Raw genomic sequence first — 57,671 nt, 5'->3', positions numbered from 1 at the left:
CGCCGCGTTGCCGCCGATATGGTCGGAATGCGAATGGGTGTTCAGCAAGCGGGTCAGCCGCCGACCCGCTAGTGCGTGTTCGAGCAAGGCGACGGTCTGCTGGGCCTGCGTGACGTAGCCGCTGTCGATCAAGGCCGCCTGCTCGCCTTCAAGAAAGACGATATTGTTCGACGACAACCAGCCGCGCTCGAGAACCAGCAGGTTCTCGGGCAGCATCAGGGACCGTCCGGAGAATCGTCGGGAGACATCAGCGACTCCCCGGAGGATCGTCGGGCGACATCAGGACTCACCCGGAGAAGCGCCGGCAGCATCAGTGCTTGCCTGGAGAATCGCCGTCGGGGCCCGCATCGACGACCCGCAGCGGACGCGCTTCCTCGGCGACGATCTCCTGCGAAGCCTCGGATACCGGCTCGGGCGGGCGTCCACAGCCAAGGCAGTAACCCGAATCGGGGTCGAACATACACACACCGACGCAGAGATAGTCGTCTTCAGTCGTGCTCATTCGCGATGACCCTGCTCACGTAACCCACTGCCGCCCGGTCTATTCTTCACGCGCTCGCTCCTCGCCTCTGCTGCTGCCCGTCGGCTCACAGTCGTCACGGAAGTCCTCGCCTGCCGCACAGGCACTGTGCTCGATGCGGCGACGCTCGACAGCGACCAGTATGTGCAGACGCTGCTCGTCCCGCGTTCGGCTCCAGACGGCGATCTCCGCAATGGTCCGGAAGCAGCCGATGCAGAAACCGCCGTCGTCGTCCATTTTGCAGACGTTGATGCACGGCGAAGCGACGCTTGGCGTCGGCGGTTGACTCACGACAATCTCCTCCCCATCAAAGACCTTGCTCCTGCTTTTCGCCAGCCCGCTGGCGGGCGAGCAGCGCGCGCGCCGCTTTCGACGCAGATTCGCGGCCCAGGTGACTCGAGATGAACTGGCCGGCAGCGAGCAACTTGTCGATATCGACACCGCTCTCGATGGCCAAGCCCTGCAGCAGATAAACGACGTCTTCGGTAGCCACGTTACCACTCGCGCCGGCCGCATACGGACACCCACCGAGCCCGGCGATCGAGCTGTCGAAGACCGCCATGCCCATTTCCAGCGAAGCGTAGATATTGGCGATCGCCATCCCGTAGGTGTCGTGGTAATGGCCCGCCAGGCGCTTCATCGGCACCACTGCCGCACACGCCGCCAGCATTCTCTGCACCGACGCCGGCGTCCCGGCACCGATGGTATCGCCGAGCGAAACCTCGTAGCAACCCATGTCGAGCAGCTGCCGCGCGACCGCGGCAACACGCTGCGGGTCAACGGCGCCTTCGTAGGGGCAGGCGACCACGCATGACACGTAAGCACGCACGCGTATCTCGAGCGCGCTGGCGGTGTCGACGACGGCAGCGAAACGCTTCAGACTTTCGGCAATGCTGCAGTTGATGTTCTTCTGCGAGAATGACTCCGAAGCGGCACCGAAAATTGCAACTTCCTGCGCCCCCGCTTCTACCGCCGCGTCGAAACCCTTGAGGTTGGGCGTCAGAACCGGGTACGCCACCTGCAGCCGGCGTCGCGGACTCGCCAAGACCGCGCGCAGGACCTCGGCGTTGTCTGCCATTTGCGGCACCCATTTCGGCGACACGAACGAGGTCGCCTCGATGGCCGGCAGGCCGGCGTCGGCGAGACGCTCGATGAGTTCGACCTTGATCGCCGCCGGGACGATCTGCGCCTCGTTCTGCAGACCATCGCGGGGACCGACTTCGACCAGTTTGACCTGTGCCGGCAGCGCCATCTCAATTCTCCGCGGCAAAATCGACCAGTTCGGCGCCATCGGCCACCTGATCGCCGGCGGCGTAGCAGAAGGCCTTGACGATACCGTTCTTCGGCGCCGTAATCGTATGTTCCATCTTCATCGCTTCGAGAATCAGCAGCGCGGCGCCCTTTTCCACCTGCTGCCCGACCGCCGCCAGCAAGGCCACCACCTTGCCCGGCATCGGTGCCGTCAAACCGCCACCCTGTGTTCCGCCGGCTTCAACCAGATGCAGGGGATCGTCGCGCAGAATGACGTGAGTGGTGCCATTGAGGAAAACGTGCCGTTTCTGTTCCTGCTTCTCATTGACGGCGACGACGCTGGCCACCAGGCGACGGTCGTCCAGCTCGACCGCCAGCTGGCCGGCAAAGCGACCGCTTTCGAGAACCCGGCCGCGCGCCAGCACCGACTCGCCAGCCAGCGCCAGGCGCCAGCCGTCGGCCTCGTAAGCAACGGCCACTTCGTACACCGAATCGCCGCTGCGATAGGTTAGCGTGCGTTGCGACTGGATGTTCAAGCGCCAGCCGTCGTGCGAACTCCACGGCGACCAGGGGTCGCCCGAATGGCTGGCCCTGTTGAGCGCCGCCGCCTGCTCGCGGAGCAGACCGGCGACCGCGGCGACAAAGAAGACATTTCGCGGTGGTTCGCTGCGCGCCGGGAACAGGAACTCGCGGCTACGCTCGATCAGGCCGGTATCGAGATCGGCGTCGGCGAAAGCCGGGCAGACCACCAGGCGTGACAGGAAAGTGACGTTGGTACTGACGCCGACGATGCGATAGTCGGCCAGCGCCTGCCACATGCGCGCCAGAGCCGCGTCGCGGTCGACATCCCAGACAACGAGCTTGGCGATCATCGGATCGTAGTAAGACGAGATTTCGTCGCCTTGTTCGATGCCCGTATCGACGCGCACATTGAGGCTCTCGGCCGGTGGCGAGAGATGCACCAGTCGCCCGGTTGACGGCAGAAAGTCCTGCTCCGGATTCTCCGCATAGATACGCGCCTCAAGCGCGTGTCCACGGATTTCCAGTTGCTCCTGGCGCAGCGGCAGCGGCTCGCCGCTGGCGACGCGCAACTGCCACTCGACAAGGTCCTGCCCGGAAATCATTTCGGTCACCGGATGCTCGACCTGCAAGCGGGTGTTCATTTCCATGAAATAGAAACTGCCGTCGCGCACGAAAGTGTCACTGGCGATGAACTCGACGGTACCGGCACCGACGTAGCCGACCGCGCGCGCGGCGTCGACCGCCGCCTTGCCCATTGCTGCACGCCGTGCCGCGCTCATTCCCGGAGCTGGCGCTTCTTCGAGGACTTTCTGGTGCCGGCGCTGCACCGAGCAGTCGCGTTCGAAGAGATGAACGTAATTACCCTGCGTGTCGGCGAAAATCTGGAATTCGATATGCCGCGAACGGCTCAGATACTTCTCGATGAGCACCTTGTCGTCGCCGAAGGATGAGGCTGCCTCACGCTGGCACGAAGCCAGCGCCGCGGCAAAATCCTCGCCGCGCTCGACCAGACGCATCCCCTTGCCACCACCGCCGGCCGCGGCCTTGATCAGCACCGGATAGCCGATCGCCTCGGCCTCGCGCTGCAAACGCCCCGGTGCCTGGTCGTCGCCATGATAGCCCGGCGTCACCGGAACGCCGGCAGCGCTCATGATCGCCTTGGCGGCGGACTTCGAACCCATGGCGCGGATCGCTGCCGCCGGTGGACCAATGAAGACAATCCCCGCCGCAGCACAGGCGTCGGCAAAGACGTCGTTCTCGGACAAAAAGCCGTAGCCCGGATGAACCGCCTGCGCAGCGGTACGACGGGCCGCATCAAGAATGCGCTCGCCGACCAGATAGGACTCGCGGGCGGCAGCCGGACCGATGCACACCGCCTCGTCGGCAAGGCGCACGTGGCGGGCGTTGGCGTCGGCCTCCGAGTAGACGGCGACGCTGCGCACGCCCAGACGACGAGCGGTCTTGATCACTCGGCAGGCGATCTCGCCGCGATTGGCAATCAGAATCTTGGTAAACATCGGAGCACCTTTCACCTTCACGCCGCCAGGGCAGCGCGAGTAGCAGAGTCAGCAGCGGCAAGCCGCAAGACAATAGCTCTTGATCTCGGGGCATCGTTTCCCGGCAAGTCGGCAACTCTGCGCCTCACTCGAGCAGCCAGTTCGGCCGCCGCTTTTCGAGAAAAGCGGCGAGACCTTCCTGGCCTTCCGGGCTGGCGCGCACGCGGGTAATGCGTTGCGCCGTTTCGGCGATGGTCTGCTCGTCGATCGGCTGCCCGGCAACGACACGTATCAGCGCCTTGCACTCGGCCTGCGCGCGCGGGCCATTGGCCAGCAAACCATCAACAATCTCGCCAATGGCTTCGTCGAGTTGTTCGTCACCGGGGACGATCTCGTGCAGCAAGCCTATCCGATAGGCTTCGGCGGCCGAAAAGCGCTCGGCGGTCAGCATGTAGCGCCGGCTGTAGCGCTCGCCTATAGCCGCCAGAACGTAGGGGCTGATCACCGCCGGAATGATTCCCAGCTTCACTTCGCTAAGCGAAAAGACGGCATCGTAGGTGCCGACGGCGATATCACAAGCGGCGATCAAGCCGACGCCGCCGCCATAGGCAGGCCCCTGAACACGCGCGATCGTCGGCTTCGAAAGTTCGTTGAGGGTCGACAAGAGTTCGGCGAGGCGATTCGCGTCGCGCAGGTTTTCCTCCTCCGAGTAGTTGGCAGCCGCGCGCATCCAGTTCAAGTCGGCACCGGCGCAGAAGCTCTTGCCGGTCGATGACAGGACGACGGCGCGAACCGCGGGGTCGGCGTCGAGTTCACGCAGGCCGGCGGTGATCGCGGCGATCAGTTGCTCGTCGAAAGCGTTGTGGCGCTGCGCCTTGTTCAGGGTCAGGATGCCAACACCGCCGTCGACCTCGGTCACTATGGATTCGTAGTCGCTCATCAAAGCCTCGTTCATCACATCCGGAAAATGCCGAACTTCGTCGCTTCGGCAGGAGCGTTCATTGCCGCCGACAGGCCGAGTCCGAGGACGCGGCGGGTGTCGGCCGGGTCGATCACGCCGTCGTCCCAGAGACGGGCGCTGGCGTAGTAGGGGTGACCCTGGAGCTCATACTGGGCGCGGATGGGTGCCTTGAAGGCTTCTTCGTCGGCAGCGCTCCACGACTTGCCGGCGGCTTCGATGCCGTCGCGCCTGACCGTTGCCAGAACTGCCGCTGCCTGCTCGCCGCCCATCACCGAAATACGCGCGTTCGGCCACATCCACATGAAACGCGGTGAGTAGGCTCGACCACACATGCCGTAGTTGCCGGCGCCGAACGAACCGCCGATGACGACGGTGAATTTCGGCACCCTGGCACAGGCGACAGCGGTCACCATCTTCGCACCGTCACGGGCGATACCGCCGTTTTCGTACTTGCGACCGACCATGAAGCCGGTGATGTTCTGCAGAAAAATCAGCGGGATGCCGCGCTGCGCGCACAGTTCGACGAAGTGGGCGGCTTTCAGCGACGATTCGGAAAACAGGATGCCGTTGTTGGCGACAATGCCGACCGGATAGCCCCAGACGCGCGCGAACCCGCAGACCAGGGTTGTTCCGTAACGCGCCTTGAACTCGTCGAAGTCCGAGCCATCGACGATGCGGGCAATGATCTCGCGGACGTCGAAAGGCTTCTTGGTATCGGTCGGGATCACTCCGTACAACTCTTCAGCCGCGTACAGCGGCAGGCGCGGCTCGCTCAGGGCAAGCGCTGGCCGCTTGCGCCAGTTGAGGTTGCCGACGATGCGGCGAGCGATGGCCAGTGCATGCGCATCGTTTTCGGCGAGGTGATCGGCGACCCCCGAGATACGCGTATGCACATCGGCGCCCCCGAGGTCTTCGGCGCTGACCACTTCACCGGTCGCCGCCTTGACCAGCGGCGGCCCGCCGAGAAAGATCGTCCCCTGATCCTTGACGATAATCGATTCGTCGGACATCGCCGGCACGTAGGCGCCGCCCGCGGTACATGAGCCCATCACCGCCGCGATCTGCGGGATACCGGCCGCCGACAGATTGGCCTGGTTGTAGAAGATGCGACCGAAATGTTCCTTGTCGGGAAAAACATCCTCCTGCATGGGCAGGAAGGCACCACCCGAATCGACCAGGTAGATGCACGGCAGGCGGTTCTCGCCGGCAATCTCCTGCGCGCGCAGATGCTTCTTGACGGTCAGCGGGTAATAAGTACCACCTTTCACCGTCGCGTCATTGGCGACGATCATGCACTCGACGCCGTTCACCCGGCCGATGCCGGTGATCAGCGAAGCGGCCGGCACCTCGAAAGGATTCTCGGCACTCCCGCCATACATGCCGTAGGCCGCCAGCTGCGACAGTTCGACGAAGGGCGAGCCGGGATCGACCAGGGCGTTGACGCGCTCGCGAGGCAGCAATTTGCCGCGTGCCAGATGTTTCTGGCGCGCGCTTTCAGGCCCCCCGAGGGCGATGCGCGCGACCGTTGCGCGCAGATCGGCGACGACGCTGCACATGGCCTCGGCGTTGGCCCTGAAATCGGGGCTTCGCGCGTTGAGCTGGGTTTGCAACACGGGCATCAGAAACCTCCAGAGGTCAGCCAGCGGTCCATTTGTGGCAGGCGGTCAACGCCAAAAAATGGCTCGCCGTCGACGATCATATACGGTGATCCACAAACCCCCCTGGCCAGCGCTGCATCGCATTCACTTTTCAGGCGCTGCTTGAGCGCGGCACCGGCGAGCGCTTCCGACAGCGTAACGCGGTCGACACCCTGCTGCGCTGCCAAGTCAAGCACCACATCGAGAGAGGAAACGTCGCGACCATCGACATAAAGGGCACGAAAAACCGCCTGTGCGAAAGCGCGCGCAGCTTCGCAGGCCTGCTCGCAATCCTGATCGTGGAACCAGTAAAAGGCGCGCGCCGCGTGCTGCGTGGCAAGCGGAAAGTTCGCCGGATGCGTGTAGGGCAGCCCGAGGAAGCGCGCCGAGCGCGAGAAATCGCGCACCGAGTACTCGCCCTTGAGCGGCACCAGGGTCAATGGTGCCGCACCGGTGTGCTTGAACACCACGCCGAGCAGAATCGGCCGCCACCTGACCGTGCGCCCGTGGCGCGCGGCCAGTTCGTCGATTTTCTCGGACGCCAGATAGCCGTAGGGGGACGAGAAGTCAAAGTAGAAGTCTATGGGTTCGGACATGGTCTGTTTCTCCCAAGGCATTTAGGTGTTTGTGGGCCTGCGGTCGAGTTGCGCCCGTCCGTAACCCTTTCAGCAGCTTCTACAAGCGATCACGGCGCGAGCCCAGCCCGCCGGGCAAATGCCGCGGCGAGTGTGCGTTGCGCCAGGCCGGTGTCCGCCCGCACCCGGAGCGCGTAGCGACTCATGTCAGGCGTCGGCAACGGCGCGACCGATGACCAGGCGCTGGATGTCGTTGGCGCCTTCGTAAATCTGGCAGACGCGCACGTCGCGGTAGATGCGCTCGACCGGGAAGTCGCTGACGTAGCCGTAACCGCCGAGGATCTGGATGGCGTCCGAACAGACTTTCTCGGCCATTTCGGAAGCAAACATCTTGGCCATCGAGGCTTCCTTCAGGCAGGGCTTGCCGGCATCCTTGAAAGTTGCGGCGCGCCAGACCATCAACCGTGCGGCGTCGATCTGGGTGGCCATGTCGGCGAGACGAAAGCTGACCGCCTGGTGCTCGATGATAGGCTTGCCGAACGTCTCGCGGTCCTTGGCGTATTGCACCGCGCATTCGAAAGCGGCGCGGGCCATGCCGACCGACTGCGCGGCGATGCCGATGCGGCCGGCTTCGAGATTCGACAGGGCAATACGATAGCCGTCGCCTTCCGTCCCAAGCAGGCAGGAGGCGGGAACGCGGCAGTTTTCGAACAGGATCTGGGCGGTATCCGAAGCGCGCTGACCCATTTTTTCCTCGATGCGGGCGACGATGTAGCCAGGCGTATCGGTCGGCACCAGGAAACACGAAATGCCTTTCTTGCCGGCCGCCTTGTCGGTGACGGCGAAGACGATCGCCACCTGCCCGTATTTGCCGGTGGTGATGAACTGCTTGACGCCGTTGAGGACGAAATGGTCGCCGTCGCGGTCGGCCCGAGTGGTGATCGCTGCGGCATCGGAACCGGTGTGCGGTTCAGTCAGGCAGAAGCAGCCGAGCTTCTCGCCGCTGGCCAGCGGTTTCAGCCAGGTCTCCTTCTGCTCGTCAGTGCCGTATTTCATGGTGATGCCGCAGGCCAGCGAGTTCTGGACGCTGACGATGGTCGAGGTGGCGCCGTCACCGGCGGCGATTTCTTCGATCACCAGCACCAGCGACATGTAGTCCATGCCGGCGCCGCCCCATTCTTCAGGAACGACCATCCCGAGCGCACCTAGCTCGCCCAGTTCGCGCAAGGCTTCCGCCGGGAAAGTGTGATTACGGTCCCATTCGCCAGCGAAGGGGGCCAGGCGCTCCTGCGCGAATTCACGCAGCGATTCGCGGATCATCTCCTGTTCCTGAGTCAGAATCATGCAGCTTTCTCCTTGAAATTGGCACCGGCCGCGAGTTTCGCGCCGGCGCGATTGGTAATGTAGACACCGGTAATTACCAGCGCCCCACCGCTCAGCACCGCCATCCCGAGCCGCTCGCCGAGCAAAACGGCGCCAAGGATGACCGCGCTGACCGGCACCAGATTGATGAACGCGGCCGAGCGCGTAGCGCCGATGCGGTGCACGGCTTCGGCGTACCAGGTGAAGGCCAGGGCGGTGCCAAAAAGACCCAGAAAGGCGATCGCACTCCAGCCACGCCAGCTCGTTTCTGCCAGCGAAAACAGCGACCCCTGCAACAACGCCGCAGAGGTCAGCATCAACCAGCCGGTAAGGCTGGCGCCGAAAGTCATCGCCAGCGGCGACAGCGAGCGGGTACCTCGCCGCCCGAGGAAAGTGTAGACCGTCCACATCACGGCACAGCCGATGATCAGCCATTCGCCAAGACCCACCTCACCGGCGATGAGCAGGTAGGGATGGCCATTGGTGACCACCAGCAAGCAGCCGAAAGCAGCCAGGCCGATGCCGAGCGCCTTGCTCGGCGACATCGGCGCACCGAACAGCAGGCAGTCGCTGGCAGCGATCAGCGCCGGCGTCAGGGCCACGACCAGAGCGCCGCGACCGGCCTGGATCATGGTCATGCCGTAGAGAAAGCAGACGTTGTAAAGGAAGATGCCACTGGCGCCCATGGCGCTCAGCGTCAGCCACTCGCCGACTGACCAGCGCGGCCAGCCTTCGCGAACGACCAGCAGCGCGCCAAGGACCAGCGCAGCAAGCAGGAAGCGCCAACTGGCCACGGCCAGCGGCGCGGCCTCGCTGACCGCGACGCGTGCCGCGACCCAGGTTGCCCCCCACAGTGCGGCGGTAGCAATCAGCTTGCAATAGGTTGCCAGCGACGCGACGGCGGCGCGCTCGCGGGCCACTGGCAAGGAAGCCGCCACGCTCAGCCCTGCAAGGCTTCAAGCGCCGTCAGATAAGTGGGCAGCAGATCTTCCGGGCGATGCACGGTAAAGCCGAGGTCGCGCATCAAGCCGTCCTTGAGGCCGTAGATCCAGCCGTGCACGGTCAGCGGCTGGCCGCGCTGCCAGGCGTCCTGGACGACGAAAGTCTGGCAGACGTTGGCCACCTGTTCGAGGACGTTGAGCTCGCACAGGCGATCGTGGCGCTGTTCAGGTGGCAGGCTATCGACGCGCGCCAGGTGCTTGTCATGGACATCGCGGACGTGTCGCAGCCAGATGTCGACCAGCCCGACGCGATCGCGATTGAGCGCCGCCTTGACGCCGCCACAGCCATAGTGGCCGACGACCATCACGTGCCGCACCTTGAGCGCATCAACTGCGAACTGAATCACCGACAGGCAGTTGAGATCGGTGTGCACGACGACGTTGGCAACGTTGCGATGCACGAAGATCTCGCCCGGCAGGAGGCCGACGATCTCGTTGGCCGGCACCCGCGAGTCCGAACACCCGATCCACAGATACTCCGGCGTTTGCAGCTGCGACAGACGCATGAAATAGTCGGCATCGCTTTCCTGCATGCGATTCGACCAGGCGCGGTTGAAGTCGAAAAGGTGAAAGAGGTTTTCGTTGGCCACTTCTTGCTCGGTCCAGTTCTGCAGATCGAGAGCCAGGAACATCGTCCCTTCGATCGGCGTCTGGTAGTAGGCTGGCGCTTCGTGAAACCCCAACTCGCGATACAGGCGCACAGCAACGCGCATGGCCGGCAAGGTGTCGAGCAGCAGTCGCTTGTAGCCGATTTCCTTGGCCGCCTTGATCGCCGCCAGCGCCAGCTCGAGGCCGACACCGGCACTACGCTGACTGGGCTCGACATACAAGCGCTTCATTTCGCACAGTCCTGCGGAGAGCGGCCGGATACCGACACAGCCAGCCGGCTGGCCGTTACGCTCGGCGTAGAAAAGACGACCGGCGGGAGCAGCATAGGCGCCCGGCAGCGAAGCCATTTCCTCCTCGAAACCCTGGAACGACAGATCGACGCCCAGCCAGGCGGCGTAATTGCGAAAGAACTGGCGAACGTCTTCGACCGCGGCGGTATCGTCAGCAGTGAGGTTACGCAGAGTGGTGGTCATGATCTTCTCGAACGTTACGTGCAAGGGTTGAAAGATAGTGGCTGAAAATGCGTGCAGCGCTGGCGCAAGAGAGGCGCCCTGCCCGCTTGCACAAGCTTCACGCGCTGCGATTTGCGCCTCAAAGGGTGTCGGCGAATAGTTCGCGACCGATCAGCATACGGCGGATTTCCGAAGTACCGGCGCCGATCTCGTAGAGCTTTGCGTCGCGCCACAGCCTGCCGGCCGGATACTCGTTGATGTAGCCATTACCGCCGAGCGTCTGGATCGTTTCGCCGGCCATCCAGGTTGCTTTTTCGGCAGCGTAGAGGATGGCACCGGCGGCGTCCTTGCGCGTCGTTTCGCCACGATCGCAGGCCTGGCCCACGGCATAGACGTAGGCCCGACAGACGTTGAAAGTGGTGTACATGTCGGCGACCTTGCCCTGCATCAACTGGAACTCGCCAATCGCCTGACCGAACTGCCGGCGGTCGTGCAGGTAGGGCAACACCAGATCCATGGCCGCGGCCATGATCCCCAGCGGGCCACCGGCGAGCACCGCGCGCTCGTAGTCGAGGCCACTCATCAGCACGCGCACGCCGCCGTTGACCTGGCCAAGCACATTTTCCAGCGGTACTTCGCAGTCGTCGAAGAACAGCGGGTAGGTGTTCGAGCCACGCATGCCGAGTTTGTCGAGCTTCGATCCGCAAGAGAAACCCTTCATCCCCTTTTCGACGATCAGCGCGCTGATCCCTCTTGGCCCGGCGTTGATGTCGGTCTTGGCGTAAACCACCAGCGTGTCGGCATCACCGCCGTTGGTGATCCACATCTTGCCGCCGTTGAGAACGAAGTGATCGCCCCTGGCTTCGGCGCGCAGTTTCATGCTCACCACATCGGAGCCGGCGTTGGCTTCGGACATCGCCAGCGCGCCGACATGCTCGCCGGAAATCAGCTTCGGCAAGTAGCGGGCTTTCTGCGCTGCGTTGCCGTTGCGACCGATCTGATTGACGCAGAGGTTGGAGTGCGCCCCGTAGGACAGGGCGACACTCGCCGACGCCCGCGAAATTTCTTCCATGGCGATGATGTGCGCCAGATAGCCGAGCCCGGTTCCGCCGTACTCCTCATCGGCGGTCATCCCGAGCAGGCCCATGTCGCCGAGCTTGCGCCACAGGTCGGCGGGGAACAGATTGTCACGATCGATGGCCTCGGCACGCGGCGCGATTTCGTCGGCAGCAAAGCTGCGAATGCTTTCCCGCAGCATGTCGATCGTTTCGCCGTGGGCAAAATTGAGGCTCGGATATTCCATGTCTCTCGCTCCTTGGGTGGGCTTGGGGGTGGCTTAGCGCGGGTGCTTGCCGTGCACCGTCATGATCGTTTGCTGCATCAAGGCACACAGGGTCTTGCGACCGTGCAGAACAGCGAACACTTCGGCGCGAGTGACGATCAGCGTCCGCCCGTAGCGGACCACCGATCCCTCGGCAATCAGCAGGTCCCCTTCGGCCGGCGCCAGCAGGTTGAGCTTGTACTCGACGGTCAGCACGCTCGTTTCCGACGTGGTCAGCGTACTGGCGGCGTAACCGGCCGCCGAATCGGCGATCATGCCGACCACACCGCCGTGGATGTAGCCATGCTGCTGCGTGATTTCCGCTTTGTGCGGCAGGTGGATCTCGGTGTAAGCGGCCTCGATCACCGGCATGCTGGCGCCGATCAGCGCCATCGCCTGCTGGCGATTGAAGCTGGCGCGAACACGTTCGGCGAAATCGGGATCCTGAGCTTTGTGCATGGCCGCCATTTAACGTTACGTTGTCCCGATCAGATAGGATATCTCGACCAGACTGAAACCGAGACGCTTGCCGCGCAGGGCAAGCTTCAGACGCGTGCGGTCACGGCGCGTGAAGACACGTGTCCGCCCCGCGCGCTTTGGCGACAGCAGGCCCTGATCTTCGTAGCAACGGATCGTTCGCGGCGTGATGTGAAACTCTCGCGCCAGATCGGAAATGCTGAAGGTCGTCGCTTGCTGGTCCACCGCAGGGCTGTCCAGAGTCTGATCACGTGTAGAATGCTTCGCTGCAGAGGCCATCAGGGGCCAGCCTCCTGAACGGCCAAGTTTATAGATTTCGGACGTTTTTACAATCCACGGCCAAATGCTCCCCGACTACCCTTTTGCCACGCCGCCGGCTGCCGGAGAAACCTTTTCCGTCGCTCCCGGAATCCACTGGTTGCGGATGCCGCTGCCCTTCGCACTGAATCACATCAATCTCTGGCTGCTCGAGGACGACGACGGCTGGACGATTGTCGATACCGGTTTCGCTCTCGATGCGGTAAAAGCGTGCTGGCAGACGATCCTTTCCCGGCTGAACACCAGCGAGCGTGGCGGGCGTATCGTGCGCATCATCGTCACCCACTTTCACCCCGATCACCTCGGCCTTGCGGCCTGGCTGCAGGAGCAGACGGGCGCGCCGGTGTGCATGACCCTGGGCGAGTATCTGACCGCGCACGCCGTCTGGCACGAAATCGGTGGCCACGGCAATCAGCCGATGCTGCGCCAGTTTCGCGCCCACGGACTTGACGCCGACCGCTGTGCGGCGCTGGAACGCCGCAGTGGCAACTACAACCGCGGCGTGCCGAGCCTGCCGACCAGTTACCAGCGCCTGTTTGGCGGCGATGAACTGCGCATCGGCAAGCACCGCTGGCAGGTCCGCCTCGGCTTCGGCCACTCACCGGAACACGCAGCCCTCTATTGTCGTGAGTTGGGAGTGTTGATTTCCGGCGACATGCTGTTGCCCAAGATCTCGACCAATATCAGCGTCTTCGCAGTCACCCCGCGGGCCGATTCGCTAGACGATTTCCTGAGCTCGATCGACCGCTACCGCGAACTGCCTCCCGAAACGCTGGTGCTGCCGTCGCACGGATTACCGTTCCATGGTATCGAGAACCGGGTCAATGCCCTGCATGCGCATCATGAAGAGCGGCTGCAGCTTCTCGAAGATCAGTGCACCAGCCCGCGCAGCGCGGCTGATTTGCTGATGACCCTGTTCTCGCGCGATCTCGACACCCATCAGACGATGTTCGCCATGGGTGAGGCGATCGCCCATCTCAACCGACTCGAGCACGCCGGCCGACTGCTGCGCAGCGAGGACGACGACGGCCTGATCCGCTTCGTCAGAGCGCAGGATGCCGCCAGGCCACCGGGAAAACCCGCAGGACACTGACCATGAAATTGCCGCCAGCGAGTGCCCAAGACCGATCTCTGCCTGCACCCGCCGAGGTCGCCGACAGCTATCTCGAAGTCGCCCAGCGCGCGTCGCTGCTGCTGCGTCGGCACATGAAGAAAACCGCCAGGAAAGGCATCTGGTTCCCCAGCGAGGAATTCGCGCTCGCCAAGGCCTACATGGATCTCTCGGCACGCCTGCTGGCCAGCCCCTACCGCCTGGCGCAAACACAGATGGCGATGATGCGTGACCATATGCATCTGTGGCAGCAAACCACGCTGCGCAGAATGGGCCTGCCTTTCCACAGCGTGGCCAGCCCGGACGCGGACGACCTACGCTTCGACGACCAAGCCTGGGAAGACAATTTCCTCTTCGACTTCATCAAGCAATCGTACCTGATCACGGCTCGCCACCTGCACCAGACGGTGGCCAGCGCCGAGAGGCTCGACGACACGACTCAGCACCGAGTAAACACCCTCACCCGGCAATACGTCGACGCGCTATCACCAAGCAACTTTGCGCTCACCAACCCCGAAGTGCTGCGCGAAACGGTGAACAGCAAGGGCAAGAACCTGCTCAAGGGCTTTAAACACCTACTCAAGGATCTGGCCGCAGGCGACCAGCAAGGGCTGCCACGAGCGGACGACAGTGGTCGCTTGCGCCTCGGCGCAGACCTGGCCAGCACCCCGGGCAAGGTGATCTACCAGAACGAACTGTTACAGTTGATTCAGTACCAGGCGGCCGGCAGCCACCAGCACCGGAAGCCCTTGCTAATCGTGCCGCCGTGGATCAACAAGTACTACGTCTTCGACCTTGGCGAAAGCAACTCCTTCGTCCGCTGGGCAAGCGAACAAGGCTTCACGACCTTCATCATCAGCTGGGTCGACCCCGACCAGCGACTGGCGCAGAAAGACTTTGCCGACTATCTCGTCGATGGCGTGCTGGCAGCGATCGACGCCGTTGAACAGGCGACCGGCGAGAAACAGATCGACCTCGTCGCCTACTGCCTCGGCGGCACGCTGCTGATGGCCACCCTCGCGTGGATGGCCGCCCAGCGCGACACGCGCGCGGCTTCGGCGACTTTCCTGGGGACACTGATCGACTTTTCCGAACCCGGCGAACTTGCGACCCTGGCCGAGACGGAGGCTCCCGCGGAGAAAAAACCCGCGCCCGCGCGCGCGCACCACGGCGCAGCGCTGGCCAGCACTTACCAGATGTTGCACGCCAACGACCTGATCTGGTCCTTCGTAGTCAATACCTACCTGCTCGGCAAGGATCGCTTCCCGCTCGAACAGCTGCACTGGAACAGCGACTCGACGCGCATGCCGACGGCACTGCACCAGTTCTATGTAGAGAACTTCTACCAGGCCAATAAACTGTGCCAGCCGGGCGGCGTTGCTCTGGCCGGTGTCGACATCGACGTCTCCCGGGTGAAACTGCCGTGCTATTTCCTGGCCACCATCGAAGACCACATTGCCCCTTGGAAGAGCGCCTACCGCGGCGCGCAGTTGCCGGGTGGTGCGAAAAGGTTCGTGCTCGGCGGCTCCGGCCACCTGGCCGGAACGATCAGTCCACCCGCCGCCAAGCGACACGGCTACTGGACCAACGACACGACTCCCCTGCCCGCAAAGGCAGACGATTTCCTGCGCAGCGCCACACGGCACCACGGTTCATGGTGGACCGACTGGCAACAGTGGCTGCTCGCGCAAGCCGACGCCAATACCCTGGTCGTCGCCCGCCAGCCGGGTGAGCGGGCCCTGAAAGTAATCGAGGATGCTCCCGGCAGCTACGCCGCCGGTCGCGGCGACCCGCCAGCGGCGGGCTAGGCAGCCTGCCGCTGCTTGATAAAATGACTGCCTGATGAGCTCGACCCTACTCCCCGACTACAGCGGCGGCAGCATCGTCAATCTGATGCAGAGCATCGCCACTGCCTGCGGCAGTACGCGCTGCGACTACCCGCCACTGGCCTTGCTGTCGGCGGCGCAACTGGCCCGCGCACGGCATATCGTGCTGATGGTCGTCGACGGACTCGGCCAGCGGACCTTGAGCCGGTACGTCGCCAAGCTGCATCTGCAAGACCACCAGCTGGGCAGCATGACCTCGGTTTTCCCGTCGACGACCGCCAGCGCCATCACCACCTTCATGACTGGCCTGGCTCCGGCGCAGCACGGGCTGACCGGCTGGCACATGCATCTCGACGAGATCGACCAGACGCTGGCCATCCTGCCGCTGACTCCCCGCACCGGGCCGCTGCTTGCCCCGCCCGAGCAGCTAGCGCCACGACTTTTCGAACATCAGTCGCTGTTTCAGACGCTGAACCGAGAATCCTGGGTGATCGCGCCACAAAGTATTGCCAGCAGCGCCTTCAACACCTGGCACGCGCGCGGTGCGCAGAGCATCGCCTATCGCTCCTTGCCCGAAATCTTCGCCAGCATCAGCGAGCTGACCAAGGAAAAGCTCAAGCCGCGCTACATTTATGCCTATTATCCCGATCTCGATTCCCACTCGCACCGTTACGGAACCGACAGCCGCCAGGCACAACAGACGCTGGCTGCGTTTGATGCCCATTTCGGCGAGCTGCGGCGGCGGCTGCGCGGCAGCAATACCTGGCTGCTGGTCACCGCCGACCATGGTTTCATCGATTCGCCGGGTCGCCGAGTGATCGACCTCGGCGACCATCCGCAACTCGCCACGCTCCTGCAACGGCCGCTTTGCGGCGAGCGCCGCGTCGCCTATTGTTACGTTGCCGAAGCCAAGCGGCCGGCTTTTGAAACCTACGTCCGCCGCCATCTCGGCCGCGCCTGCCACCTCTACACCAGCGAGCAGTTGATCGCCGCCGGCTGGTTCGGGCCGCCACCCTACCATGCCGCTCTGGCGTCGCGAGTTGGCGACTACACCTTGCTGATGAAGGACAACTGGACGATCAAGGACTGGCTGCCTGGCGAAAAGCGCTACACCATGCTCGGCGTGCACGGCGGCACCAGCAGCAGCGAGATGCGCGTCCCATTGATCGCCGTACGCGTCTAGCAGCAGCGAGAAGTGGCGGCCGCCAACTACCATATTCATTCCATCAGGGGGATCCAGAAAATGGCCCACGAGAATAGCAAGAGCGCGCACACCGATCGTCTGATCGCCGACGCGGTGCGCAATCGTCAGAGCCGCGAGGAGGGTTATCGCGAACGGGCGCTTAAAATTTATCCCTGGATCTGCGGGCGCTGCAGTCGTGAGTTCAGCCACCAAAACCTGCGCGAACTGACGGTCCACCACCGCGACCACAACCACGACAACAACCCCGGCGACGGCAGCAACTGGGAGCTGCTATGCCTGTACTGTCACGACAACGAGCACTCACGACAACTCGACGCCGACGCCGCGCGCCAGGCCGGAATCGATCCATCGGGCGCGAAAACCAGGGCCGTGGCGACCGGCCAGCCCTTTGCCAACCTCAAGGACCTGCTGCAACGCAACTAGTCGGCAAAGTCCCTGGTGCGCGACTTTCCCAGCATTAAAGGCGACGGATCTTCTCGAGCAGGGCGGTGGTGGAAGTCTGGTGGATGAACGGCAAAGACAGGACACGCCCCCCGCAAGCGCTCACTTCGCGGTTGCCGACGATTTTTTCGACCGCCCAGTCGCCGCCCTTGACGAGCACCTCGGGTCGGCAATCGAGGATGCGCTGCAGCGGTGTATCCTCGTCAAACCAGGTCACCAGGGTCACCGAGTCCAGCGCCGCGATGACCGCCAGCCGATCCGCCAAAGCATTCACCGGCCGCTCATCACCCTTGCCGAGGCGCTTGACCGAGGCATCCGAATTGACCGCCACCAGCAGCGCCGCGCCGAGGGCACGTGCCTGAGCGAGAAGCGTCACGTGTCCGCGATGCACGATGTCGAAGCAGCCATTGGTGAATACTAACGGCCGCTGCACAACGGCGAGGCGCTCGGCCAGTTCATGTGGGGCAACGATCTTCCTTTCGAAGACAGGGAGTGCTGTGGCTGTGGCTGCTGCGGCAGCCGTCGGCAAGGTCGAGTCGCTCATTCTTTACTCCAGGAAACGGGTCGGGGCTGCCGGCTGGCGCGGTTGCGACCAAGACTGATTACTTGGCGATGCGCGCCAGTTTCTCATCCGCCAAGCCGACCAGCAAGGCCTGACCGCCGGGGAGCACGCGAAATTCGCCGTAGCGGGCAGCGCTCCAGCGCTTATGCCCCGCCCCGTGAGCTTTCACACGGAGAGTCGGTAAGCGACTCGCTATAATCGGCGCTCAATTAACCAGCGCCTGCTCGGCTGGCCGAACGCGCAGCACAAAACACGAAATCTGAAACATTGAATGTTGAATGTTGAATGCGGCAGCAGTCGCGCTACAGGAGAGACTATGAACATCAAAGACGAGGTGGTCGCGGTTCTTGACGAGGTTTTGAGCCTCAAGGGCCGCGCCAGCACCTTCTCGCCGGAAACGCCACTGCTCGGCGCCATCCCGGAACTCGATTCGATGGCTGTGGTGGCACTGATCACAAGTCTGGAAGAACGTTTTGGCTTTGTCGTGGACGACGACGAAATCGACGGCACGGTCTTTGCGTCGCTCGGCGCGCTGCTGGACTTCGTGCACGGCAAGCTGGGCGTCTGAGAACACCGACCGTGCGCCACGAAGCCTTCTTCCTGCCCAGCACCGTCGGCCAGCGCTTGGTGCTGCTCTACTCGCCAGAGCCGGCGGAAAAACTACGTGGCGCGGTAGTCTACGTGCATCCCTTCGGCGAGGAACTCAACAAGTCACGACGCATGGCGGCCCTGCAGGCCAGGGCGATGGCCAGTGCCGGCTACATGGTCCTGCAGATCGACCTGCTTGGTTGCGGCGACAGTTCCGGTGATTTCGGTGACGCCACCTGGGAGGCATGGCTGGCGGACGTTAAACTCGCCAGCGCCTGGATGCAGGAGCGAACGACAGCGGCGCTGTGGTTATGGGGCCTGCGCAGCGGCTGCCTGCTGGTCAACGAAGCGGCACACCGCATGCAAGGGCCGGTCAATCTGCTGTTCTGGCAGCCAGTTGTCTCGGGCAAGCAATTTCTACAGCAGTTCCTGCGCCTGAAAGTGGCCTCCGAAATGCTCGCCAGCGATGGCAAAGGCGTCATGGAGCGCCTGCGTGGCCAGCTCCGGCAGGGAGAAGCCATCGAGATCGCAGGCTATCTGCTCGCCCCTGCGCTGGCGCAGGGTCTCGAACAGGCGGACCTGCTGCTGCCGCACCGCTCGGGCCGCGTCGAGTGGATCGAGATCTCCGGACGAGCCGATGCCAGCCTGTCATTAGCCGCCACGGCACGGCTCACGCAGTGGCAAGCAGCCGGGCAGGAAGCGCGCGGTACGGCAGTGAGTGGTCCCGCCTTCTGGCAGACGACCGAGATCAGTGAATGTCCGGCGCTGCTCGAAGCCAGCCTGCGCGCGCTCTCCGAAGAGGTTCCGGCATGAACATCGTCGAACAAGCCCTGCTCTTCCCTTGTGCCGGCGAAGACCTGTCGGCGATCATTGCCTGGCCACAGGCAGTCCAGTCCGCCGGCGCTCAGGCTGCTGCTGTCAGCTGCGGCGTGCTGATCGTCGTCGGCGGTCCTCAGTACCGGGTCGGAAGTCACCGCCAGTTCCTGCTCCTCTCCAGGCGTCTCGCCAGCGCCGGTTATCCGACGATGCGCTTCGACCACCGCGGCATGGGTGACTCCGGCGGCAGCATGCGTAGCTTCGAAGACCTGTCGACGGACATCGCAGCGGCCATCGAAGCCTTCCAGCGCAACTGCCCAACAGTGCAGCGCATCGTTCTCTGGGGGCTTTGTGACGCAGCCTCGGCCGCCCTGCTCTACGTCGAATCCAGCCATGACCGGCGGATAACCGGCCTGGCCTTGCTCAACCCCTGGGTACGCTCGGAAGTCAGCCTGGCGCAGACGCACATCAAACACTACTACGGCCAGCGCCTGCTGCAAGGCGAGTTCTGGCGAAAACTGCTCAGCGGCCGAATGGAAGTCATGAAGGCGGTAGCTTCCCTGCTCGATAGCGCCCGCCTGGCGCGGCGTTCACGCACGCCCGGCGAGGCTTCGGAAAAGCGCGGCTTCCAGGATCGCATGGCGGCTGGCTGGCGGGAGTTTCCCGGCGAGCTGCTGCTGATCCTCAGCGGGCAGGACTACACCGCCAAGGAGTTTATCGAGTTTTCTGCCGCCGACCCGGCCTGGTCAGGCCTCGCTGACGCGGCCAAGGTACGCCGCGTCGATATTGCCGATGCCGATCACACTTTCTCCTCGCGGGCGCAACGCGCACTGGTCGAGGATGCGACGCTGGCCTGGCTTGACAAGCGCCTGAAGGGCGTTGTTGAAGCAGGCCCGCAAACAGCGAGGGATTTTTCGGATGCGCACGCAGATGAGTAGCTCCTATGGCAGCCGACGCCTCAGTCGTGGCAAAGCGCACGCCGGCTCGGCACGCTGGTTCCGGCGCTATCGATGGCTGGTCATTGGCGGCTGGCTGGCCCTTCTGACGGTCGTCGTGTGGACGCTTTTCATACCCGCGGCACCGGGACCAGTAGCGACTGGTGCGGCTGGCCAGGCAGCGGCAGCGGCAAGCGCGAACGCCAAAGCCGGCAACCTGCCGGCGGTGGTGTTACCGGCCGACGACGCGGTGCACGACAAGCTCACCGAGTGGTGGTATTACAGTGGCCATCTGCAGACCAATTCTGGCGAAAAGTATTCCTTCCATCTGGCCAGCTTCCTGCGCCGCGGCACGCTGACCCATACCGTATTCCACGGCTCACTACTCGACCATCAGACCGAGAAGCGCTACACCGAACAGGCACGGACAGCGGGCAACCCTTCGGATGGGCGCCTGGACGGCTTCAACTTGCGCTTCGGCGACTGGCAGCTGCAAGGAAACAGCGAAAAACACCAGGCGAAAATGGCCGGCAAGGATTTTTCGCTCGATCTGCAATTCGTCGACAAGAACCCGCCAGTCCTGCACCGGGCTCCGGGAACACCGATCGCCGGCCTGCTCGACTTCGCAGCCGCCGGAAAAAGCTATTACACCTCGCGCCCACGCATGAGCGTACAAGGCACGCTGACCCTCGACGGCGTGCAGAAAGCAGTGCTCGGCGAGGTCTGGTTCGACCACCAATGGGGCGACTTCGAAGCGGCTAAGCTGCGCTGGAACTGGTTTGCGCTGCAGTTGACCGACGGCGCCGACATCATGATCTTCGAACTCTTCGACCGCCAGGGAAAACCAGTCCAGCGCATGGGAACCTACGCCAGGAACGGCACGCTCAGCGCGCTCGGCGATGACGACATTGCGCTCAGCTCCAGCGGCAGGTGGAAGAGCCCGGGGTCGGGAGTGAGCTATCCGCTGGACTGGACCCTCTCGATTCCGTCGAAAGGCTTGCAGCTACAGGTGGATCCGGTCATCCGCGCGAGCGAGTTTGATGCCCGCACGACGACCCTGAACGTCTACTGGGAAGGGGCCATCAAGGTGAGCGGCTCGCACAGCGGCGTCGGCTTCATGGAACTGAGCGGCTACGAAGCGACGAAAGAGGCGCAGCAGGAGCAGCCAGCGGCGAAGCGCAAGAAGTAAGGCGATTTCTGTCAAAGAACATACCATCTTGCTTGTCTTTTCGCCCGTCTTCTGTGTTGCGACAACAGTTACATAGTTCGACTATGCGCCTGTTGTCGCGCCTTGAAGCCGACCGAAAATCCGGCGCAATCTGGTACGTTCTTTTCCGGCAATCGCCTAAGACGATCAACAGAAATGATCCGATCGTCAGCCTCAGGCCTTGCCTTCGAGCCGGCGCACCAACTCCGCTTTATTGTTGACCCCCAGTTTGCGAAAGCAGTGTGCAATATGATTGCGCACCGTTGCTGGCGAAAGCAATAGGCTGCCGGCAATTGCCGAATAGGTCTCCCCCGTCGCATAGCGCGTGGCAATCTCGCCTTCCCGCGGCGAAAGTTGCGCCAACACGCCATCCAGGCGCGGGCTGAGGTAGCGCAGCTCACCGCAAGATGTGACATCCACACGCAGCTCCGACGAAAGATACGCCTGCCCCGCGCGCACGCAGGAGAGCAGTGCCTCCGGCAGGGCACTCCCCTGCCAGTGTGGCCAACGCATGCTGACCAGGGCTATGAACGCCGGCGAAGCCTCGTGCACTATGCCGCGCGCGTCAACCACGGCCCACTCCCGGTTGATCCCGTTGGGGGTTTTCAGGAAATGACGCAAGCGTACGGCACGATGCATTTCCACGAGATGGGGCATCAGCAATTCCTTGATCTGCCGCTCGGGCTCGGAAAAAGGGCGCTTGTGGTCGTGACGCCAGACCGTGAGGAACTCGTGTAGCGACGAGGAGGGTTCGATCAGCAGCGTCCCCAGCGACCATTCCACCTTGAAGCGCCGACCCAATCGGCGATACAGGGCGGTGCGCACGTAGCGTGCACGCGTCGTGAGGTCGCTCATGTTGACCGCAACACCGGGCGAAGCGAGCAGGGCCGCACAAAAGAAATCCTGTTCCAGCCAGGGCGCGTATTCGCGCAGGATGCTTTCGTCGCAGTTGTGGAGAAACACGTTGTGCAGCGCTGGCGGGTCCGCCGCGACGTTACCCCACCAAGCCGAATCGAACGTCAGCAGCGACTGGAGCTGTTCCAGGGCCCAAGCCTGATAACTGCCGAGCGGCACTTCGCGACCCTCGCGATACAGGCGCAGGATCAAGCGGTTCAATGCGTAGGCGTCGGCTATCAACATCCTGCGCATTCTGCGCATTCTGCAAAAAAAAAAAGTAGCGCCGCAACAAGGCCTTCCGGCAATAGTGCAAGTGCATCATTGTGGTGTTTTACAGTCTCCCGCGGCGAGACGACGCGAGTCGCCACAAAGCATCTCGTACCGGCTCATGGCTTTTCACACAAGCCATTGATAGAAAACGTAAATGCATCGCAAGGCGAGAAGCGACTGCTGTCGGGCATAAGACTTGCTTTTCTGTACAGCATTGAATCGTTCTATCTTGTTGGCCCCCCCCACGTCGGCGTCCAGCATCCCACCAAAGGAGACCGTCATGCGCACTTGTTACCCCATGCACCGGAAGCTGATTCACGTCGCGGTTCTCGGCGCACTGGCGGCAACGGCCACCCCCGCCTCCGCCCTCGACTTCGTCTGGAATGGCGGCACCGCCAACTGGAGCCCAGGAACGTGGAGTCAGGCGGGCCTGCCCGGCGCCGCGGACAACGTCTTCATCGACAACGGCAATTTGACCAACTCGGTGGTGAGCCTCAACGTCGGCGCCACCATCAATGATCTCAACATAAGCAGTGGCGACAGCCTGGGGGTGAACAACAACCAGTCTTTGACCACCCTCGGCAATGTCAGCAACAACGGCAATCTGGGCCTGAATTCCGTTGGTAACACGACGGACTTGCGCATCGGCAGCACGACGACTTTTTCGGGTACCGGCACCCTGACCCTGAGCAACCACGCCCAGAACCGGATTATCGGCAACTCCGGCTCGACCACCGAAGTGCTCACCAATGCGTCGGGCCACACCATCCAGGGCGCCGGGCAGTTAGGCGTCAACCAGATGGGCCTCAGCAACCAGGGCTTGGTCGTCGCCAACCAGTCGAATGCACTGACCATCGACCTGTCCGATGGTGCGGGTATCACCCGCACCAACACCGGCACGCTGCGTGCCGCGGGCGGCCAGCTCACGATCACCGGCAGCAACCTCAACAACGCAGGCGGAGTGATCGACGCAGTCGGAACCAACGTCGTCATTAACGCCTCGACCATCACCAACGGTACCCTGCAAAGCAGCGGCGGTGGCAAAATCCTCGTGCAGGGCTCAAGCAACCTGAGCAACGTCAGCAATTCCGGGCAGACAGAAATCGCCAACGCCCAGGCCGGCGTATTGACCGGCACCTTCACCAACACCGGCAACCTGCAAATGGCTTCGGCCGGCAACCAGACGGATCTCCGACTCAACGGTGATGTCACGCTGGCCGGCGCCGGCACGCTGACCATGAGCAACAACGCCCAGAACCGGATTATCGGCAACTCCGGGGCGACCACCGAAGTCCTCACCAACGCTTCGGGCCATACCATCCAGGGCGCGGGACAGCTGGGCGCCAACCAACTCGGCCTCAACAACCAGGGCTTGATCCTGGCCAACGGCTTGGCCGGACTGGTCATCGATGTCAGCCCCACCGGGATGACCAACAGCGGCACCCTGCGAGCGGGCACGGGTGTGCTCACCATTCAGAACTCCACCGTCACCAACACCCCGAGTGGCGTCCTCGACGCCGCAGGCAACGACATCATCGTCTCTGGATCGACCATCAACGGCACCGTGCAAGGCTCTGGCGGCAACAAGATCTTTTTCCAGAATTCCAGCAACCTGGTCGACGTCACCAACAGTACGCAACTGGAAATTGCCAATGCCCAGACCGGCCTATTGACCGGCACCTTCACCAACTCCGGCAACCTGCAGCTGGCTTCCGTCGGTAATCAGACGAATCTCCGACTCAACGGTGACGTCACCCTGACGGGTCCCGGCACCCTGACGATGAGCAACAATGCCCAGAATCAGGTTTTCGGCCACTCCGGCTCGACCACCGAAGTCCTCACCAACGCTTTGGGCCACACCATCCAGGGCGCGGGACAGCTGGGCGCCAACCAGATGGGCCTCGACAACCAGGGATTGATCCTGGCCACCGGGTCGGCCGGTCTGGTCATCGATGTCAGCCCCGCCGGGATGACCAACAGCGGCACCCTGCGGGCGGGCACGGGTGTGCTCACCATTCAGAACTCCACCGTCACCAGCACCCCGAGTGGCGTCCTCGACGCCGTAGGCAACGACATCATCGTCACCGGCTCGACCATCAATGGCACCGTGCAAGGCTCTGGCGGGAACAAGATTTTTCTCGAGAATTCCAGCAACCTGCTCGACGTCACCAACAGCACGCTACTGGAAATTGCCAATGCCCAGACCGGCCTATTGACCGGCACCTTCACCAACTCCGGCAACCTGCAGCTGGCTTCCGTCGGTAATCAGACGAATCTCCGACTCAACGGTGATGTCACCCTGACGGGTCCGGGTACGCTGACGATGAGCAACAATATCCAGAACCGGATTGTCGGCCATTCCGGAGCGACCACCGAAGTCCTCACCAACGCTTTGGGCCACACCATCCAGGGCGCGGGACAGCTGGGCGCCAACCAGATGGGCCTCGACAACCAGGGATTGATCCTGGCCACCGGGTCGGCCGGTCTGGTCATCGATGTCAGCCCCGCCGGGATGACCAACAGCGGCACCCTGCGGGCGGGCACGGGTGTGCTCACCATTCAGAACTCCACCGTCACCAGCACCCCGAGTGGCGTCCTCGACGCCGTAGGCAACGACATCATCGTCACCGGCTCGACCATCAATGGCACCGTGCAAGGCTCTGGCGGGAACAAGATTTTTCTCCAGAATTCCAGCAACCTGCTCGACGTCACCAACAGCACGCTACTGGAAATTGCCAATGCCCAGACCGCCGTGTTGACCGGCACTTTCACCAACTCCGGCAACCTGCAAATGGCGTCGGTCGGCAATCAGACGGATCTCAGGCTCAACGGTGATGTCACCCTGACGGGTCCGGGTACGCTGACGATGAGCAACAATATCCAGAACCGGATTGTCGGCCATTCCGGAGCGACCACCGAAGTCCTTACCAACGCTTCGGGCCACACCATCCAGGGATCCGGGCAGGTGGGTGCCAACCAGATGGGCCTCGACAACCAGGGGTTGATCGTCGCCAACCAGGCGGCTGCGCTGACCATCGACCTGTCGGATGGTGCGGGAATCACCCGCACCAATACCGGCATCCTGCGTGCGGCGGGCGGCCAGCTCACCATCCAGGGCTCCAACCTGACCAACACCGGCGGGGTAATTGACGCCGCCGGAAGCAGCGTCCTCATCACTGGCAGCTCGACGATCACCGGCGGCACCCTGCAGAGCAGTGGCGGTGGCAAGGTTTTCGTGCAGGGGTCTGCCAATCTGGCCAATGTTAGGAACACCGGGCAAGCAGAGATCGTCAATGCCCAGGCCTCCCTGTTGACCGGTACCTTTACCAACGACGGCAACCTGCAGCTGTCTTCGGCCGGCAATCAGACTGATGTAAGGCTCAATGGCAATGTCACGCTGGCCGGCGCCGGCACGCTGACCATGAGCAACAACGGCCAGAACCGGATCCTCGGCAACTCCGGCGCAACCACCGAAGTCCTCACCAATGCCGCAAGCCACACCATCCAGGGATCCGGGCAGGTGGGTGCCGGCCAGACAGGCCTCATCAACCAGGGGCTGATCCTGGCCAACCAGTCGACAGCGCTGACCGTCGATACCAGTGTTGCCGGCGGAGGGCTGATCAACAACGGCACGATGCGGGCGCAGAACGGCACACTGACGATCAACGATGCGCTGACCGGCAGCGGTACCTTGCAGGTTGAACCGGCCAGCGTAATGAATCTGGCGAACGTGGCCAACGCTCAAGGGCGACTGGTCATGGGTGCCGCGGGCTCGACGCTCAACATCGGCAACCAGAACCTCACCATCAACAACGACTACACCAACGTCGCCGCCGCCGCCGGCAACGCCTTCAACCGTCGCGCCGGCATCAGCGGCACCGGCCAGATCCTCGCCGGCGGCGATGTCGTACAAGCCATCACCGGCACTACCGTCACCGACGGCACGACGGCCAACGCCACGCTGACCATCAACAACGTGCGTGTCGGTGACACCACCTTCAACTACCAGATCGCGAACACTGGCACCACCGGCCCGACATTGCGCGGTGCCGTCCAGACCAGCGTCAATGGCGCCAATCTGAGCGACGCACGTCTCAGTGGCGCCGGCGTCACGGCCGGCAACTACAACACCGGTGCCCCGGGCAGCAGCACCGCCGACCTCGGCGTGACCTTCAGCGCAGCCAGCGCCGGTGCTCTCGCGCCGCTCAGCGGCCAGGTCCTCAACCTGCGCAGCAATTTCGCGAACATCGCCGACCAGCAGCTGAACATCGTGCTGGCCAGCAGTGCTGCGGCTTACAGCGCCGGCTCACCGGTGCTGGTGGCCAACCAGCGCGTGGGGGGCAGCAACACGGCCACGGTAACGGTCAGCAACACCGCGGCGGCGGGTTCCTTCAGCGAAGACCTCAACGTCAGCATCGGCGGCGCGAGCGGCGCTGCCAGTGGTAGCGGCAGCATCGCCGGGCGTCTGGCGGCAACCAGCAACACCGGTACTGGCGCGATCACCGCCCGCGTCGACACCAGCAGCGCTGGCGCCAAGACCGGCAACCTCACGCTCGACTACCAGACCGCAGGCGCTGTAGCCGGCGTCAGCAACGGGCTGGGCACCGCCAGCGTCGGCAATCAGGTGGTCACCGTCTCCGGCGATGTCTATCGCCTGGCGCAGGGCGCGGCCACCCCGACCCCGATCGTCTTCGCCAACCGCCACGTCGACGATTCTGCGAGTCAACTGCTGACCGTTCAGAACACCGCCACCGCCGATGGCTTCTCCGAAAAGCTCAACGCCAGCATCAGCTCCAATGGAGCGCCGGTCACCGCCAGCGGCAACTTCAACCTGCTTGCCGCCCAGGACAGCAACACCACCGCTCTGCAGGTCGGCATCGACACCAGCAGCGCCGGCGCCAAGAGCGGCAGCGCGACGATCAGTTACGCCTCCGACGGCACCGGCACCAGCGGCCTGGTGGCAATTGCCGCCGGCAGCCAGACGATCAACGTCAGCGGCGACGTCTACCGCCTGGCGTCGGCCAACAACCTCGGCACGATTTCCTTCGGTAACGTGCACGTCGGCACGGTCGTGGAGCAGGCGCTGAGCATCAGCAACACCGCGGCCAGTGACGGTTTCTCCGAGAAGCTCACGGCCAGCTTCGGTGACACCTCCGACGCGCGCATCACCACCAGCGGTGGCGTCAGCCTGCTGGCGGCGGGTTCGACCGACAACAGCAGTATGATCGTCGGCCTCAACACCAGCGCCGCCGGGAACGTGAGCGGCACGCAGGTGATCAACTTTGCTTCCGACGGCACCGGCACCAGCGGTCTCGGCATCACCGCGCTGGCCTCGCAGACGATCGGCGTCAGCGGCGACATCACCACCAGCGGCAGCGTCTTCCGTCTGGCCAGTGCCAGCCCGGCGACTCCCAACCCGGTCAACTTCGGTGCGCTGCGCATCAACAGCACGGCCGAGCAAACCTTGAGCATCACCAACACGGCGACCGACGACGGCTTCTCCGAAAAGCTCAACGCCAGCATCAGCTCCAACGCTGCGCCAGTCACCGCCAGTGGCGCCTTCAATCTGCTCGCCGCCCAGGCGACCAACGGCAGCGCCCTGCGAGTCGGAATCGACACCAGCAGCGCCGGCGCCAAGAGCGGCAGCGCAACGATCGCTCTGGTCTCCGACGGTGACGGCACCAGCGGCCTGGGAACGACGAATCTCGCGCCGCAGACGGTCAACGTCAGCGGTGACGTCTATCGCCTGGCCAACCCGACCCTGAATACGACCGACGTCACTCTCGTGGCACGCCGCGGCGACGCGGCTCCGAGCGCAGCGATCAGCGTCACCAACAGCAGCCCGGACAGCTTCACCGAGGGGCTCAAGGCCGGTTTCGCCAGCGCCACGCCAGCTACCGGCTTTGGCGCCAGCGGCAAAGTGAACTTCGTATCGACCGGGGCCGGCACCACTGGTGCAGCGGACATTTCGGTGGGCAGCCAAGTGGTCAGCCTGGCCGGCAAGGTGTACGAGAAGGCCGTCGCGCAGGTAAATACGGCGCTGGTCAACTTCGGGATCGTCCACAAAGGCGACGTGGTCACGGCGAAGAACGTCTCGGTGACCAACAGCGCCCCGGTCGCGGCTCTCAACGATACGCTGCAGGGCAGCTTCATCAACATGCCTGTCGGTCCATTCGGCGGCAGCGGCAGCGTCAACGGCCTGGCCGCCGGACAGACCGACGCCAGCAGCCTGCTGGTGAGCCTCGACACGACCAGTGCCGGGGTTTTCACCCAGGGCGGTGACAGACTGCAGTTTGCCAGCCACAACGAGGACATGGCCGACCTTGGCCTCGGCAATAGCGCGCTCACCCTGCAGGCGCAGGTCAACAACTACGCCGACCCGAACTTCTCGAAGACCTCGGGGACGGGCTCGCTGAGCGGTGGCGGCTTTGACTTCCTGCTCGACTTCGGCACGCTCACCGAGGGCAGCGGCATGGTCAGCGCCCTGCTGCAACTGGCCAACGATGTCAGCGGTCCGGCCGACCTGCTTGATGGCGCCTACAGCTTCGCCCTCAACGAGTTCCTGAAGACCGGCTTCGATGCCTTCAGCGGTCTGGGAGCCGGTGACTCACAAAGCGGGCTGCGGATTTCGCTCGATACCCGGAGCATCGGCAGCTTCAGCGACACCATCGTGCTCGCCGCCGTCGGTCACAACGGCAGCGGTTACAGCGCCGACTTCAAGGACATCCGGCTCACCGTTCAGGCTCGGGTCGAGGCGGGCGGCAGCGAGGTTCCAGAGCCGGGTACGCTATTGCTGCTGACCATCGCCATGGCCATCATCGTTCTCCAGCGTCGCCGGGGAATGCTAGACTAGAGCATAGCCTTATACACAACTTTAGGTTTCGTCTGTAAGCTGTCGTTTTTCCTTGAGAAGGCATCATGGCGAGGTGGGCTGAGGAGGAACTGAATGGAATCAACCTGGGTGATCGCCGTCGGGACAAACGAGCGATCGCGTTGCTGGATACGCTTTCTGCGAGACCGACGGCGAGTATCCCGGGGGCGTGTTCGGACTGGTCGGAGACGATGGCGGCTTACCGCTTCTTCGGCAACGATGACATTACCTGGGAGGCGATCCTCACGCCCCATTGGTCTTGCTCCCGAAGACGGATCGCGCAGCACAAAGTGGTGCTGATGCTGCAGGACACCACCGAACTGGACTTCAACGGGCAGAGCATCTCTGGCTTGGGGCCGCTGAGCTACGAAGCTCAGCGGGGCCTGTACGTGCATCCGACGTATGCGGTCAGCGTCGATCGCGAGCCGTTGGGCGTTCTGGATGCTTGGATGTGGGCGCGCGAACCGAAGGACGCCGACGGCCGGCGCCCGGGGATCAAAGAGAGTACGCGCTGGATCGAGGGCTATGAACGGCTCGCCGAACTGGCGACGGAGTTGCCAACGACCCGGCTGGTCTACGTGGCCGACCGCGAGTCGGACATGATCGAATTGATGGCTCGGGCCAGCGAAATGGGCCAGCCAGCTGACTGGCTGCTGCGTGCTCAGCACGATCGAGCGCTGCCCGACGGTCAGAAGCTGTGGCAGACGGTGACGTCCGACGAAGCGCTCGGGGGAATCGCCTTCACGATGCCCGCGAGGCAGGGCCAAAAGGCACGTCCGGTACGTCAGCAGCTTTGGGCGCGTGTCGTCGATCTTCCTCATGGCAAGAACCAGACAATCCGGGCCACCTGTGTGGTGGCCAAGGAGATCGATCCACCGGCCGGCAGTCGCCCGGTCGAGTGGCGCTTGCTGACCAATCGCCCCGCCGAGACGCTCGAACAGGTGACGGAACTGATTGACTGGTATCGCGCACGCTGGGAAATCGAGATCCTCTTCCACATCCTCAAGAACGGCTGCCGCATTGAGGCTCTGCAACTGGGAACCATCGCTGGTCTGCAACGTGCCATCGCACTCTACCTCATGGTCTCCTGGCGGATTGCTGTGCTGATGCGATTCGGCCGAACCTGCCCCGAATTGCCCGCCGACTTGTTCTTCCACGAAGATGAATGGCATGCCGCCTACCTCCTTCACAAGAAGAAACCACCCGCTGACCTCCCAACTCTCAACCAGGTCCTGAGATTGGTCGCCATGCTCGGCGGCTTCCTTGCACGCAAAGGCGACGGAGAACCGGGCGTCAAAACCATCTGGCTCGGTTTGCAGCGTGTCATGGATTGCGCTATCGGCCTCCAGTTCATGCGTCAGGCAGATCCTGGGTAAGTTGTGTATAAGGCTATGAGACTAGAGGCCGCAAGCGGGTTCCTCGAAAAAGGAACCCGCCTCGCCTTTGGCTGACTCTTCCGCCACAAGGCGCGATGCTTGAATTTCTCGGGAGTCCTCGATTGACTACTGTGCAATATCGTGCCCTGCTCGCCCTGGGAGCCTTGGCGCTGTGTCTGGCGATTGTTAACGCGGTGATGTTCAGCGCCAATCGGCAGGCGCAGAACGAACTGGCCACGCGCGGCCAATACATTCAGGAGAGCCTGCAACTGGAACCGCTCTACCAGTCCCTGATCAAGTCGCTGGCCGATCTGGCAGCACGCGACAACGATACCGCCCTGCGCGAGCTGCTGGCGTCACAGGGGATCACTTTCACCGCCGGCGCAGCAGCCGCTACGCCACGGTCAGCGCCATGAACGAACATCCGCAGCAACAAGCGAGACTCTTTCTCCCGGTGTTATTGATCGCCCTGGCGCTGGTGGTCTGGTTCGGCTTCCAGGCCAGCCAATTGAATCAGGAACGATCCCAGCTGGCCAACTTGCGCGTCAATCAGGAAACCACCTATCAGAACGCGCAGAAAATGCGCGCGCAGCTCGATTCACTGGCCGCCGGCACGCAAAAGCTGGCCAGCGCCGGCAACAGGAACGCGCAGTCAGTGGTAGGCGCACTGCAACAGCGCGGTATCACCATTAATGCCGAGGCCAAGCCGGCCGCCCGGTAACTCCTGAACGAAGGCTGCACGCCGGGGGCCCGGCAACAGCGCAGGGAGTCGCGCAGCTGGCTCGCCGGGATCCGGGTATCCGACGTAGATTCGCCTTGCTTGCCGACCCGCAAGCGCTAAGATGATGGGCTTTGCGCCAGCGCGGCGCCGCCCGGAGTCGCAATGAACCTCCTGAAGACCCTCGCCACCGTCAGCAGCATGACCCTGCTGTCGCGTATCCTCGGCTTCGTGCGCGACTTCGTGATTGCCCGTACTTTCGGTGCCGGCCTGCTCACCGACGCTTTCTTCGTCGCTTTCAAGCTCCCCAACCTGCTGCGCCGGCTTTTTGCCGAAGGCGCTTTCTCGCAAGCCTTCGTGCCGATTCTCGGCGAATACCGGAACCAGCGCGGCACCGAGGAAACCCGGCTGCTGGTGGATCGTGTCAGCAGTGCACTTTTCCTTCTCGTCCTGGCCGTAACCGTGCTCGGCATGGGCGGCGCCTCACTGCTCGTTTACCTCTCGGCACCGGGCTTTGCCGACGACCCGGAAAAGTTTGCCCTCACCGTCAGCCTGACGCGCATTACCTTCCCCTACATTCTCTTCATGTCGCTGGTCGCACTCGCCGGCGGCGTACTCAACACCTGGAGTCGCTTTGCCGTTCCCGCGTTCACGCCGGTGCTGCTCAACGTCTCCTTGATCGCCATGGCACTTTTTGCGACGCCGTACTTCGAGCCACCGATCATGGCGCTGGCCTGGGCCGTGCTTATCGGCGGCGCGGTACAGCTGGCCTTCCAGCTTCCCGCGCTGAAGCGCATCGGCATGCTGCCAAGATTCTCCCTAAAGCTGGGCGACGAGGGTGTGCGACGCATCATGCGCCTGATGGCGCCGGCCTTGCTGGGCGTTTCAGTGGCCCAGGTCAGCCTGCTGCTGAACACCGTTTTCGCTTCCTTCCTGGCCACCGGCAGCGTCTCCTGGCTGTACTATGCCGACCGCTTGATGGAGTTCCCGGCCGGCCTCCTCGGTGCAGCTCTGGGCACCATTCTGCTGCCCTCGCTATCGCGTTACCATGCCGCGCAACAACACGACGATTACTCGCGGCTGCTCGACTGGGGGCTGCGGCTGACTTTTCTGCTTGCGGCACCGGCGGCACTTGCGCTGGCAATTCTGGCGGTGCCGCTGATCACGACACTGTTCTTCCACGGCGCGTTCACCGCCAACGACGTGTTGATGACCCGCAACGCACTGCTCGCCTACAGCATCGGCCTGCTCGGACTGATCCTGGTGAAAGTTCTCGCTCCCGGTTTCTACGCTCGCCAGAATGTGCGTACACCGGTCAGGATCGCGATCATTTCGCTGTGCACGACGCAGCTCTTGAACCTGGTACTGGTCGGCTGGCTGCAGCACGCCGGGCTGGCGCTGGCCATCAGCCTGGCGGCGGTCCTCAACGCGAGTCTGCTTTTCCGCGGATTGCGGCAGAGCGCGATCTATGTTCCGCAACCGGGCTGGTTGCTGTTTTACGCTCGCCTGGGGCTGGCCATGCTCAGCATGGGTGCGGCGCTATGGTTCACCGTCGGCGAAGAAAGCGCCTGGTTGAGCTGGACCCTCAGCCAACGACTGCTGCGTCTTTCGATGCTCGTAAGCTTCGGTGCGGGCGTCTATTTCGCTACACTATGGATCGCAGGTTTTCGCCTGCGCGACTTCAAACGCAGCGCGGCCGAGTAATCAATCAGGAGGACCAACAATGGAATTGAGCAGCAGTAGTTTCAGTGACGGGCAGCAGATCCCGGGTGACTTCGCTTTCTGCATTGCCGATCCCGATCACCATGTTTGCCTGGGCAGCAACCGCAACCCGCAGCTGGCGTGGAGCGGCGCGCCGGCCGGCACGCAGTCCTTCGCCATCATCTGCCATGACCCCGACGTTCCAAGCCAGGGCGACGACGTCAATCAGGAGGACCGCAGCGTGCCGGCGTCGCTGGCGCGCGTCGACTTCTTCCACTGGGTGCTGCTCGATCTACCGGCCAGCCTCGGCGAAATCAGGGAAGGCGAGTTCTGCAGCGATATTACGCCGCGCGGTAAACCCGGTCCGCACGCGCCACACGGCGCACGCCAGGGAATCAACGATTACACCAGCTGGTTTGCCGGCGACAACGACATGCGCGGCGACTACTACGGCTATGACGGCCCCTGCCCGCCCTGGAACGACGAGATCGTCCACCGCTATGTGTTTACGGTTTTTTCCCTCGACGTGGCCCGGCTCGATGTCGAAGGCAAGCTGACCGGCCAGCAGTTGCGTACGGCGATGCAGGGACACGTCCTCGCACAGGCCAGCCTGATCGGCACCTACACGCTCAATCCGGCGCTCAAGGAGGGATAAGCCGGCAGAGCAGACAGCTCACCGATAAGCCGCAGATCCAAAAAAACGGGCCGCATAAATGCGGCCCGTTTTGATTTCTCGGACAGAGTACGGCGCCAAGCCAATAGGCCGCGCGCTGCACCTGCCGACCACGACGTGGCTAGACTACATCTACATCACCTTGACCTCGACACGACGCGACGCGGCGCCTTCGCCGGTGCCGGTAACGGTGACATTGATCGACTCGGGTTTCTTCACTTCGATACGCTCTTCGGAAATTCCAGCCTCTTTCAGAGCTTCACCGACCGCCTGGGCACGATCCGTTGAGAGCGCCGCACTAGCTTCCGTGCTAACACTTGCATCCTGGAAGCCCGAAATGGCGAGCTTGGCGCCGGCATTGGCTGTGACATGGAGGAGGATGCCTTCAAGCTTGATCGCCACATCACCCGGCAGTTCCGCGGAACCGACTTCGAAATACAGCGTCGCACCCGGTAAGGCGGCAGCCATCGCCGCCGCTGGAGCAGCCGAAGCGGCGGCTGCAGCGACCGCGGCCGGAGCCGGAGCAGAAGCCGGAGCCGCCACCGGAGCTTTTGCTGCCGGCATCGGCTTGGCACCCGCGGCAGGAGCCATCAAGGGCACGATCATCAGAGCAACAATGTTGATGATCTTGATCAGCGGATTGACCGCCGGACCCGCCGTATCCTTGTACGGATCGCCGACGGTGTCGCCGGTCACCGATGCCTTGTGGGCTTCGGAACCTTTGCCGCCAAAGTTTCCGTCCTCGATGTGCTTCTTGGCGTTATCCCAGGCGCCACCACCGGTGGTCATCGAGATGGCGACAAAGAGGCCGGTGATGATGGTTCCCATCAGCAGGCCACCAAGTGCCTGCGGACCGAGAAGCAGGCCGACGACAACCGGAACCAGCACCGGCAGCAGCGAGGGGATGATCATTTCGCGGATCGCGGCAGCTGTCAGCATGCCGACAGCACGGGAGTAATCCGGCTTCGCCGTGCCTTCCATGATGCCCTTGATTTCCGCGAACTGACGGCGTACCTCGACGACCACGGAACCGGCCGCACGACCCACCGCCTCCATCGCCATGGCCGCAAAGAGGTAGGGAATCAAACCGCCGAGGAAGAGACCGATGATCACCATGTGATTGGAGAGATCAAAGCTCATGGTGCCACCGAAGCTCGCTTCGAGGGCGTGCGTGTAGTCGGCGAACAGGACCAGCGCGGCCAGACCGGCGGAGCCGATGGCGTAGCCTTTGGTCACCGCCTTGGTGGTATTGCCCACCGCGTCGAGCGGGTCGGTGACATCACGCACCGACGACGGCAAACCCGCCATTTCGGCGATACCGCCAGCGTTGTCGGTAATCGGTCCGTAGGCGTCGAGGGCAACGATGATCCCGGACATCGACAGCATCGCAGTCGCGGCGATGGCGATGCCGTACAGGCCGGCCAGCGCATAGGTGATGTAAATTGCCGCGCAGACGGAGAGTACCGGCAACGCGCAGGCTTTCATCGACACGGCCAGGCCGGCGATGATGTTGGTACCGTGACCGGTGGTCGATGCCTCGGCGACACCTCTGACCGGCGAAAACTCGGTCGCGGTGTAGTACTCGGTGATCCACACCAGCAGGCCGGTCAGAACCAGACCGACGGCCGCCGCCCAGAAAATGCTCCCCGAGCTGATCAGAGAGCCATCAGCGAGCGTCACACCGTCGCCGAGCAGCATCCTGGTCACCGGATAGAAGGCAACCAAGGCCAGGGCGCCGGCCACGGCCAGGCCGCGGTAGAGCGCGTTCATGATCTTGCCGCCATCGTTGGCTTTGACGAAGAAGCAGCCGACGATCGAGGCAAGGATCGATACGCCACCGAGGACCAGCGGATAGACGATCAGGTTGTCGTTGGCATTGGGAACGCCCTGGAGCATCATCGCGCCAAGCACCATCGTCGCCACCACGGTCACCCCGTAGGTCTCGAAGAGGTCGGCGGCCATGCCCGCACAGTCACCGACGTTGTCGCCAACGTTGTCGGCGATGACCGCCGGGTTGCGTGGGTCGTCTTCCGGAATGCCGGCCTCGACCTTGCCGACCAGGTCGGCGCCGACGTCGGCACCCTTGGTGAAGATACCACCGCCCAGACGGGCAAAAATCGAAATCAGCGAGCCGCCGAAGGCCAGACCAATCAGCGGTTGAACCGCATGGTGCAGATCGCCGCCCGGCTCTCTGAGAATGGCGTAATAGCCGGCCACCCCGAGCAGGCCCAGACCGACGACCAGCATGCCGGTGATGGCACCCCCCTTGAAGGCGACATCGAGCGCCGCGGCAATGCCGTTGCGCGCGGCTTCCGCCGTGCGCACGTTGGCCCGTACCGAAACGTTCATGCCGATGAAGCCGGTGGCTCCCGACAGGACAGCGCCGATCAGGAAGCCCATGGCCATGGCCATGCCGAGGGCCAGCCAAATGACGACGAAGAGTACGGCACCGACGATGCCGATGGTGGTGTATTGCTTGTTGAGATATGCAGAAGCGCCTTCCTGAATGGCTTTGGCAATCTCCTGCATTTTCGGATTTCCGGCGGGCAAGCCGAGAATCCATTTAGTCATTACAGCGCCGTAACCCACTGCAATGAGCGCGCAGAGCAGCGCGAACACCAGATAACCCATATACAACCTCCCTCTTTAAAGTTTCCCAGCTCCCAGGGCAACTCCCCGTGGCTCGAATTTACCTCATCCGCGACTCAAACAACAAAAAACCGACTTTTAACACTTTTTGTGCACCCGCGGGTCGTGCCTGGCGAACTGCTCAACTCGACGCAACGGCGACGGCGCGACACGCCGCGGCGGCGAACAAAGCCTTGGCCTCTCCGCAGACGCGACAAACGCCGCAGCAGCGGCATTGGTAAGGCCGCGACAACCCCATGCCCGTAATCGAGAAGCGACCGCGCAGGCCCTGGCGTACTGCGCCGAGGCAATTTTCTTCCGATCCACCGTCATTGGCAGCGAGCGCTACTGCAAAGCATCGAAAGCGGCTTTCTTGATCTCCTCGACACTTCCTACACCGGCAATTCTCGGGCACTTCGGCGCGTTCGGGTCGCCAGTGGCCGCCCACGCCCGGTAGTAGTCGAGCAAGGGCTTGGTCTGCGAATGATAGATCTGCAAGCGCTTGCGGACCGTTTCCTCCTGGTCGTCGGCGCGCTGAATCAGCTCTTCTCCCGTCGCATCATCCTTTCCGGGCTCTTGCGGCGGGTTGAAGCGCAGATGATAGGTACGACCGGAGGAAAGATGAACGCGACGACCACTCATCCGTTCGATGATTTCCTCGTCGGCAACGTCTATTTCCAGCACATAGTCGAGCGCCACGCCAGCGACTTTCATCGCCTCCGCTTGTGGCAAGGTGCGCGGGAAGCCGTCGAAGAGATAGCCCTCGGCACAGTCGGGCTTTTGTAGGCGATCCCTGACCAGGCCGATGATAATCTCGTCGGAGACCAGCCCCCCGGAGTCCATGACCTTTTTGGCAGCCATTCCCAGAGGGCTGCCCGCCTTGACCGCCGCACGCAGCATGTCGCCGGTCGAAATTTGCGGGATACCGAAATGCTCACAAATGAACTGGGCTTGCGTGCCTTTTCCGGCCCCTGGCGCACCTAGCAGAATGAGTTTCATGATTCGCTTTCGTTGATTTTCAAATCGAGCAAATTGTCCAGCAGTTCAGACACTTGCAGTTCAGTTACCAGCTGCTGCCAGCACGTTGTCGTGACCAATACGGTGCAACTTACCCTCAAACTGGCGCACGGTCAAACTTTTTGAACCATGCCTGAACACGCTGCGCATCCGCAGGCGTATCGACGCCAGCGGCCGGCAGCTGGTCGGAAATCGCCACACTGATGCGAAAACCGTGCCACAGGGCACGCAACTGCTCGAGAGCCTCGAGGTTTTCGAGCGGCGAAGGCGCCAAGCTGGCATAGGTGCGCAGGAAACGCGCCCGATAGGCGTACAGCCCGACGTGCCGATAGGCAAGCATCTGCGCGGGCAGCGTTTCGCCGCCGGCCTCGCGTGCAAAGTGGTCGCGGGCGTAAGGAATCGGCGCTCGCGAAAAATACAGCGCGTCGCCAGTGGCCGCGAGCACCACCTTGACCACATGCGGGTTGAAGAAATCAGCGGCATCGACGACCGCGTGCGCAAGAGTCGCGATGTCGGCGCCGCTCTGTGCCAGTTGGGCCGCCGTCTGGGCAATCAGCGCCGGGTCAATGAGGGGCTCGTCGCCCTGCACATTGACCACCACGGTGTCGTCGCTCCAGCCGGTGGCCTCGACCACCTCGGCCAGGCGATCGGTGCCGCTGACGTGATCGGCACGAGTCAGCAGGGCGCGCAGGCCATGGCTCTCGGCCGCGGCCAGGACTTGCGGATGGTCGCTGGCCACCAGCACCTCGTCGGCCCCCGACAAGATGGCGCGCTCGGCGACGCGCACGACCATCGGCTTGCCGGCCAGGTCGAGCAGTGGCTTGCCTGGCAAGCGGGTCGACGCGTAGCGCGCCGGAATGACCACCTTGAACGGCATCGCAAGCATCCTTGAAGGAGGCGCTCAGGCGTCGTCGGTAGTCAGCGGGCGGGCTTCATCCTGCAGCATGATCGGGATACCGTCGCGGACCGGAAAAGCGAGCTTGCAGGGCTTGCAGACCAGCTCGGACTGCGGCTTGCGGTATTCGAGGTTGGCCTTGCAGATCGGGCAGACGAGAATATCAAGCAGTCGTGCGTCCATTGAGTTTCTCCAGAATTATCTCGAAAAGATCAGCGCCACCTGGCGGGCCGCTGATAACCGCTTCGACTGGCAGAAGCCAAGCCTCGCCGGTCACAATCGGCGCACATTTTACCGCATCTTTCTCGGTCATCAGCAGCACTCCGTTGCTGGCAAAGGCCAGGTCGGCGGCCGTGTAGGGATGGTGATCGGGAAAGGGATGGGCCTCGAACTCCAGCCCCAGCGCCTGCAGTTGCGCAAAAAAACGACCGGGATCGCCGATGCCAGCCAGAGCATATAGTTTGCAAGCGCGCAAGGACGCCGCCTCGCAACTGTCGGCAGGCGCACCGGCAAGCCCGCCGGCAGCGACGAAGCGCTGGCCGATGAGGCGCATGTCGAACTGCGGACAATCCCTGGCGGCGTCAGCCACCAGGGGCTCGCGGCGGCCGTTCCAGACCACCGCGGCGACCCCCGCCAAGCGCCGCAGTGGCTCGCGCAGGGGGCCCGCGGGCAGCAGCCAGCCATTGCCGACGCCGCGCCCGTCAAAAACCACCACTTCGACCACCCGCTGCAAACGATAATGCTGCAGGCCATCGTCGGAGACGATGACGTCACATTCGCCATGGGCGGCCAGCAATGCTTGCCCGGCCGCGACGCGATCGCGGCCGACGAAAACCGGCACGCCGCTACGCCGCGCGAGCAGCAGCGGCTCATCGCCAACCAGCGCCGGCGACGAGCCGGGGGCCACCGCGTGCACGCCCTCGCCGCGGCCACTGCCACCATAGCCGCCACTGATGATCCCGGGTCGCCAACCCGCTTCGCGCAGGCGCTCGACCAGCCACAGCACCAGCGGCGTCTTGCCGCTACCCCCGACGGTCAGGTTGCCGACGACGATCACCGGCGCTGGCAGCCGCTGTGTGCGCAATACCCCGCAGCGGAACAGCCAGCGGCGCAGCCCGGCGAGCCCGGCGAACAGCCAGGACAGCGGCAGTAGCGGCCACAGGGCGGGAGTCAGACGGCGCTCGTACCAGCGCCGGGGAAGGCTACTCGCGAGGCCGCCAGCGGCCATCAGCGCGGCGATTGCGTGGCGAAGGAAATGCGCGGGTAACCGGCGGCCTGAGCGGCCTGCATGATGTCGACCACGCTCTGGTGCGTGGCCTTGGCGTCGGCGTTGATGACGATCACCGGGTCCTTGGCGTCGCCAGCGGCACGGCGCAGCGCAGCACTGATCGCCTGCACGCTGACCGCGTCGAGCGGCGTCTTGTTGACCAGCACCTGGCCGGACGGGGTCACGCTCACGCTGACTTCATTGGGCGGTTCGTTCTGCTTGCTGGCGTCGGCCGTCGGCAGGTTGATTTCCAGCCCGGAGAACTTGGCGTAGGTGGTCGTCAGCATCAGAAAGATGATGATCACCAGCAGCACATCAATAAAAGGGATCAGGTTGATCTCCGGAACGTCGCTGCTGCGACCGCGGCGAAAGTTCATCGTCGCCTCCTCAGGACCGACGTTCGCCGTGCAGGACTTCGACCAGACGCACCGCCTGTTGCTGCATATCGATGACGAAAGTAGAAACGAGGGCCCGGAAGTGGCGCCAGAAGATCATGCTCGGAATGGCAATCATCAGCCCAAAGCCGGTGTTGTAGAGGGCGATCGAAATTCCGTGTGCCAGCTGCATCGGGTTGCTGCCGCTGGGCGACTGCGAAGCGAAAATCTCGATCATGCCGACAATGGTGCCGAAGAGACCCATCAAGGGGCTGATCGAGGCAATGGTGCCAAGCGTCGTCAGATAGCGTTCGAGCTCGTGCGAGACGACGCTGCCAGCCTCCTCGATCGACTCCTTCATGATTTCGCGCGAACTGCCCTCGTTGCGCAGACCGGCGGCGAGCACCCGGCCGAGCGGCGAATGCGCCTCCAGATCGACGACCATCGCCTGCGTGGCACCACGTTGCCGGAACTCGGTGACCACCCGCTGCAGCAGGTCGGGCGGCACGACTTTGACTCGGCGCAGCGCCACCAGGCGCTCGATAATCAGCGCCACAGCCACTATCGACGCCAGCAGCAAGGGCCAGATGGGCCAACCAGCAGCCTGAACGATGGAAAACACGGTGCACCCCAGATGATTTTCAAGGGGGGAACTTTAGCCTGCGCCAGCATTTGCGGCAAGTGCCGAAGCGCTCCGAACCAATTCCAGCCTCGTCGCAGGGCGGCGAGCGAACGCCAAGCAACCCGCGCACCCTGGCCGGCAGATCGGTAATCCACAGAAGCTGTGGACAAAAGAGCTGCCAGCCTGTTGGCAAGCAGTACAAGTGGCGGACGGGCAAGCGTTTTTTTGCGGCGCCTGTCGAGCGAGCAAGGCATGTAGAATTCGCGGATGGCAGACACCGTCCCCCGCAGCAACGCCTTCCCCACGAGCCCTCCGGTGATCCCGGTGGCCATGCTCAATCGCCTCGCCCGCGAGCGACTCGAGGCCGCTTTTCCTCTGTGCTGGGTCGCCGGCGAGGTCTCCAACCTCAGCCGCGCAAGTTCCGGACATGTCTACTTCTCGCTCAAGGATGCCGCCGCACAAGTGCGCTGCGTGATGTTCCGCAGCCGCGCACAAGTGCTCGGCTGGCAGCTGGAAAATGGCCAGCAAATCGAAGCTCGGGTACTGGTCACGCTCTACGAGGCGCGCGGCGACTTCCAGCTCAACGTCGAAGCGGCGCGCCGCGGCGGCGTCGGCAACCTCTACGAACAGTTCCTGCGTCTCAAGGAAAAGCTCGAAGCCGAAGGGCTCTTCGCCAGCGCCGGCAAACGCGCCCTGCCAATCTTCCCACGCTGTGTCGGCGTCGTCAGCTCGCTGCAGGCGGCGGCTCTGCGCGACGTGCTGACGACGCTCGCGCGCCGCGCTCCGCAAGTGAGCATCGTCCTCTACCCGACGCCGGTGCAGGGTGACGGGGCTGGCGCGCAAATTGCCGACGCCATTCGCCGTGCCGGCGAGCGCCGCGACTGCGAAGTGCTGATCGTCTGTCGCGGCGGCGGCAGCATGGAAGACCTCTGGGCATTCAACGACGAGCGCGTGGCGCGCGCGATCCACGCCTGCCCGCTGCCGGTGATCTGTGGTGTCGGCCACGAAACCGACTTCAGCATCGCCGACTTCGCCGCCGATCAGCGGGCGCCGACGCCGACCGCTGCCGCCGAACTTGCTGCCCCCGAACAGGCCGCCCTGCTGGCGCGCCTCGCCGCCTCGCAAAGCGCGCTGCGCCGACAGATCGAGCAGCTTCTTGAACAACGCAGCCAACAGCTCGACTGGCTGGCTCGCCGCCTGCAGCACCCGGCGCAGTACCTGGCCCAGCATCGCGAACGGCTGCGCAATCTGCAACGCCAACTCGGCACCGGCCTGCTCCAGGCCAGCAGCCGTGCGCGCGGCGAACTGACCCAGCTCAGCCGTCGCCTGTTGCTCAAGCGCCCGGACCCGGCGCGCCACGGCGGTCGGCTGGCCGCGCTGGCACCCCGGCTGCGCAGCGCCTGGCAGGACGCGCAACACGGCAGGCGTGCCGACCTCGAACGGCTGGCTGCCGGACTCGCGCACCTCAACCCGCAGGCGGTCCTGGCGCGCGGTTACAGCGTCGTCACCAACGCACAAGGCGAAATCGTCCGTGACAGCGGTAAGCTGGAACCAAGCGCACGAATCGCTGTCTTGTTGCCCCGTGGGCGCGTCGAAGCCGAGGTGACCGCACTTTTCGCGGATCATGGCGGGCCTGACGGAATGCCCTTTGCAACAAGCGGCATTGCCAGTACCGCTGGCCGCGCATAGAATCCCGCAGTCGCTGATCCACGGATGAAGAGAAAATCTTCACCAGACCCATTCACCGCGCTAGTTTTCACCCTGTTTTCACCCTGTAACCGCCGTCACGGAGGACAACAATGGAACATCAACTGCCGCAACTTCCCTTTGCCATCGACGCTCTGGCGCCGCACATGTCGCAGGAGACGCTCGAATACCACTACGGCAAGCACCATCAAGCCTACGTCACGAATCTCAACAACCTGATCAAGGGAAGCGAATACGAAGCCCTTGACCTCGAAGCAATCGTCAAGTCAGCGCCCGCTGGCGGCATCTACAACAACTCGGCGCAGGTCTGGAACCACAGTTTCTTCTGGAACTGCCTGAAACCCGGGGGTGGTGGCGCACCCGCCGGCGCGCTGGCCGAAGCGATCGACGCCAAGTGGGGCTCGTTTGCCGAGTTCAGCAAGGCCTTCCAGGCCTCCGCCGTCGGCAACTTCGGTTCGGGCTGGACCTGGCTGGTCAAGAAGGCCGACGGCTCGCTGGATATCGTCAACATGGGCGCTGCCGGCACGCCGCTGACCACCGGCGACAAGGCCCTGTTGTGCATCGACGTCTGGGAACACGCCTACTACGTCGACTACCGCAACATGCGTCCGAAGTTCGTCGAAACCTTCCTCGCCCAACTCGCCAACTGGAGCTTCGCCGAGACGAACTTCGCCGGCTAACGGTCATGACACGTGGAGACACCCCGAATCATGAAAGTCATGACCGTTCCCCTCTTCCCCTGCCCCTTCTCCCGCAAGGGGAGAAGGGAGTTTCGTGAGTCGCTGGCGCGACTTTCACATTAAGTGGCAACGAGCATCGTTGCCAAACAGAACGGGGGCACACGCCCCCGTTTTTCATTGCCGGACCGGCTTCGCTACGCGGCTAGGCGAGCGGCAAGCTGAGCGTCACTTCGAGACCACCGTCCGAACGGTTACGCGCGCGCACCTGACCACCGTGCGCAAGCAGCGCGCGCTGAGCAATCGCCAACCCGAGCCCATAGCCAATTGTGCCGGCGTTGTTGTCGGCGCGGTAGAAAGGTTCAAAAATCGCCTCGAGATCGGCTTCCGGTACTCCCGGGCCGCGATCCGAAACGACTATCTCGAAGACGCCTGACGCCCCGGAAGTTCCGAGTGTCGCCAATTCTTCACCCTCGAGCAAACGGCGTGCCTGCACTTCGACGGTGCTGCCAGCGACCGTGTATTTCGCGGCATTGCGCACAACGTTTTCGACGGCGCGGTAAAGCAACTCGCCCTGTACCGCCGCCGTTACTTCGCCCGCACCACTGAAATGCACGCGGCGGCCGCTCGCTTCAGCCTCGAAACCGGCGTCGTCGGCAATACTGGCAACCATTTCCATGAGGTCGATAGTCTCTGGCGGCGCACCCGGCGTGCCGGCTTCGAGGCGCGACAGGGTGAGCAGCTCGCCAACCAGCTCGTCGAGGCGAAGCGACTCGCGTTCGATACGTTCGAGCGTCATTTCGAGCTTCTCCGGGCTCTGCCGTGCCAACCCGATGGCCGCGTGCAGGCGCGCCAGGGGCGATCGCAGCTCGTGCGAAACATCGTGCAGCAGGCGCCGCTGGCTATGGATCTGCGCCTGCAAGCGCTGTGCCATGCGGTCGAAATCGCGCCCGAGATCGGCCAGTTCATCGCGCCGCTTGCCCATCGACGGCTGTACGCGTGTCTCCAGATGCCCTTCGGAAACCGCGCGGAAAGCACCGCGCAGGCTGCGGATCGGCTTCGCCACGTACCACGCCAGCGCGGCGCTGAAAGCCAGGCTGGCGAGCAGGCCGGCAAAAATCGGCAGCGCCGCCGAAGGGCGTTCGCGATGCGCCATGCGAGCGCGCCCACCCGGGCGCTCGTGACGTGCGAGCAGGGTGTAGGTCTGCCCGTCGCGGGCGAGCACCCGGCGCGCACCGGACAGCGGTCCGCGTCGGAATTCTCCCGAAGCCAGGGCGGCGCGCAGCTCGTCGGGAAGCTCGCGACCGAAGAGGTCGCGACCGCCTTCGTCGACCACGAAAAGCTGCGCCTTGCCCGGCGCTTCCGCCCATTCGCGTAGCACCTCGCGCATCATCTGCGGATCGCCGCGGCGCAGGAAAACTTCCGCGGCGTCGAGCATGCCTGCTGCCCGCGGGCCACCCGGCAGGGCAGGCACCGCTGCGAATTCGGCTTCGGCCTCGGCCTCGGCCTGACGATGCAGCCAGACGACGCTGCCGACGCCGACACCGGCGAGCAGCAGCGCCAGCCAGAAGGCAAAGAAGGATTTCCAGAACAGGCGTCCCACGTTCAGGCCTTGACGAACTGGTAGCCCTGACCGCGAACGGTCTGGATCCACGAGTCGCCGTCGGGTCGTGCGCCGAGTTTCTGGCGAATGCTGCTCACATGCACGTCGATACTGCGGTCGAAACGCGCCAGCGGGCGCCCCATCGCCAGCTCGGAGAGGTCGCTCTTGCTGACCACCCGGCCGGCGTGGCGGGCCAGGACTTCGAGAATACTGTATTCGGTACTGGTCAGTTCGAGCGGCTGCTGATGCCATTGGGCGTTGCGCCGCTCCGGCCACATGCTCAGCGGACCGACGACGATCGGCCCATCGGTGATCCCTGCGGCGCTGTTGTCGGCGCCCCGGCGCAGGATTGCCCGCAGCCGGGCGACCAGCTCGCGCGGCGAACAGGGCTTCGGCACGTAGTCGTCGGCGCCGAGTTCCAGGCCGATGATGCGATCGATGTCGTCGCCCCTGGCGGTGAGCATCAACACCGGCAAGCGGCTGGCGGCACGAATCCGGCGCAAGACCTCGACGCCGTTTAGGCGCGGCATCATCACATCGAGCACAACAATGGCAAAGCGACCGCTAAGCGCTTCGCGCACACCGCTTTCCCCATCATGCACCGCCTCCGCTTCGAAGCCCTCCTGTTCGAGGTACTCGCGCAGCATCGCGGCGAGTTCGACATCGTCATCGACCAGCAAAACTCGAGTCATCGCGCCCATCCTTTCATCAGCGCTGATGATAAGCGCCCCCAACGCCGAGTCACGCGTCTTTACCACCCTTTACCGGCTTTAACACCGGCTCGCCGCCGCTTGGAGCCGTCCGCCGCCCATTTACACGGCTTTACAGACGATTAACCGCGTTTTACGACCCGCTGCGCAAAAATTCAGCCAACAGTCGAGGCCAGCCCCGGCTGGACCAATTCAACCACCAAGGAGCCAAACATGAACACCTTCAAACGCACTCTCGCCGTTTTCCTCGCCACCAGCAGCATTGCCCTGGCCCTCCCACTGGCCGCCAACGCCGGTCCAATGATGGGCGGCGGCATGGAAGGCGGTTGCGGCCAAGGCCGCTCAGCGATGCGTGGCGGCCCAGACGACGGACTGCCGCCAATGATGAAGAAGCTCAAGCTGACCCCCGCACAGGAGGCCAAGATCACCGAGCTGCGCAAGCAGGACAGCGAGCTGATCAGCGCCAAGTACCAGAGCATGCGTGACAGCCGGGCACAACTGCACGAAATGCAGAAGACCGGGGATTACGATGAGGCGAAAGTGAAGGCACTCACCGAGCAGGGCGCCCAGGCAATGGCCGAGATGGCACAGCTGCGTGCCCGCCAGCATCACCAGGTGATGGCAGTCCTCACCCCCGAACAGCGCCAGCAGTTCGCAACGCAGCGCGAGGAGATGATGAAGCGCTGGGAGAAGAAACGCGGCGAGAAGCCTGCAGCTTGATCTCTCGCGTCAGAGCCAGCCGCCGCGCGCCGAGCGCGCGGCTGGCGAAGCACGACTGGAGCACTACGCAGCTTCTTTCTGTGACCGTCGCGGTACACTGGACTGCAGACGGTTGATGCCGGTAATCACCGCGCGCAGTGACGCGGTGACGATATTGGTATCGACGCCGGCGCCGTAGAACTCGCTGCCGCCAGCGGTCGCCGGAGCGACTTCGATGAAGGCACAGGCCCGGGCGTTGGCGCCCTCGCCGCTGGCGCTCATGGCGCGCTCTTCGTAGCTGCGCACTTGAATATCGATGCCGGCACTCTGGAAGGCATTGACCGCCGCGTCGATCGGGCCGTTACCCGTACCGGTGAGCACCTGCGGCCTGCCGTCGATATCGACCGTGAGCCGAATGCCTTGCCCGTTGCCGGCGCCGTGCTCGAAAAGATGATGCTCGCGGTAGCGTAGCGGGTTCACGGAATCGATATAGGTCGCCGAGAAGAGTTCCCAGATGTCGGCAGCACTCATCTCGCCGCCGTGCTGGTCGACCTGCTGCTGGACGACGCCCGAGAACTCGACCTGCAGGCGGCGCGGCATGACTACCCCGTATTCGGCTTCCAGCAAGTACGCGATGCCGCCCTTGCCGGACTGGCTGTTGACCCGGATCACCGAGTCGTAACTGCGACCGACGTCGGCCGGATCGATCGGCAAATAGGGAATGTTCCAGAAACCGTCACTCTGCTCGACCGCAAAACCTTTCTTGATGGCGTCCTGATGCGAACCCGAAAAAGCCGTGAACACCAGATCGCCAACGTAGGGATGACGCGGGTGAATCGGCAACTGGCAACACTGCTCGAAGGTCCGCGCGACGGCATTGATATCCGAGAAATCAAGCCCCGGCGCAACCCCCTGAGTGTACAAATTGAGCGCCAGAGTCACCAGGTCGACGTTGCCGGTACGCTCGCCGTTGCCGAACAGGCAGCCCTCGACGCGCTCGGCGCCAGCCATCAAGGCGAGTTCGGCAGCGGCAACCGCCGTGCCACGATCATTATGCGGGTGCAGACTGATGATCACGCTGTCACGCCGATCGAGATGGCGGTGCATCCACTCGATCTGGTCGGCGTAGATGTTCGGCGTCGCCATCTCGACGGTGGTCGGCAAATTGAGGATCACCTTGTCATCCGGCGTCGCGCCCCAGGCGGCGGTTACCGCGTTGCAGACTTCCAGCGCGAAGTCGAGTTCGGTGGCGGTGAAGGTTTCCGGGCTGTATTCGAGCACCCATTCGGTTTCCGGCGCCTGCGCAGCCAGGTCCCTGATCAACTTGACGGCGGCGACCGCCATGTCGATCACTTCCGCGCGGCTCATCTGGAAAACCGTCTCGCGGAAAGGCTTGGAGGTCGCGTTATAGACATGCACGATCGCCCGCCGCGCGCCGCGCACCGAGTCCATCGTCCGGCGAATGAGATGCTCGCGCGCCTGCGTGAGAACCTCGATGCTCACGCCGTCGGGAATATGGCCGCCGTCGATGAGGCTGCGCACAAAGTCGAAGTCGGTCTGCGACGCCGACGGAAAAGCGACCTCGATCTCCTTGAAACCAATCTCGCAAAGCATCTTGAACATGCGCGTCTTGCGTTCGGCGTTCATCGGCTCGAAGAGCGACTGATTGCCGTCGCGCAGATCGGTACTCATCCAGATCGGCGGCTTGCTGATCGTGCCATTCGGCCACTGGCGATCGGTGAGAACAACCGGCGGGAACGAGCGGTACTTGCTGGCGGGGTTTGACAACATGATGGCGACTCCTCGGGGTTCGGATGTTGAAGCTGATGACCGCCATGGTAAGGAAAAGCCGCCCGCAGGTGCTTGCGTATTGCCGCCCTAGAAAGAGTCCTTGAGCAATCATATTGCGCACACAAACAAAAAACAGCATTAAACTTGTGCCAACACTTTAACGGTCACGACCTTTCGAGACACCCCTGATGATGAGAGCCATGACCGTCCCCCTCTCACTTGCAGTGCGCATTCCGGCTTGCACGCCGGAATCGTTCGCCGGGCAGGGAGCATGCTCCCTGAATTCCCCGCCTCACCCCTGCCCCTTCTCCCGCAAGGGGAGAAGGGAGTTTCGTGAGTCGCTTGCGCGACTTTCACATTAAGGGAGCAATTTCGTGCAACTCGATCGCTACGACTGGCAGATTCTGCGCGTCCTGCAAGAAGACGGCCGCATCAGCAATCAGGACCTCGCCGAGCGCATCGGCCTCTCACCCTCGCCCTGCCTGCGGCGCATGCGCGCGCTCGAGGAATCAGGACTGATCACCGGTTATCGCGCGCTGCTCGACGCCAAGAAGCTAGGCCTGGCACTGATGGCGCTGATTTACATTTCGATGGACCAGCACACCCCCGAGCGCTTCACCAGTTTCGACGCCGCCATCGCCGAAATCCCCGAGCTGCTCGAATGCCTGCTGATCACCGGCCAGGACGCCGACTACCAGCTCAAGGTGGTGGTCAAGGACATGGACGCCTACCAGGAACTGCTCCTCAACCGCCTCACCCGCATCCCGGGCGTGACCGGCGTACATTCGAGCTTTGTTCTGCGCCGGGTGGTCGATAGAACGGCGTTGCCGCTACCCCTGGCAAATTGACGGTCATGACACGTGGAAACACCCCAAATCATGAAAGTCATGACCGTTTCCCTCTCACTTGCAGTGCGCATTCCGGCTTGCGCGCCGGAATCGTTCGCCGGGCAGGGAGCATGCTCCCTGAATTCCCCGCCTCACCCCTGACCCTTCTCCCGCAAGGGGAGACGGGAGTTTTGTGAGTCGCCTACGCGACTTACTCATGAACATCCACCCGCTGGCCAAACTTTGCTGAGAGCCGTCGGCGTCAGATGTCGACTTTTTTTACACTGCCTTGGGAAAATGATCGGTAGCGATGCACCGTAAAAAAATAGATTGTTGATTCTAAATGTTAATAAAATCAATGGCGCGAAACTTGCGTGCAACGCCCGGCACAACGCAGCTCCTGGAAGACGATAGAAGCTGGTGGTTGGCGCTTGTGTTTTCTTGGCCCTTTCAGGGAGAACGGCAATGATCGAGAAGCTCGGATTCGGTGATCTTCGTGGCCGGCGGCCATTACTTGGCGCCGCCACTCTTTGGCTGCTGCTCGGGTTTTCAGGAACAGCGTCCGCCACCACCCCACCCAACTTGCAGGACATGTTCGATGGCTCAACGTTCACCCAGGATGGTCTCAAATTCTTCAACTTCACGCCGGGCCTGGCCAACAGCTTTCCGTTGGGCCAGGATCTGCTGTATCTGGCCAAGACAGACCCGCTAGCGCTGTTCAATGTGCAATACCTCGAGTTTGCAGCGGGAAGCAAGTTTTCCCGTGCCTGGGGTAACGCCAATGCGGCCATTGCGGCAGACATCGGTTTGCTGGTCCTGGCGGACAACGTCGCGACCCCTGGGGTCGATCCCGGCTTCCGGTTGAACAGTGCTACGCAATGGACCGTGACTGCCGGCAATATTGCTTCGGGCCAGCTTTCCGCCTTCGCCTACGACGTCGAGACCACCACTACGCAGCAGATCAACAGTGCGGAGATCACCCAGTCTTCCACTATCGACGCCGTCGGACCCGACGTCTGGTCGTTTTTCCCGTTCAGCTTGCCCGACGTAGCGACTGGCTTCGCCCTTCAATTGATCACGGATTTGAACAGCAACGACGTTCTGAACGTCACTCTGGACATCGGCGTGCAGTCACCAGACGGGATTCAGCGCTTCAGTCAGTTTGACAGCTGGTCCGGTTTTGCCGACCACAATGCCATCCGCGTGGTCAACGTGATCGGCTTAGGAGCAAGCTCGGGTGGCGGCTTCACCATGGACTCCCTGGAGCAACGCATCGACCCCCCCGCACCCGCCGCGATTCCCGAACCCGGCACGCTGTTGCTGATCAGTCTGGGGCTCCTGGGTATTCCTTGCTGCCGGCGACGCGCTAGCCGCAAGTGAGCCCCAGGGCGGAGATAGGGGTCCGCGCCGGTTTTCGCCGATCAAATCGTAAGCATCGCCGTCAATGGTGCCAATGTGTAACCCGAAGTCACCAATCCATCGCGCAGATGCCTTGCCAGCGCCACCGCATCCGGCGAGTCGCCGTGGATGCAGATGCTGCCGGCCTGGACCGGAATGTGGTGGCCGCTGGCGCTGACCAGAGCGCCGGCATCGAGCATGGCGCGGACGTGGATCAGGGCCTGGCCGGGGTCGTGGATGACCGCGCCGGGCTGGCTGCGCGGGACGAGTTGGCCGTCGTCCTGATAGCGGCGGTCGGCGAAGATTTCGTCGACCACCGGCAGGCCGGCGGCGCGTCCGGCCAGCGCCAGTTGCGAGCAGGCCGGCGCCAGCAGGATCAGCGTCGGATCCAGGGCCTTGACGGCGCGGACGATAGCCTCGGCCAGCGGCCTGTCGGCGCAGGCCTGGTTATTCAGGGCGCCGTGCGGTTTGACGTGCGTCACCGCCATGCCCTCGCTGACGGCCATGCCCTGCAGCGCGCCCACCTGATAGATCAGCAGCGCTTCCACTTCGGCTGCGCTGAGCGCCTGCGGTCGGCGACCAAAGCCTTGCAGGTCGGCGTAGCCGGGATGGGCGCCGACGCTGACGCCGCGGGCTTTTGCGGCGAGCAGCGTCGCGCGCATGACCATCGGGTCGCCAGCGTGAAAACCGCAGGCGATGTTGGCGCTGCCGACGATATCGAGCATCGCCGAATCGTCGCCCATGGACCAGTGGCCGAAGCTTTCGCCGAGATCGGCGTTGAGATTGATGGTTTTCAGGTCGTTCACGTTCTCACTCCTCGCTTTCGAAACCACTGATCGGCCCGCTGATCAGGCCGCTGTTGTAAAGCGCCTCGAGATCGACGCTGCCGTCACCTGGCAGGCGGAGAATGCTGGCGATGAGTTGGGCAAGATTCTCGGCATGGCTGCGCGCGGCGCGCTCGGCGGCATCGACATCGACCATCTGAAAGCGCAGCGTCTCGCCCGCGCGCCGGTTCGCCAGGCGGCCGAGGTCGGCCGAAATGACGGTGGCGATCTTCGGGTAACCGCCGGCAGTCTGTGCGTCGGCCAGCAGCACGATCGGTTGACCCGAGCCCGGCACCTGCATCGAACCCGGTACGGTGGCATCCGAGATGATGTCCTTGTGCGCCTCCGAACGGTGCTCGAGCAGCGGGCCCTGCAAGCGGACGCCCATGCGGTCGGCCTGATCGGTGACCGTAAACGGCGCGCCGCACAATGTTGCCAGGGCGTCGTCAAGAAAATGCCCGGCCTGCGGCCCAGCGACCACGCGAATGATGGAATCGTCGTCGCTGGGCGGCTCCGGCAGGAGAAAATCAGAGGCCTCGGTGAGCTGCGCCGAAAGCCGGTCACCTACCGCCAGCGGCTTGCCGATACCAGCACGCGCGTAGGTCGAGGCACTGCCCAGGGTTTCGGGCACCTGCAGGCCAGCAACGGCGATGACCACCAGTCGCCCGGCGCGCAGCGCCCGGATGCGCAGGGTTTCGCCGCTGTTGAGGCAAACACTGCGCCAGCAGACGACGCGCTGTACGCCCTGTTCGCCGGTGATGTCGATGTCGGCCTGGCCGGCAACTGCCACCCGCACGCACCCGTGCAGCGCTTTCAGCAGCAGACCGCCGTCAAAATGCTCGATGACCGGCGCCGTGGCCTGGTTGCCGACCAGGGCGTTGGCGATTTTCATCAACGCCGGATCGAGCACTCCGGACCAGGGCACACCGACGCGGCGCAGGCCACGCCGACCGCCGTCCTGAATCGACGCGTAGGCGCCGGCACTGCGGATTTCGATCGCGGATAATCGCTCGTTCACAACGCCACCTCCACCTCTGCGAATGCCGCCAGATCGAGCGCTCGCGCCTCGGCCACCTGCTGCAGGCGCCTGTGCTCGGCCGTATTCACGGCCGTGAAGCAGACCCGGTCGCCGGCCTGTAGAAGGGAGGGCTGCGGCCGCGCCGGGTCGAACAGCGGCACCGCGCACTGGCCCAGAAGATGCCAGCCGCCGGGGCTTTCCGATGGATAAATGGCAGTCAGGGCACCGGCGATGGCGACGCTGCCGGGCGCCACCCGCAGGCGCGGCTCGCTGCGCCGCGGCAATTGCAACGCCGGCGGCAGGTCGCCCATGAACGGGAAACCGGGCAGGAAACCGAGCATGTAGACGCGATATTCGCTCTGCCGATGCTGATCGATCAGCGTCTCGACCCTGATTCCCAGGGTCGCCGCGGTGGCTTCGAGATCGGGGCCGCAATCGCCTTCGTAGCAGACCGGCAGGCGCCACAGCCGGAACGCTGAGCTGGCAGGCAACATGTCCGCTGGTGGCAACTTCTCGAGCTCCGCCAGCAATTTCTGGCGAGACGTCTGCAGCGGATCGTAAATCACCGTCAGCGAGCAGAAGGTGGGCACCATCTCGATCAGTCCGGGCAGCGCCCCGGCCTGATGCCAGGCGGTGATCTGCCGGTCGAGCGCGGTCACCGTGTCGACCACTCCAGGTGCGATTCGGTCGCCAAGGACCAGCGTGAATGCCTGATCGCCGGCGTCGGCCACGCGCGTCCACTCGCAAAGGCGAGAAGTTACATTCGTTATAGTCGATTCGGCAGCCATAGCACGATGCCCTGACAGTAATAGGTCACCATGACGCACGTCATCTAAACCATGCGCCCTGCGAGGCGAATGACCTGCACCCCGTCGAGGGCGATGGTAGCGAAGTGCCTCCCTCTCCCCCGACCCATCCCCCGCGAGGGTGGTGGGGAGCTGGGCGCTGGCGGGCCAAGGTTTGCGTGGCAGCCAGCGCCAATCGCTACTGCAGGATACCGAGGAGGTTCGAGAAACTGTCGGTCCACACCGGGAAGCCAGGCCGTGGAGCGAGCTTCTCGGCGCCGTGGAAGGTTTTCGCTAGCTGCGCCGCGCGCTCGGCGGGCATCAGCAGCACCCAAACCGAATGGCGACAGAAGCGGTCGCCTGCGGCAGGGTCGAGGTCGAAGATCAGCGCGCTGATGCCGAGTTGCTCCGCGGCGGCAGCGATAACCGGGCGCAGGTCGAGGTAGCGGTTGGTGATATGCACCGCCAGCACGCCATCACTTTTCAGGTGACGCAAATACGCCTGCATCGCTTCCAGAGTCAGCAGGTGCGTGGGGATCGAATCTCCGGAGAAAGCATCGATGGCCAGCAGGTCGAAATTCTGGGCGGGCTCGCGTTCGAGCATCAGGCGGCCGTCGCCGAGCACCGGAACGATCGTCGCCAGGCTGTCGCCGAGGTAGCTAAACTCGTTGCGGGCGAGATCGAGGACCTGCTCGTTGATTTCGTACATGCGCAGTTCATCGCCGCTGCGGCCGTAGGTGGCCAGGGTCCCAGCGCCGAGTCCGAGAATGCCGACCTTCAGCGGCCGCTCACCGGCGACGCCGCGCAGCGCCTGGCCCACGCCGGAGTCCTCGCAATAATAGGCAGTCGGCTGACGGCGGTGCTCGGCGGCGAGAAACTGCTCGCCGTGATTGATGCGACCGTGCAGGATCCGGCGTTTGATGCCGAGGTCCTCCTCGTCAGCGTCGTCGACGCGCAACTGGCCGTAGAAGTTGCGCACCACTACCCGGTAGTTTTCGACGTAATCGATCGAGATACCACCAAGTCGGTAAGCGTAGGCAAGTAGAGCCACGACCAGCAGAAGCCGCCGGATCAGTCGCAGATCGCGCCAGAGAACGATGGTCACCAGCAATGCGCAGAGGAAAAGGCCGATCGGCAGTTCGAAATAAGCGTTGAAGATCACCGGCGCCAGCAGGCCGACGAAAGTGCCGCCGAGCGCGCCGCCGATCGACAGCATCAGGTAGAACAAAGTCAGGTGGCGAACCGGCGGCCGGCGCCTGACCAGCTCGCCGTGACAGACCATGCAGAAGACGAACAGCGACAGGCACATCAGGGTGACCAACACCGGCACCTCCATGCCGCCACCATCGAGAACGCGGTCGAGGACCAGGAAGGCAATCGGCAGCGCGACCAGAAAGCCCGGGCGGTAGTAGTAGCGCGGAGCGTCGAAGCAGAGAATGAAGCTCAGCAGATAGATGCTCAGCGGCACGACCCACAGGAAGGGTACCGGCGCAACGTCCTGCGTCAGGTGGCGGGTCATCGCCAGCAACAGCAGCGACGCGGTCATCGCCAGACCGATCCACAGCAGACACTCGCTCAGTGGCGGTCGTGGTACCGGCTCGCTGCTCACCTTCAGCACCTCGCGCTCGCTCGACACGCCTTTCCACGACAGCCAGGCGCTGCCCAGGCAGGCGACGACGAAGAGGGCGTACGCGGCCGACCAGGCCATGGCCTGGTCGTGCACCCGAAAATACGGTTCGACGAGCACGGGATAGCTCAACAGCGCGATCATCGACGCCAGATTCGAGAGTGCGTAGAGGCGATAGGGCATGGCACTGGCAAAACTGCGCGCATACCAAGCCTGCATCAGCGGACCGGTGGTCGACAGCAGCAGATAGGGCATGCCGACTGCTGCGGCGAGCACGACCAGCACGTTCCACGTCGGGTTGGCAAAAGCGACGTCTTTCCAGGCCGGGTCGGCGATGACCGGCAGCGTCGCCAGGCTGAGCAGCAGGAGAACACAGTGGACGACATTCTGGCGCCGCGGCGAAAGCAACTCGTGCAGCAGATGGACGTAAAGATAACCGAGTAGCAGTTCGGCCTGGAAGAAAACCAGGCAGGTGCTCCACACCGACGACGAGCCACCGAACCACGGCAGAATCATCTTGGCAATGATTGGCTGGATCTGGAAAAGCAGAAAAGCAGACAGAAAAACGGTGGTCGCGAAGCTGAGCATCAGGACATCCTATGGGAATACGATAGAGGATCGGCACCGGCGGCGCAGCCGGCGCACCTCACGCGCCCTGCGGCGGCGCCAGGCGTGCCGATCGGAAACGGCGGCGTTTCCGGCTGCGCGGCCACCCGGCCAGCGATCAGGGCTTCCCGCTGGCGGCATCCGGCGCCGCAGGTGCGGCGTGCCAGGCGTCTGGCGGAACGACCAGATTGTTGGCTGGCTGCGCGTTGAAATGTGGCGACATGATCTGCACGCCGTAGGTATTGAACTGATCCTGGATATTGGCGTGCAAGGCAGAGAGGACGGGAATCCGCTCGAGCGGCTTGTCCATGTGCGCGAAAAGTTCGTATTCGACGTACCAATCGGCGAGACCCTTCTGATAAACAAAGGGAGTCGGAACAGACCTCAATCCAGGGGTCTGCTTGGCGGCGGCGATGAGCATCGCATGCACCTGCCGCCACGGGGTGTCGTAGCCGATGGTCACCTTGGTCGACACCAGCGTGCCGCGCTCACCGGCCAGCCGGGAAAAGTTGCGGATTGGGTTACCGACCAGCACGGCATTGGGAATGGTGATCTCTTCGTTGCGCATGTTGATGATCTTGGTCGACAGCACGCCGACCTGGCTGACCACACCGGCGTTGTCACCGATCTCGACGAAGTCGCCAACCGACAGCGCGCGTGCATAGACCAGGACCAGGCCGCTCATCAACTGGTTGACGATGCCGGCAGAACCGAGGGTGAACATGAAGCCGAGCATCACCGACAAGCCCTTGAAGGCGTCGCTGTTGGACATCGGAATGAAGGGGTAGGCGATGGCGATGCCGAGCCCCCAGACGAGGACCGTCACCAGTCGGTGGGTGGCGCTGACCGTATCCGAGTGCAGACCGGGAGCATGCACCCGGCCGTCCTTGGCAGCCTGGAAGAAGTTGCCGATGGCATCGTTGGCGGCCTTGGTCATGAACAGGATGACCACCACCGTGGTCAGCGCTGGCATGGCACCGATGAAACTTCTGCCAATGGTCTCCAGCAGGTCGAGAAGGAAGTCGCCGAGGCGCTCACCGAGCGGCTCGGTAAGCGGAAAGCGTGCCAGCACGTAGGTCAACCAGAGATAGGCGACGCTCAACCATAGAAAGCCCATCAACAGCTGCGATATGCGCTGCACGAGCGACCAGCCGTGCCGTGCCCAGCGCAACTTGCTGCCGCCATCTTCCTCTTCGATGATTCGTTGCAGACGGCCGACCAATAGCCGCGTCGCACGAGCGATCAACCAGAGCAACGCAAAGGCGATCACCGTTGCCACCGCAGACAAGCCAACTCCCTTCAGCAGGACTTCGGGGCGACGCTGCGTGGCGTCCGCCAGCAGTGCGGCGCTGAGCGCCTCGCGCGCGCGCTCGGCGGCCTGCTCCAGCGTGAGTTTCTCCTGCGGGTCCAGGTCTCCGTCGACCAGGGCGAAAAGAATATTGTCGTTATTGGTCAGGGTGATGCCACGCCCACCATCAAAGCTGAAAGGCGTCAAATCAATCTCTTGCACCATCTGGCCCGGCGTCAGCTGGTCGATGCGCTGTTCGGATTTGCGTGCGCGAGCGACCGGCGGGGCGCCGAGGAAAGTCGCCCGAAAGGTGACGATCGGTCGGAAATTATGGAGCAGGATCGCCTCCCCCCCTGGCACCTGCTCCGCGGGCGGAGCAACCACTGCCGCTCCCGCAAGGAACGGCCAACAGCTAAGCAAGAACAATGACAGCGCCGCGACGAGCTTCGCGAAGGCACGGGCAGAGGTCATGCGGGAACTCCAGTCAGCAGCGGGGGAAGGCTGCGATTATACGACCGGAAGAGGCTGTTATGACTACGGAAATACCTTTTTCAGGCCAACCGAGGCAAGCAGGCTGGCCTGGCGGAGTCCGCCCTTGCGCCGCCTAAGCGGTGCCGCCGACCGTCAATCCGTCGATGCGCAGGGTCGGCTGGCCGACACCGACCGGCACGCTTTGACCTTCCTTGCCACAGGTGCCGACACCCGGGTCGAGACACATGTCGTTACCGATCATCGATACCTGATTCATGGCGTCCGGACCACTGCCGATCAGGGTCGCGCCCTTGACCGGGCGGCCGATCTTGCCGTTTTCGATCAGATAAGCCTCCGACATCGAGAAGACGAACTTGCCATTGGTGATATCGACCTGACCGCCACCAAAATTGACCGCGTAAATCCCTTTCTTGACCGACTTGATGATCTCTTCCGGGCTCTTGTCGCCGTTGAGCATGGTGGTATTGGTCATGCGCGGCAGGGGCAGATGGGCGAAGGATTCGCGACGGCCGTTGCCGGTCGGCGCGACGCCGCTGAGACGGGCGTTGAGGCTGTCCTGCATATAGCCCTTGAGAATGCCGTCTTCGATGAGCACCGTGCGCTGCGTCGGATTGCCTTCGTCGTCGATGGTCAAGGACCCGCGACGGTCGGGAAGGGTGCCGTCATCGATGACGGTGACCCCCTTCGAGGCCACCTGACTGCCGATGCGACCGGCAAAAGTCGAGCTGCCCTTGCGGTTGAAGTCGCCTTCGAGGCCATGGCCGACGGCTTCGTGCAACAGGATGCCGGGCCAGCCAGGGCCGAGGACAACCGACATCGTGCCCGCCGGCGCCGGCTGGGCGACGAGGTTGGTCACCGCCTGATGCACTGCCTCGCGCGCATAGCCGTGCAGTACCTCGTCGGTAAAACAGCTGTAGTCGGTGCGCCCACCGCCACCGGCCGAGCCCTGTTCGCGCTGAACGCCCTGTTCAACAATGACCGTCAGCGACAACCGCACCAGCGGCCGAATGTCGGCGGCCAGGCGACCATCGCTGCTGGCGACGAGAATCACTTCGTATTCGCCGGCGAGATGCGCCATCACCTGCGTCACACGGCTGTCCTCGGCGCGGGCGAGCGCT

At 63.4% G+C, this 57,671-nt stretch carries 51 protein-coding genes and 1 pseudogene (2 of these 52 running past the window's edge); 19 read left to right on the top strand and 33 right to left on the bottom strand.

Annotated features, from left to right (window positions below; all coding sequences use genetic code 11):
• The 14 genes and pseudogenes from QZ648_RS22820 to QZ648_RS22755 form a co-directional block, all read right to left on the bottom strand.
• On the bottom strand, nucleotides 1-216 hold the 5' portion of the coding sequence (locus QZ648_RS22820; protein ID WP_291997341.1) for an MBL fold metallo-hydrolase. Its footprint begins 699 nt before the window's first position; the window shows 216 of its 915 coding nt (coding positions 1-216); it begins with the start codon at nucleotides 214-216; its stop codon lies beyond the left edge, outside the window.
• A 94-nt stretch (nucleotides 217-310) separates the two neighbouring features.
• On the bottom strand, nucleotides 311-502 hold the full coding sequence (locus QZ648_RS22815; protein ID WP_169066246.1) for a DUF1289 domain-containing protein: 192 nt from the start codon (nucleotides 500-502) through the stop codon (nucleotides 311-313).
• Between the two features lie 39 nt (nucleotides 503-541).
• A complete protein-coding gene (locus QZ648_RS22810) occupies nucleotides 542-811 on the bottom strand; it encodes a DUF1289 domain-containing protein (protein ID WP_291997342.1) in 270 nt (89 codons plus the stop codon).
• A 16-nt stretch (nucleotides 812-827) separates the two neighbouring features.
• A complete protein-coding gene (locus tag QZ648_RS22805; RefSeq protein WP_169066247.1) occupies nucleotides 828-1,772 on the bottom strand; it encodes a hydroxymethylglutaryl-CoA lyase in 945 nt (314 codons plus the stop codon).
• A gap of 1 nt (nucleotide 1,773) precedes the next feature.
• Nucleotides 1,774-3,810, bottom strand: a complete 2,037-nt coding sequence (locus QZ648_RS22800; protein ID WP_291998399.1) for an acetyl/propionyl/methylcrotonyl-CoA carboxylase subunit alpha — start codon at nucleotides 3,808-3,810, stop codon at nucleotides 1,774-1,776.
• A 124-nt stretch (nucleotides 3,811-3,934) separates the two neighbouring features.
• On the bottom strand, nucleotides 3,935-4,729 hold the full coding sequence (locus QZ648_RS22795) for an enoyl-CoA hydratase/isomerase family protein (RefSeq protein ID WP_291998398.1): 795 nt from the start codon (nucleotides 4,727-4,729) through the stop codon (nucleotides 3,935-3,937).
• Nucleotides 4,730-4,743: 14 nt separating this feature from the next.
• The gene (locus QZ648_RS22790; RefSeq protein ID WP_169066250.1) at nucleotides 4,744-6,369 is read right to left on the bottom strand and encodes a carboxyl transferase domain-containing protein; all 1,626 of its coding nucleotides are present in this window, start codon (nucleotides 6,367-6,369) and stop codon (nucleotides 4,744-4,746) included.
• Nucleotides 6,369-6,983 carry a 2-hydroxychromene-2-carboxylate isomerase gene (locus tag QZ648_RS22785; protein WP_291998397.1) on the bottom strand — a complete coding sequence of 205 codons (615 nt, stop codon included), beginning with the start codon at nucleotides 6,981-6,983 and terminating at the stop codon, nucleotides 6,369-6,371. The genes QZ648_RS22790 and QZ648_RS22785 overlap by 1 nt, the downstream gene beginning before the upstream one ends.
• Nucleotides 6,984-7,169: 186 nt before the next feature.
• Complete coding sequence (locus QZ648_RS22780; protein ID WP_169066251.1) at nucleotides 7,170-8,306, bottom strand: acyl-CoA dehydrogenase; 1,137 nt, start codon at nucleotides 8,304-8,306, stop codon at nucleotides 7,170-7,172.
• Complete coding sequence (locus QZ648_RS22775; RefSeq protein ID WP_291998396.1) at nucleotides 8,303-9,262, bottom strand: DMT family transporter; 960 nt, start codon at nucleotides 9,260-9,262, stop codon at nucleotides 8,303-8,305. Before QZ648_RS22775 ends, QZ648_RS22780 begins: the two co-directional genes overlap by 4 nt.
• Before the next feature lie 2 nt (nucleotides 9,263-9,264).
• Entirely contained in the window at nucleotides 9,265-10,407 is a 1,143-nt protein-coding gene (gene can, locus QZ648_RS22770; RefSeq protein WP_169066253.1) for a carbonate dehydratase, read from the bottom strand.
• Nucleotides 10,408-10,525: 118 nt separating this feature from the next.
• Nucleotides 10,526-11,689, bottom strand: coding sequence for an isovaleryl-CoA dehydrogenase (locus QZ648_RS22765; RefSeq protein ID WP_169066254.1), 1,164 nt, complete (start codon nucleotides 11,687-11,689; stop codon nucleotides 10,526-10,528).
• 33 nt (nucleotides 11,690-11,722) lie between these two features.
• Entirely contained in the window at nucleotides 11,723-12,166 is a 444-nt protein-coding gene (locus QZ648_RS22760; protein WP_169066269.1) for a PaaI family thioesterase, read from the bottom strand.
• Nucleotides 12,167-12,193: 27 nt separating this feature from the next.
• Nucleotides 12,194-12,463, bottom strand: a pseudogene (locus QZ648_RS22755) (MerR family transcriptional regulator); the annotation flags it as partial.
• Between the two features lie 64 nt (nucleotides 12,464-12,527).
• Here QZ648_RS22755 and QZ648_RS22750 point away from each other — a divergent pair.
• The 4 genes from QZ648_RS22750 to QZ648_RS22735 are packed head-to-tail and all read left to right on the top strand — an operon-like array spanning nucleotide 12,528 to nucleotide 17,066.
• Complete coding sequence (locus QZ648_RS22750; protein WP_169066256.1) at nucleotides 12,528-13,595, top strand: MBL fold metallo-hydrolase; 1,068 nt, start codon at nucleotides 12,528-12,530, stop codon at nucleotides 13,593-13,595.
• Between the two features lie 2 nt (nucleotides 13,596-13,597).
• On the top strand, nucleotides 13,598-15,421 hold the full coding sequence (locus QZ648_RS22745; protein WP_291998395.1) for an alpha/beta fold hydrolase: 1,824 nt from the start codon (nucleotides 13,598-13,600) through the stop codon (nucleotides 15,419-15,421).
• 34 nt (nucleotides 15,422-15,455) lie between these two features.
• The gene (locus QZ648_RS22740; protein WP_291998394.1) at nucleotides 15,456-16,622 is read left to right on the top strand and encodes an alkaline phosphatase family protein; all 1,167 of its coding nucleotides are present in this window, start codon (nucleotides 15,456-15,458) and stop codon (nucleotides 16,620-16,622) included.
• Between the two features lie 60 nt (nucleotides 16,623-16,682).
• Nucleotides 16,683-17,066 (top strand): YajD family HNH nuclease, encoded by a 384-nt coding sequence (locus QZ648_RS22735; RefSeq protein ID WP_291998413.1) that lies wholly within the window; start codon nucleotides 16,683-16,685, stop codon nucleotides 17,064-17,066.
• 34 nt (nucleotides 17,067-17,100) lie between these two features.
• Here the strand turns inward: QZ648_RS22735 and QZ648_RS22730 are convergent, their stop codons facing one another.
• Together QZ648_RS22730 and QZ648_RS22725 are read right to left on the bottom strand one after the other, a co-directional pair.
• Nucleotides 17,101-17,628: an adenylyltransferase/cytidyltransferase family protein gene (locus tag QZ648_RS22730; protein WP_169066258.1), complete on the bottom strand. Its 528-nt coding sequence runs from the start codon at nucleotides 17,626-17,628 to the stop codon at nucleotides 17,101-17,103.
• A 58-nt stretch (nucleotides 17,629-17,686) separates the two neighbouring features.
• Entirely contained in the window at nucleotides 17,687-17,815 is a 129-nt protein-coding gene (locus QZ648_RS22725; RefSeq protein ID WP_272873657.1) for a hypothetical protein, read from the bottom strand.
• A 147-nt stretch (nucleotides 17,816-17,962) separates the two neighbouring features.
• Between QZ648_RS22725 and QZ648_RS22720 the strand changes: the two genes are divergently transcribed.
• From QZ648_RS22720 to QZ648_RS22705, 4 genes are read left to right on the top strand one after another with little or no spacing between them, the layout of a single operon-like run.
• Nucleotides 17,963-18,214 (top strand): phosphopantetheine-binding protein, encoded by a 252-nt coding sequence (locus tag QZ648_RS22720; RefSeq protein WP_291998393.1) that lies wholly within the window; start codon nucleotides 17,963-17,965, stop codon nucleotides 18,212-18,214.
• An 11-nt stretch (nucleotides 18,215-18,225) separates the two neighbouring features.
• The gene (locus tag QZ648_RS22715; RefSeq protein ID WP_291998392.1) at nucleotides 18,226-19,047 is read left to right on the top strand and encodes a hydrolase 2, exosortase A system-associated; all 822 of its coding nucleotides are present in this window, start codon (nucleotides 18,226-18,228) and stop codon (nucleotides 19,045-19,047) included.
• Nucleotides 19,044-19,988 (top strand): hydrolase 1, exosortase A system-associated, encoded by a 945-nt coding sequence (locus tag QZ648_RS22710; protein WP_291998391.1) that lies wholly within the window; start codon nucleotides 19,044-19,046, stop codon nucleotides 19,986-19,988. The genes QZ648_RS22715 and QZ648_RS22710 overlap by 4 nt, the downstream gene beginning before the upstream one ends.
• Nucleotides 19,981-21,174, top strand: coding sequence for a lipocalin family protein (locus QZ648_RS22705; RefSeq protein ID WP_291998390.1), 1,194 nt, complete (start codon nucleotides 19,981-19,983; stop codon nucleotides 21,172-21,174). Before QZ648_RS22710 ends, QZ648_RS22705 begins: the two co-directional genes overlap by 8 nt.
• Before the next feature lie 192 nt (nucleotides 21,175-21,366).
• On the opposite strand, the gene QZ648_RS22700 is transcribed toward QZ648_RS22705, so the two are convergent.
• Nucleotides 21,367-22,341, bottom strand: coding sequence for a LuxR C-terminal-related transcriptional regulator (locus QZ648_RS22700; protein ID WP_291998389.1), 975 nt, complete (start codon nucleotides 22,339-22,341; stop codon nucleotides 21,367-21,369).
• Nucleotides 22,342-22,639: 298 nt separating this feature from the next.
• On the opposite strand from QZ648_RS22700, the gene QZ648_RS22695 reads away from it, so the two are divergent.
• The 6 genes from QZ648_RS22695 to QZ648_RS22670 all read left to right on the top strand — a co-directional run bounded on the left by QZ648_RS22695 (nucleotide 22,640) and on the right by QZ648_RS22670 (nucleotide 33,680).
• Nucleotides 22,640-29,212 (top strand): choice-of-anchor D domain-containing protein, encoded by a 6,573-nt coding sequence (locus QZ648_RS22695; RefSeq protein WP_291998388.1) that lies wholly within the window; start codon nucleotides 22,640-22,642, stop codon nucleotides 29,210-29,212.
• 65 nt (nucleotides 29,213-29,277) lie between these two features.
• Nucleotides 29,278-30,606, top strand: a complete 1,329-nt coding sequence (locus QZ648_RS22690) for an IS4 family transposase (RefSeq protein WP_291998387.1) — start codon at nucleotides 29,278-29,280, stop codon at nucleotides 30,604-30,606.
• A gap of 122 nt (nucleotides 30,607-30,728) precedes the next feature.
• On the top strand, nucleotides 30,729-31,022 hold the full coding sequence (locus QZ648_RS22685) for a hypothetical protein (RefSeq protein ID WP_169067726.1): 294 nt from the start codon (nucleotides 30,729-30,731) through the stop codon (nucleotides 31,020-31,022).
• Nucleotides 31,019-31,327: a hypothetical protein gene (locus QZ648_RS22680; RefSeq protein WP_169067727.1), complete on the top strand. Its 309-nt coding sequence runs from the start codon at nucleotides 31,019-31,021 to the stop codon at nucleotides 31,325-31,327. Before QZ648_RS22685 ends, QZ648_RS22680 begins: the two co-directional genes overlap by 4 nt.
• A 162-nt stretch (nucleotides 31,328-31,489) precedes the next feature.
• Nucleotides 31,490-33,028, top strand: a complete 1,539-nt coding sequence (gene murJ / locus QZ648_RS22675) for a murein biosynthesis integral membrane protein MurJ (protein WP_291998386.1) — start codon at nucleotides 31,490-31,492, stop codon at nucleotides 33,026-33,028.
• A 19-nt stretch (nucleotides 33,029-33,047) separates the two neighbouring features.
• Complete coding sequence (locus QZ648_RS22670; protein ID WP_291998385.1) at nucleotides 33,048-33,680, top strand: YbhB/YbcL family Raf kinase inhibitor-like protein; 633 nt, start codon at nucleotides 33,048-33,050, stop codon at nucleotides 33,678-33,680.
• A 150-nt stretch (nucleotides 33,681-33,830) separates the two neighbouring features.
• Here the strand turns inward: QZ648_RS22670 and QZ648_RS22665 are convergent, their stop codons facing one another.
• The 7 genes from QZ648_RS22665 to QZ648_RS22635 form a co-directional block, all read right to left on the bottom strand.
• On the bottom strand, nucleotides 33,831-36,329 hold the full coding sequence (locus QZ648_RS22665; protein WP_291998384.1) for a sodium-translocating pyrophosphatase: 2,499 nt from the start codon (nucleotides 36,327-36,329) through the stop codon (nucleotides 33,831-33,833).
• 342 nt (nucleotides 36,330-36,671) lie between these two features.
• Nucleotides 36,672-37,325 (bottom strand): adenylate kinase, encoded by a 654-nt coding sequence (gene adk, locus QZ648_RS22660; RefSeq protein ID WP_291998383.1) that lies wholly within the window; start codon nucleotides 37,323-37,325, stop codon nucleotides 36,672-36,674.
• Between the two features lie 115 nt (nucleotides 37,326-37,440).
• Nucleotides 37,441-38,229 carry a 3-deoxy-manno-octulosonate cytidylyltransferase gene (kdsB, locus tag QZ648_RS22655; RefSeq protein WP_291998382.1) on the bottom strand — a complete coding sequence of 263 codons (789 nt, stop codon included), beginning with the start codon at nucleotides 38,227-38,229 and terminating at the stop codon, nucleotides 37,441-37,443.
• Between the two features lie 15 nt (nucleotides 38,230-38,244).
• Nucleotides 38,245-38,421, bottom strand: coding sequence for a Trm112 family protein (locus tag QZ648_RS22650; protein WP_169067732.1), 177 nt, complete (start codon nucleotides 38,419-38,421; stop codon nucleotides 38,245-38,247).
• On the bottom strand, nucleotides 38,402-39,466 hold the full coding sequence (gene lpxK / locus QZ648_RS22645) for a tetraacyldisaccharide 4'-kinase (RefSeq protein ID WP_291998381.1): 1,065 nt from the start codon (nucleotides 39,464-39,466) through the stop codon (nucleotides 38,402-38,404). The genes QZ648_RS22650 and lpxK overlap by 20 nt, the downstream gene beginning before the upstream one ends.
• A complete protein-coding gene (locus tag QZ648_RS22640; RefSeq protein ID WP_169067734.1) occupies nucleotides 39,466-39,882 on the bottom strand; it encodes a biopolymer transporter ExbD in 417 nt (138 codons plus the stop codon). The genes lpxK and QZ648_RS22640 overlap by 1 nt, the downstream gene beginning before the upstream one ends.
• Before the next feature lie 10 nt (nucleotides 39,883-39,892).
• Entirely contained in the window at nucleotides 39,893-40,501 is a 609-nt protein-coding gene (locus tag QZ648_RS22635) for a MotA/TolQ/ExbB proton channel family protein (protein WP_169067735.1), read from the bottom strand.
• Nucleotides 40,502-40,768: 267 nt separating this feature from the next.
• On the opposite strand from QZ648_RS22635, the gene xseA reads away from it, so the two are divergent.
• Together xseA and QZ648_RS22625 are read left to right on the top strand one after the other, a co-directional pair.
• Nucleotides 40,769-42,190: an exodeoxyribonuclease VII large subunit gene (gene xseA, locus QZ648_RS22630; protein ID WP_291998380.1), complete on the top strand. Its 1,422-nt coding sequence runs from the start codon at nucleotides 40,769-40,771 to the stop codon at nucleotides 42,188-42,190.
• A 110-nt stretch (nucleotides 42,191-42,300) separates the two neighbouring features.
• Entirely contained in the window at nucleotides 42,301-42,888 is a 588-nt protein-coding gene (locus tag QZ648_RS22625) for a Fe-Mn family superoxide dismutase (RefSeq protein WP_169067737.1), read from the top strand.
• Nucleotides 42,889-43,090: 202 nt separating this feature from the next.
• Here QZ648_RS22625 and QZ648_RS22620 read toward each other — a convergent pair whose 3' ends face one another.
• Together QZ648_RS22620 and QZ648_RS22615 are read right to left on the bottom strand one after the other, a co-directional pair.
• The gene (locus QZ648_RS22620; RefSeq protein WP_169067738.1) at nucleotides 43,091-44,488 is read right to left on the bottom strand and encodes an ATP-binding protein; all 1,398 of its coding nucleotides are present in this window, start codon (nucleotides 44,486-44,488) and stop codon (nucleotides 43,091-43,093) included.
• A gap of 2 nt (nucleotides 44,489-44,490) precedes the next feature.
• On the bottom strand, nucleotides 44,491-45,180 hold the full coding sequence (locus tag QZ648_RS22615; protein ID WP_291998379.1) for a response regulator transcription factor: 690 nt from the start codon (nucleotides 45,178-45,180) through the stop codon (nucleotides 44,491-44,493).
• 231 nt (nucleotides 45,181-45,411) lie between these two features.
• Here QZ648_RS22615 and QZ648_RS22610 point away from each other — a divergent pair, with 231 nt between their 5' ends.
• Entirely contained in the window at nucleotides 45,412-45,918 is a 507-nt protein-coding gene (locus QZ648_RS22610) for a Spy/CpxP family protein refolding chaperone (protein ID WP_169067740.1), read from the top strand.
• 63 nt (nucleotides 45,919-45,981) lie between these two features.
• Here the strand turns inward: QZ648_RS22610 and leuA are convergent, their stop codons facing one another.
• Nucleotides 45,982-47,688 carry a 2-isopropylmalate synthase gene (gene leuA / locus QZ648_RS22605; protein WP_291998378.1) on the bottom strand — a complete coding sequence of 569 codons (1,707 nt, stop codon included), beginning with the start codon at nucleotides 47,686-47,688 and terminating at the stop codon, nucleotides 45,982-45,984.
• A gap of 374 nt (nucleotides 47,689-48,062) precedes the next feature.
• On the opposite strand from leuA, the gene QZ648_RS22600 reads away from it, so the two are divergent.
• Nucleotides 48,063-48,536, top strand: coding sequence for an Lrp/AsnC family transcriptional regulator (locus tag QZ648_RS22600; RefSeq protein WP_291998377.1), 474 nt, complete (start codon nucleotides 48,063-48,065; stop codon nucleotides 48,534-48,536).
• Between the two features lie 444 nt (nucleotides 48,537-48,980).
• Nucleotides 48,981-49,895 (top strand): PEP-CTERM sorting domain-containing protein, encoded by a 915-nt coding sequence (locus QZ648_RS22595; RefSeq protein WP_291998376.1) that lies wholly within the window; start codon nucleotides 48,981-48,983, stop codon nucleotides 49,893-49,895.
• A 41-nt stretch (nucleotides 49,896-49,936) separates the two neighbouring features.
• Here QZ648_RS22595 and QZ648_RS22590 read toward each other — a convergent pair whose 3' ends face one another.
• From QZ648_RS22590 to tldD, 6 genes are all read right to left on the bottom strand, one after another.
• Nucleotides 49,937-50,719, bottom strand: coding sequence for a 5-oxoprolinase subunit PxpA (locus QZ648_RS22590; RefSeq protein WP_291998375.1), 783 nt, complete (start codon nucleotides 50,717-50,719; stop codon nucleotides 49,937-49,939).
• A 4-nt stretch (nucleotides 50,720-50,723) separates the two neighbouring features.
• A complete protein-coding gene (locus QZ648_RS22585; protein WP_291998374.1) occupies nucleotides 50,724-51,755 on the bottom strand; it encodes a biotin-dependent carboxyltransferase family protein in 1,032 nt (343 codons plus the stop codon).
• Nucleotides 51,752-52,486, bottom strand: a complete 735-nt coding sequence (pxpB, locus tag QZ648_RS22580) for a 5-oxoprolinase subunit PxpB (protein ID WP_291998373.1) — start codon at nucleotides 52,484-52,486, stop codon at nucleotides 51,752-51,754. The genes QZ648_RS22585 and pxpB overlap by 4 nt, the downstream gene beginning before the upstream one ends.
• Nucleotides 52,487-52,739: 253 nt before the next feature.
• Complete coding sequence (locus QZ648_RS22575; RefSeq protein ID WP_291998372.1) at nucleotides 52,740-54,755, bottom strand: fused MFS/spermidine synthase; 2,016 nt, start codon at nucleotides 54,753-54,755, stop codon at nucleotides 52,740-52,742.
• A 136-nt stretch (nucleotides 54,756-54,891) separates the two neighbouring features.
• The gene (locus QZ648_RS22570) at nucleotides 54,892-56,532 is read right to left on the bottom strand and encodes a mechanosensitive ion channel domain-containing protein (RefSeq protein WP_291998371.1); all 1,641 of its coding nucleotides are present in this window, start codon (nucleotides 56,530-56,532) and stop codon (nucleotides 54,892-54,894) included.
• A gap of 133 nt (nucleotides 56,533-56,665) precedes the next feature.
• A protein-coding gene (gene tldD / locus QZ648_RS22565; RefSeq protein WP_291998370.1) for a metalloprotease TldD crosses the window boundary here: on the bottom strand, nucleotides 56,666-57,671 show its 3' portion. The gene runs 446 nt beyond the window's last position; only the last 1,006 of its 1,452 coding nucleotides appear in the window; its start codon lies beyond the right edge, outside the window — the gene reads right to left on this strand; the stop codon is at nucleotides 56,666-56,668.

Origin of the sequence: Candidatus Accumulibacter sp. ACC012 (genome assembly GCF_907163155.1) — a bacterium.
In the GTDB taxonomy this organism is placed as follows: Bacteria; Pseudomonadota; Gammaproteobacteria; order Burkholderiales; family Rhodocyclaceae; genus Accumulibacter; species Accumulibacter delftensis.
This window is presented reverse-complemented; position numbering and strand designations above follow the sequence as displayed.

Bases quoted from the DNA above. Each gene is read 5' to 3' on its own strand.
- QZ648_RS22815 (WP_169066246.1), bottom strand. From the start codon at position 502: ATGAGCACGACTGAAGACGACTATCTCTGCGTCGGTGTGTGTATGTTC.
- QZ648_RS22805 (WP_169066247.1), bottom strand. From the start codon at position 1,772: ATGGCGCTGCCGGCACAGGTCAAACTGGTCGAAGTCGGTCCCCGCGAT.
- QZ648_RS22800 (WP_291998399.1), bottom strand. From the start codon at position 3,810: ATGTTTACCAAGATTCTGATTGCCAATCGCGGCGAGATCGCCTGCCGA.
- QZ648_RS22795 (WP_291998398.1), bottom strand. From the start codon at position 4,729: ATGAGCGACTACGAATCCATAGTGACCGAGGTCGACGGCGGTGTTGGC.
- QZ648_RS22790 (WP_169066250.1), bottom strand. From the start codon at position 6,369: ATGCCCGTGTTGCAAACCCAGCTCAACGCGCGAAGCCCCGATTTCAGG.
- QZ648_RS22785 (WP_291998397.1), bottom strand. From the start codon at position 6,983: ATGTCCGAACCCATAGACTTCTACTTTGACTTCTCGTCCCCCTACGGC.
- QZ648_RS22780 (WP_169066251.1), bottom strand. From the start codon at position 8,306: ATGATTCTGACTCAGGAACAGGAGATGATCCGCGAATCGCTGCGTGAA.
- can (WP_169066253.1), bottom strand. From the start codon at position 10,407: ATGACCACCACTCTGCGTAACCTCACTGCTGACGATACCGCCGCGGTC.
- QZ648_RS22765 (WP_169066254.1), bottom strand. From the start codon at position 11,689: ATGGAATATCCGAGCCTCAATTTTGCCCACGGCGAAACGATCGACATG.
- QZ648_RS22760 (WP_169066269.1), bottom strand. From the start codon at position 12,166: ATGCACAAAGCTCAGGATCCCGATTTCGCCGAACGTGTTCGCGCCAGC.
- QZ648_RS22750 (WP_169066256.1), top strand. From the start codon at position 12,528: ATGCTCCCCGACTACCCTTTTGCCACGCCGCCGGCTGCCGGAGAAACC.
- QZ648_RS22745 (WP_291998395.1), top strand. From the start codon at position 13,598: ATGAAATTGCCGCCAGCGAGTGCCCAAGACCGATCTCTGCCTGCACCC.
- QZ648_RS22740 (WP_291998394.1), top strand. From the start codon at position 15,456: ATGAGCTCGACCCTACTCCCCGACTACAGCGGCGGCAGCATCGTCAAT.
- QZ648_RS22735 (WP_291998413.1), top strand. From the start codon at position 16,683: ATGGCCCACGAGAATAGCAAGAGCGCGCACACCGATCGTCTGATCGCC.
- QZ648_RS22730 (WP_169066258.1), bottom strand. From the start codon at position 17,628: ATGAGCGACTCGACCTTGCCGACGGCTGCCGCAGCAGCCACAGCCACA.
- QZ648_RS22720 (WP_291998393.1), top strand. From the start codon at position 17,963: ATGAACATCAAAGACGAGGTGGTCGCGGTTCTTGACGAGGTTTTGAGC.
- QZ648_RS22710 (WP_291998391.1), top strand. From the start codon at position 19,044: ATGAACATCGTCGAACAAGCCCTGCTCTTCCCTTGTGCCGGCGAAGAC.
- QZ648_RS22705 (WP_291998390.1), top strand. From the start codon at position 19,981: ATGAGTAGCTCCTATGGCAGCCGACGCCTCAGTCGTGGCAAAGCGCAC.
- QZ648_RS22700 (WP_291998389.1), bottom strand. From the start codon at position 22,341: ATGCGCAGGATGTTGATAGCCGACGCCTACGCATTGAACCGCTTGATC.
- QZ648_RS22695 (WP_291998388.1), top strand. From the start codon at position 22,640: ATGCGCACTTGTTACCCCATGCACCGGAAGCTGATTCACGTCGCGGTT.
- QZ648_RS22690 (WP_291998387.1), top strand. From the start codon at position 29,278: ATGGCGAGGTGGGCTGAGGAGGAACTGAATGGAATCAACCTGGGTGAT.
- QZ648_RS22680 (WP_169067727.1), top strand. From the start codon at position 31,019: ATGAACGAACATCCGCAGCAACAAGCGAGACTCTTTCTCCCGGTGTTA.
- murJ (WP_291998386.1), top strand. From the start codon at position 31,490: ATGAACCTCCTGAAGACCCTCGCCACCGTCAGCAGCATGACCCTGCTG.
- QZ648_RS22670 (WP_291998385.1), top strand. From the start codon at position 33,048: ATGGAATTGAGCAGCAGTAGTTTCAGTGACGGGCAGCAGATCCCGGGT.
- QZ648_RS22665 (WP_291998384.1), bottom strand. From the start codon at position 36,329: ATGGGTTATCTGGTGTTCGCGCTGCTCTGCGCGCTCATTGCAGTGGGT.
- adk (WP_291998383.1), bottom strand. From the start codon at position 37,325: ATGAAACTCATTCTGCTAGGTGCGCCAGGGGCCGGAAAAGGCACGCAA.
- kdsB (WP_291998382.1), bottom strand. From the start codon at position 38,229: ATGCTTGCGATGCCGTTCAAGGTGGTCATTCCGGCGCGCTACGCGTCG.
- QZ648_RS22650 (WP_169067732.1), bottom strand. From the start codon at position 38,421: ATGGACGCACGACTGCTTGATATTCTCGTCTGCCCGATCTGCAAGGCC.
- lpxK (WP_291998381.1), bottom strand. From the start codon at position 39,466: ATGGCCGCTGGCGGCCTCGCGAGTAGCCTTCCCCGGCGCTGGTACGAG.
- QZ648_RS22640 (WP_169067734.1), bottom strand. From the start codon at position 39,882: ATGAACTTTCGCCGCGGTCGCAGCAGCGACGTTCCGGAGATCAACCTG.
- xseA (WP_291998380.1), top strand. From the start codon at position 40,769: ATGGCAGACACCGTCCCCCGCAGCAACGCCTTCCCCACGAGCCCTCCG.
- QZ648_RS22625 (WP_169067737.1), top strand. From the start codon at position 42,301: ATGGAACATCAACTGCCGCAACTTCCCTTTGCCATCGACGCTCTGGCG.
- QZ648_RS22615 (WP_291998379.1), bottom strand. From the start codon at position 45,180: ATGACTCGAGTTTTGCTGGTCGATGACGATGTCGAACTCGCCGCGATG.
- QZ648_RS22610 (WP_169067740.1), top strand. From the start codon at position 45,412: ATGAACACCTTCAAACGCACTCTCGCCGTTTTCCTCGCCACCAGCAGC.
- leuA (WP_291998378.1), bottom strand. From the start codon at position 47,688: ATGTTGTCAAACCCCGCCAGCAAGTACCGCTCGTTCCCGCCGGTTGTT.
- QZ648_RS22595 (WP_291998376.1), top strand. From the start codon at position 48,981: ATGATCGAGAAGCTCGGATTCGGTGATCTTCGTGGCCGGCGGCCATTA.
- QZ648_RS22575 (WP_291998372.1), bottom strand. From the start codon at position 54,755: ATGCTCAGCTTCGCGACCACCGTTTTTCTGTCTGCTTTTCTGCTTTTC.
- QZ648_RS22570 (WP_291998371.1), bottom strand. From the start codon at position 56,532: ATGACCTCTGCCCGTGCCTTCGCGAAGCTCGTCGCGGCGCTGTCATTG.